49 protein-coding genes (1 of these 49 running past the window's edge) are annotated in these 57,671 nt (G+C 63.9%); 30 read left to right on the forward strand and 19 right to left on the reverse strand.

Annotated features, from left to right (window positions below):
* Nucleotides 1–189: 189 nt before the first annotated feature.
* The 3 genes from IVA87_RS29465 to IVA87_RS29475 all read right to left on the reverse strand — a co-directional run bounded on the left by IVA87_RS29465 (nt 190) and on the right by IVA87_RS29475 (nt 3,100).
* Nucleotides 190–1,467 (reverse strand): acyl-CoA dehydrogenase family protein, encoded by a 1,278-nt coding sequence (locus IVA87_RS29465; RefSeq protein WP_247301404.1) that lies wholly within the window; start codon nt 1,465–1,467, stop codon nt 190–192.
* Between the two features lie 367 nt (nt 1,468–1,834).
* Nucleotides 1,835–2,215, reverse strand: coding sequence for a VOC family protein (locus IVA87_RS29470; protein ID WP_247301402.1), 381 nt, complete (start codon nt 2,213–2,215; stop codon nt 1,835–1,837).
* A 105-nt stretch (nt 2,216–2,320) separates the two neighbouring features.
* Nucleotides 2,321–3,100, reverse strand: a complete 780-nt coding sequence (locus tag IVA87_RS29475; RefSeq protein WP_247301401.1) for an SDR family oxidoreductase — start codon at nt 3,098–3,100, stop codon at nt 2,321–2,323.
* Nucleotides 3,101–3,268: 168 nt separating this feature from the next.
* Here IVA87_RS29475 and IVA87_RS29480 point away from each other — a divergent pair, with 168 nt between their 5' ends.
* From IVA87_RS29480 to IVA87_RS29490, 3 genes are read left to right on the forward strand one after another with little or no spacing between them, the layout of a single operon-like run.
* The gene (locus IVA87_RS29480; protein WP_247301400.1) at nt 3,269–4,057 is read left to right on the forward strand and encodes an enoyl-CoA hydratase/isomerase; all 789 of its coding nucleotides are present in this window, start codon (nt 3,269–3,271) and stop codon (nt 4,055–4,057) included.
* Nucleotides 4,054–5,040 (forward strand): phosphotransferase family protein, encoded by a 987-nt coding sequence (locus IVA87_RS29485; protein ID WP_247301399.1) that lies wholly within the window; start codon nt 4,054–4,056, stop codon nt 5,038–5,040. The genes IVA87_RS29480 and IVA87_RS29485 overlap by 4 nt, the downstream gene beginning before the upstream one ends.
* 2 nt (nt 5,041–5,042) lie before the next feature.
* The gene (locus IVA87_RS29490) at nt 5,043–5,420 is read left to right on the forward strand and encodes a DUF6285 domain-containing protein (protein ID WP_247336428.1); all 378 of its coding nucleotides are present in this window, start codon (nt 5,043–5,045) and stop codon (nt 5,418–5,420) included.
* 113 nt (nt 5,421–5,533) lie between these two features.
* Here IVA87_RS29490 and IVA87_RS29495 read toward each other — a convergent pair whose 3' ends face one another.
* Entirely contained in the window at nt 5,534–6,313 is a 780-nt protein-coding gene (locus IVA87_RS29495; RefSeq protein ID WP_247301395.1) for an enoyl-CoA hydratase-related protein, read from the reverse strand.
* A 211-nt stretch (nt 6,314–6,524) separates the two neighbouring features.
* On the opposite strand from IVA87_RS29495, the gene IVA87_RS29500 reads away from it, so the two are divergent.
* A complete protein-coding gene (locus tag IVA87_RS29500) occupies nt 6,525–7,799 on the forward strand; it encodes an acyl-CoA dehydrogenase family protein (RefSeq protein WP_247336431.1) in 1,275 nt (424 codons plus the stop codon).
* A 120-nt stretch (nt 7,800–7,919) separates the two neighbouring features.
* On the opposite strand, the gene IVA87_RS29505 is transcribed toward IVA87_RS29500, so the two are convergent.
* Nucleotides 7,920–9,497 (reverse strand): fatty acid--CoA ligase, encoded by a 1,578-nt coding sequence (locus IVA87_RS29505; protein ID WP_247301393.1) that lies wholly within the window; start codon nt 9,495–9,497, stop codon nt 7,920–7,922.
* A 138-nt stretch (nt 9,498–9,635) separates the two neighbouring features.
* The gene (locus IVA87_RS29510; RefSeq protein ID WP_247301391.1) at nt 9,636–10,508 is read right to left on the reverse strand and encodes an SDR family oxidoreductase; all 873 of its coding nucleotides are present in this window, start codon (nt 10,506–10,508) and stop codon (nt 9,636–9,638) included.
* 105 nt (nt 10,509–10,613) lie between these two features.
* Here IVA87_RS29510 and IVA87_RS29515 point away from each other — a divergent pair, with 105 nt between their 5' ends.
* From IVA87_RS29515 to IVA87_RS29530, 4 genes are all read left to right on the forward strand, one after another.
* On the forward strand, nt 10,614–11,423 hold the full coding sequence (locus IVA87_RS29515) for a crotonase/enoyl-CoA hydratase family protein (protein WP_247336434.1): 810 nt from the start codon (nt 10,614–10,616) through the stop codon (nt 11,421–11,423).
* 123 nt (nt 11,424–11,546) lie between these two features.
* Nucleotides 11,547–13,091, forward strand: coding sequence for an acyl-CoA synthetase (locus IVA87_RS29520; protein ID WP_247301388.1), 1,545 nt, complete (start codon nt 11,547–11,549; stop codon nt 13,089–13,091).
* Nucleotides 13,092–13,244: 153 nt separating this feature from the next.
* The gene (locus IVA87_RS29525; RefSeq protein WP_247301386.1) at nt 13,245–13,649 is read left to right on the forward strand and encodes a YccF domain-containing protein; all 405 of its coding nucleotides are present in this window, start codon (nt 13,245–13,247) and stop codon (nt 13,647–13,649) included.
* A gap of 372 nt (nt 13,650–14,021) precedes the next feature.
* Nucleotides 14,022–14,447 carry a DUF4440 domain-containing protein gene (locus IVA87_RS29530; RefSeq protein ID WP_247301385.1) on the forward strand — a complete coding sequence of 142 codons (426 nt, stop codon included), beginning with the start codon at nt 14,022–14,024 and terminating at the stop codon, nt 14,445–14,447.
* Nucleotides 14,448–15,346: 899 nt separating this feature from the next.
* On the opposite strand, the gene IVA87_RS29535 is transcribed toward IVA87_RS29530, so the two are convergent.
* Nucleotides 15,347–15,958, reverse strand: coding sequence for a protocatechuate 3,4-dioxygenase (locus IVA87_RS29535; RefSeq protein ID WP_247301378.1), 612 nt, complete (start codon nt 15,956–15,958; stop codon nt 15,347–15,349).
* On the reverse strand, nt 15,958–16,947 hold the full coding sequence (locus IVA87_RS29540; protein WP_247336438.1) for a tripartite tricarboxylate transporter substrate binding protein: 990 nt from the start codon (nt 16,945–16,947) through the stop codon (nt 15,958–15,960). The genes IVA87_RS29535 and IVA87_RS29540 overlap by 1 nt, the downstream gene beginning before the upstream one ends.
* Nucleotides 16,948–17,064: 117 nt before the next feature.
* On the opposite strand from IVA87_RS29540, the gene IVA87_RS29545 reads away from it, so the two are divergent.
* The 4 genes from IVA87_RS29545 to ppc all read left to right on the forward strand — a co-directional run bounded on the left by IVA87_RS29545 (nt 17,065) and on the right by ppc (nt 23,492).
* Entirely contained in the window at nt 17,065–18,015 is a 951-nt protein-coding gene (locus IVA87_RS29545; protein WP_247336441.1) for a LysR family transcriptional regulator, read from the forward strand.
* Between the two features lie 160 nt (nt 18,016–18,175).
* Nucleotides 18,176–18,619 (forward strand): cache domain-containing protein, encoded by a 444-nt coding sequence (locus IVA87_RS29550; protein ID WP_247336444.1) that lies wholly within the window; start codon nt 18,176–18,178, stop codon nt 18,617–18,619.
* An 80-nt stretch (nt 18,620–18,699) separates the two neighbouring features.
* Nucleotides 18,700–19,608 (forward strand): alpha/beta hydrolase, encoded by a 909-nt coding sequence (locus IVA87_RS29555; protein ID WP_247336447.1) that lies wholly within the window; start codon nt 18,700–18,702, stop codon nt 19,606–19,608.
* Nucleotides 19,609–20,693: 1,085 nt separating this feature from the next.
* A complete protein-coding gene (gene ppc, locus IVA87_RS29560; protein WP_247301370.1) occupies nt 20,694–23,492 on the forward strand; it encodes a phosphoenolpyruvate carboxylase in 2,799 nt (932 codons plus the stop codon).
* A gap of 93 nt (nt 23,493–23,585) precedes the next feature.
* Here the strand turns inward: ppc and IVA87_RS29565 are convergent, their stop codons facing one another.
* The 4 genes from IVA87_RS29565 to IVA87_RS29580 all read right to left on the reverse strand — a co-directional run bounded on the left by IVA87_RS29565 (nt 23,586) and on the right by IVA87_RS29580 (nt 27,477).
* Nucleotides 23,586–24,752, reverse strand: coding sequence for an SMP-30/gluconolactonase/LRE family protein (locus IVA87_RS29565; RefSeq protein WP_247301368.1), 1,167 nt, complete (start codon nt 24,750–24,752; stop codon nt 23,586–23,588).
* Between the two features lie 115 nt (nt 24,753–24,867).
* Nucleotides 24,868–25,782, reverse strand: a complete 915-nt coding sequence (locus IVA87_RS29570) for an SDR family oxidoreductase (RefSeq protein WP_247336450.1) — start codon at nt 25,780–25,782, stop codon at nt 24,868–24,870.
* A gap of 138 nt (nt 25,783–25,920) precedes the next feature.
* Complete coding sequence (locus IVA87_RS29575) at nt 25,921–27,060, reverse strand: thiolase (protein ID WP_247301364.1); 1,140 nt, start codon at nt 27,058–27,060, stop codon at nt 25,921–25,923.
* Nucleotides 27,061–27,063: 3 nt separating this feature from the next.
* Entirely contained in the window at nt 27,064–27,477 is a 414-nt protein-coding gene (locus IVA87_RS29580) for a Zn-ribbon domain-containing OB-fold protein (protein ID WP_247276049.1), read from the reverse strand.
* A 178-nt stretch (nt 27,478–27,655) separates the two neighbouring features.
* Between IVA87_RS29580 and IVA87_RS29585 the strand changes: the two genes are divergently transcribed.
* The 4 genes from IVA87_RS29585 to alkB all read left to right on the forward strand — a co-directional run bounded on the left by IVA87_RS29585 (nt 27,656) and on the right by alkB (nt 31,277).
* On the forward strand, nt 27,656–29,005 hold the full coding sequence (locus IVA87_RS29585; protein ID WP_247301362.1) for an amidase: 1,350 nt from the start codon (nt 27,656–27,658) through the stop codon (nt 29,003–29,005).
* Nucleotides 28,998–29,684 (forward strand): DUF2848 domain-containing protein, encoded by a 687-nt coding sequence (locus IVA87_RS29590; protein ID WP_247336453.1) that lies wholly within the window; start codon nt 28,998–29,000, stop codon nt 29,682–29,684. Before IVA87_RS29585 ends, IVA87_RS29590 begins: the two co-directional genes overlap by 8 nt.
* Before the next feature lie 183 nt (nt 29,685–29,867).
* On the forward strand, nt 29,868–30,614 hold the full coding sequence (locus IVA87_RS29595; RefSeq protein WP_247301359.1) for a 2OG-Fe(II) oxygenase: 747 nt from the start codon (nt 29,868–29,870) through the stop codon (nt 30,612–30,614).
* Nucleotides 30,615–30,623: 9 nt separating this feature from the next.
* Nucleotides 30,624–31,277 carry a DNA oxidative demethylase AlkB gene (gene alkB, locus IVA87_RS29600; protein WP_247301358.1) on the forward strand — a complete coding sequence of 218 codons (654 nt, stop codon included), beginning with the start codon at nt 30,624–30,626 and terminating at the stop codon, nt 31,275–31,277.
* Between the two features lie 122 nt (nt 31,278–31,399).
* Here the strand turns inward: alkB and IVA87_RS29605 are convergent, their stop codons facing one another.
* The 6 genes from IVA87_RS29605 to hpaH all read right to left on the reverse strand — a co-directional run bounded on the left by IVA87_RS29605 (nt 31,400) and on the right by hpaH (nt 37,806).
* Nucleotides 31,400–33,028, reverse strand: a complete 1,629-nt coding sequence (locus IVA87_RS29605) for a thiamine pyrophosphate-dependent enzyme (RefSeq protein WP_247301356.1) — start codon at nt 33,026–33,028, stop codon at nt 31,400–31,402.
* Between the two features lie 25 nt (nt 33,029–33,053).
* The gene (locus tag IVA87_RS29610; RefSeq protein ID WP_247301355.1) at nt 33,054–33,923 is read right to left on the reverse strand and encodes a fumarylacetoacetate hydrolase family protein; all 870 of its coding nucleotides are present in this window, start codon (nt 33,921–33,923) and stop codon (nt 33,054–33,056) included.
* Nucleotides 33,923–34,906, reverse strand: a complete 984-nt coding sequence (gene hpaD / locus IVA87_RS29615; protein ID WP_247336457.1) for a 3,4-dihydroxyphenylacetate 2,3-dioxygenase — start codon at nt 34,904–34,906, stop codon at nt 33,923–33,925. Before hpaD ends, IVA87_RS29610 begins: the two co-directional genes overlap by 1 nt.
* Before the next feature lie 133 nt (nt 34,907–35,039).
* Nucleotides 35,040–36,578 carry a 5-carboxymethyl-2-hydroxymuconate semialdehyde dehydrogenase gene (gene hpaE, locus IVA87_RS29620; protein WP_247301353.1) on the reverse strand — a complete coding sequence of 513 codons (1,539 nt, stop codon included), beginning with the start codon at nt 36,576–36,578 and terminating at the stop codon, nt 35,040–35,042.
* Entirely contained in the window at nt 36,571–36,969 is a 399-nt protein-coding gene (locus IVA87_RS29625; RefSeq protein ID WP_247278926.1) for a 5-carboxymethyl-2-hydroxymuconate Delta-isomerase, read from the reverse strand. The genes hpaE and IVA87_RS29625 overlap by 8 nt, the downstream gene beginning before the upstream one ends.
* A 30-nt stretch (nt 36,970–36,999) precedes the next feature.
* Nucleotides 37,000–37,806, reverse strand: a complete 807-nt coding sequence (hpaH, locus tag IVA87_RS29630; RefSeq protein ID WP_247336460.1) for a 2-oxo-hept-4-ene-1,7-dioate hydratase — start codon at nt 37,804–37,806, stop codon at nt 37,000–37,002.
* A gap of 111 nt (nt 37,807–37,917) precedes the next feature.
* Between hpaH and hpaR the strand changes: the two genes are divergently transcribed.
* The 14 genes from hpaR (at nt 37,918) to IVA87_RS29700 (ending at nt 56,624) form a co-directional block, all read left to right on the forward strand.
* Nucleotides 37,918–38,436, forward strand: a complete 519-nt coding sequence (gene hpaR, locus IVA87_RS29635; RefSeq protein ID WP_247301351.1) for a homoprotocatechuate degradation operon regulator HpaR — start codon at nt 37,918–37,920, stop codon at nt 38,434–38,436.
* Between the two features lie 118 nt (nt 38,437–38,554).
* Nucleotides 38,555–39,640 carry a malate/lactate/ureidoglycolate dehydrogenase gene (locus tag IVA87_RS29640; RefSeq protein ID WP_247301350.1) on the forward strand — a complete coding sequence of 362 codons (1,086 nt, stop codon included), beginning with the start codon at nt 38,555–38,557 and terminating at the stop codon, nt 39,638–39,640.
* A 114-nt stretch (nt 39,641–39,754) separates the two neighbouring features.
* On the forward strand, nt 39,755–40,531 hold the full coding sequence (locus tag IVA87_RS29645; protein WP_247278922.1) for an aldolase/citrate lyase family protein: 777 nt from the start codon (nt 39,755–39,757) through the stop codon (nt 40,529–40,531).
* A 94-nt stretch (nt 40,532–40,625) separates the two neighbouring features.
* A complete protein-coding gene (locus tag IVA87_RS29650; protein WP_247301349.1) occupies nt 40,626–42,149 on the forward strand; it encodes an altronate dehydratase family protein in 1,524 nt (507 codons plus the stop codon).
* 166 nt (nt 42,150–42,315) lie between these two features.
* Entirely contained in the window at nt 42,316–45,591 is a 3,276-nt protein-coding gene (locus IVA87_RS29655; RefSeq protein WP_247336464.1) for a transglutaminase family protein, read from the forward strand.
* Between the two features lie 27 nt (nt 45,592–45,618).
* Nucleotides 45,619–48,144 carry a circularly permuted type 2 ATP-grasp protein gene (locus IVA87_RS29660; RefSeq protein ID WP_247336467.1) on the forward strand — a complete coding sequence of 842 codons (2,526 nt, stop codon included), beginning with the start codon at nt 45,619–45,621 and terminating at the stop codon, nt 48,142–48,144.
* Complete coding sequence (locus tag IVA87_RS29665) at nt 48,141–49,019, forward strand: transglutaminase family protein (protein WP_247336470.1); 879 nt, start codon at nt 48,141–48,143, stop codon at nt 49,017–49,019. Before IVA87_RS29660 ends, IVA87_RS29665 begins: the two co-directional genes overlap by 4 nt.
* Nucleotides 49,020–49,237: 218 nt before the next feature.
* Nucleotides 49,238–50,065, forward strand: coding sequence for a metal-dependent phosphohydrolase (locus tag IVA87_RS29670; RefSeq protein ID WP_247301345.1), 828 nt, complete (start codon nt 49,238–49,240; stop codon nt 50,063–50,065).
* 113 nt (nt 50,066–50,178) lie between these two features.
* A complete protein-coding gene (locus tag IVA87_RS29675) occupies nt 50,179–51,063 on the forward strand; it encodes an alpha/beta hydrolase (RefSeq protein WP_247336473.1) in 885 nt (294 codons plus the stop codon).
* A 135-nt stretch (nt 51,064–51,198) separates the two neighbouring features.
* Nucleotides 51,199–51,825 carry a GTP cyclohydrolase I FolE gene (gene folE / locus IVA87_RS29680; protein WP_247278915.1) on the forward strand — a complete coding sequence of 209 codons (627 nt, stop codon included), beginning with the start codon at nt 51,199–51,201 and terminating at the stop codon, nt 51,823–51,825.
* Nucleotides 51,826–51,852: 27 nt separating this feature from the next.
* Nucleotides 51,853–53,373: an FAD-dependent oxidoreductase gene (locus IVA87_RS29685; protein WP_247301343.1), complete on the forward strand. Its 1,521-nt coding sequence runs from the start codon at nt 51,853–51,855 to the stop codon at nt 53,371–53,373.
* 171 nt (nt 53,374–53,544) lie between these two features.
* The gene (locus IVA87_RS29690; RefSeq protein WP_247301342.1) at nt 53,545–54,756 is read left to right on the forward strand and encodes an ABC transporter substrate-binding protein; all 1,212 of its coding nucleotides are present in this window, start codon (nt 53,545–53,547) and stop codon (nt 54,754–54,756) included.
* Nucleotides 54,757–54,786: 30 nt separating this feature from the next.
* Nucleotides 54,787–56,004, forward strand: coding sequence for an acyl-CoA dehydrogenase family protein (locus tag IVA87_RS29695; RefSeq protein ID WP_247301341.1), 1,218 nt, complete (start codon nt 54,787–54,789; stop codon nt 56,002–56,004).
* A 98-nt stretch (nt 56,005–56,102) separates the two neighbouring features.
* Nucleotides 56,103–56,624 carry an MAPEG family protein gene (locus IVA87_RS29700; RefSeq protein WP_247301340.1) on the forward strand — a complete coding sequence of 174 codons (522 nt, stop codon included), beginning with the start codon at nt 56,103–56,105 and terminating at the stop codon, nt 56,622–56,624.
* Nucleotides 56,625–56,627: 3 nt separating this feature from the next.
* On the opposite strand, the gene IVA87_RS29705 is transcribed toward IVA87_RS29700, so the two are convergent.
* Nucleotides 56,628–57,671, reverse strand: partial view of a BTAD domain-containing putative transcriptional regulator gene (locus tag IVA87_RS29705; protein WP_247336477.1) — the 3' portion only. It continues 960 nt past the right edge of the window; the window shows 1,044 of its 2,004 coding nt (coding positions 961–2,004); the start codon falls outside the window, past its right edge; it ends in the stop codon at nt 56,628–56,630.

Consider the following 57,671-nt stretch of genomic DNA (forward strand, 5'->3'; position numbering starts at 1 on the left):
GATCGAACGGCGACCCAGCTCGGGCGGCCACCCGGGCTGGGCCATTCCTCACGGAACGGCTCAACATAACCGATCAGGCTAATACAAGGGTGGGCAAAGCGAAGCGTGCCCACCGCCTCGTGTAACAATGCGTGATGGTGGGCACGGCGCGAAGAGCGCGCCTTTGCCCACCCTACAGCACCGCGCGGCTCACGCCATGCTCAGCTCGTGGCGTCCCACCACCATCCAGTGCACTTCATCCGGACCGTCCGCAAAGCGGAGGTGACGCACGTCCTGATACATCTCGGCCAGCGGGGTCCAGTGCGAGATGCCGGTGGCGCCGTGCATCTGGATAGCCTGGTCGATGATCTTGCAGGCGCGCTCCGGCACCATGGCCTTGACCATGGAGACCCAGACGCGGGCCTCCTTGTTGCCGAGCACGTCCATCGCCTTCGCGGCCTTCAGCACCATCAGCCGCATCGCCTCGATCTCGCAGCGGGCTTGCGCGATGATCTGCATGTTGCCGCCGAGATGGGCGATCTTCTTGCCGAACGCTTCGCGGGTGAGGCCGCGCTGCACCATGAGGTCGAGCGCCTTCTCGGCCTTGCCGATGGTGCGCATGCAGTGATGGATGCGGCCGGGGCCGAGGCGGAGCTGCGAGATCTCGAAGCCGCGGCCCTCGCCGAGCAGGATGTTCTCCTTGGGCACCCGGACATTATTGAAGCGCATATGCATGTGGCCGCGCGGAGCGTGGTCCTGGCCGAACACGTACATGGGCCCGAGCACCTCGACGCCGGGCGTGTCGCGCGGCACGAGGATCTGCGACTGCTGCTTGCTCGGTGCCGCATCCGGATTGGTCTTCACCATCACGATGAGGATCTTGCAGCGAGGATCCCCTAAGCCTGAGATGTAGTACTTCTCGCCGTTGATGACCCATTCGTTGCCGACGAGTTTGGCCGTGGTCGAGATGTTCTTGGCGTCGGAGGAGGCGACGTTCGGCTCGGTCATGACGTAAGCCGAGCGGATCTCGCCGTTGAGCAGCGGCTTCAGCCATTTCTCCTTCTGCTCCTTGGTGCCGACGCGCTCCAGAACTTCCATGTTGCCGGTATCGGGCGCCGAGCAATTCATGGTCTCGGATGCCAGCGGGCTCTTGCCGAGCTCGGAGGCGATATAGGCGTAGTCGAGATTCTTCAGGCCCTGACCGGTCTCGTCATCGGGCAGGAAGAAGTTCCAGAGGCCTTCCTGCTTGGCCTTGTTCTTGGCCTTCTCGAGCACCTCGAGCTGCTTCGGCGTAAAGCTCCAGCGATCCTCCTTGCTCTCGCCGGCCTTGGCGAACTCGATCGACATCGGCTCGACGGTTTCGCGGATGAACTTCTTGACGTGGTCGTAGAGCGGGCGGACCTGCTCCGACATGCGCAAGTCGTTGAGCTCGTCGCCGGGATTGAGGGTGTAGTTGGTGGTGCGGGGAATGTAGGTGTGCTTTGTCATTGTTCCTCCCGGAGCGCTAGGATTCCGCTGAGCGCAAGAATAGTCGCAGCGCCGCCAAAGTGCGAGCGCGCATTTTTCACGTAGAGCCATGCCATGCGATGGAATATCGCGAAGGCGTTTGAAATGTTGTTTGAATGGTGATGAGGTTTCGGTGCGCTCGCGACAAGCTCCGCTGTCATCGCCCGATTCAATCGGGCGATCCAGTATTCCAGAGACGGCGGTGATTGAACCGAAAGGCGGCGGCGTACTGGATGCCCCGGTCCCGGCTCCGCTACTAGGCTACGCCGGGCCTACAAGCGCTCTCGGCCGGCGAAGCTTCAGCGAAGACGGCAAGCCGGGGCATGACAATTGTGGTTGTGGCCCAGACCTAGTTCGGCATCCGATGCATCGCGCAGATCTTGTTGCCGTCGAGGTCGCGCAAATAAGCGAGATAGAGCTTGCCGCCCGGTCCCTGGCGGACACCGGGCGGATCCTCAATCGAGGTCGCACCGGCCGCGACACCGGCCGCGTGCCAAGCCTCGACCTGCTCCGGCGAATTGCAGGCAAAGCCGATCGTGCCGCCATTCGCGCAGGTCGCCGGTTCGCCGTTGATCGGCTTCGACACCGAGAACACACCGGTCTTGGTGATGTAGAAGATGCGATGACCGTCGACCCTGGCCGGCCGCACCTCGAGCGTGCCGAGCAGCTTGTCGTAGAACGTCTTGGCCTTGTCGAGATCGTTGGTGCCGATCATCACGTGCGAGAACATTTGCCAATTTCCTCCGAGTTTGTAGCCCGGACGGAGCGCAGCGAGATCCGGGTTGTTTGCTTTTGGTTGTCCCGGATTGCGCTGCACTCCATCCGGGTTACGAAATCAAAACGCCGTATAGCCGCCGTCGATCACGAACGTATCGGCGGTGTGATACGACGACGCCTTGCTCATCAGATACACGGCAATGCCGCCGAAATCGGATGCCTCGCCGAAGCGCCGCACCGGAATGCGCGGCATCACGTTGGCGACGAACTTGTCGTTGGCCATGAGCCCCGCGGTCATGTCGCTCTTGATCCAGCCCGGCAGGATCGCGTTCGCGGTGACCCCGTAACGCGCGAGCTCGACACCGAGCGCACGCACCAGCGCGTTGATGGCGGCCTTGGTCGCCGCATAATGCTCGTTGCGCGCGGTGCCGAAGATCGAGGCGAGGCTCGAGGTCGCAACCAGCCGGCCGAAGGGGTCGCCGGCATTGGCACGCTCGGTCATGTGCTTTGCCGCAGCCTGGAACGCGTGGAATACGCCGTCGAGATTGGTCGAAAACATCGTGCGCCATTCCTGTTCGGTCCGCTCGATGAACGAGCGCCGCCCGCCGCCACCGATGCCTGCGTTGGCAAAGCAGCCGTCGACCCGGCCGAACGCGTCGAGCGTCGCCTTCATCGCAGCATCGACCGAGGCCGGATCGGTGACGTCGCAGACGCGGGTGTCAACTTTGCCGGCAAGGCCGGCCAGGCTCGCGGCAGCAGCCTTGTTCTTGTCAGCATTGCGGCCCCAGACCGAGACGTTGCAGCCCTGGCCGGCGAGCGCCTGCGCAAAGCCGAGCCCGATGCCGCCATTGCCGCCGGTGATCACGGCGACGCGGCCGGAAAGGTCGAAAAGGTTCATGGCGCGTTTCCCGTTTTTGGCCTGCGGCGGATCAGCCGCTGCGCGCAAGATTGCTTGCTATGCTCCGATCACCATGGACAAGACCGCGCCAAAAATCAAATATGCGCCCCGGCAAAACAAATTCCGGTCTGCGAAACTGACACAGGCCGGCAAGCTGACGAGGAAACCATGCAGTTCAAACACGTCACGCTCGATTTCGATGGTTCGGTCGCGATCCTCAAGCTCGACCATCAGGAGGTGATGAACGCAGTCTCCGTGGACATGCTGGGCGGTCTTGCCGAAGCGCTGGACGCGATCGAGGAGAAGAAGGATGAGGTGCGCTGCGTCGTTTTGACCGGCGCGGGGCGGGCGTTCTGCACCGGCGCAAATCTCCAGGGCCGCAACAACCAGTCGAAGAAGACCAAGGCCGGCCTGACGCTCGAGACCGGCTTTCATCCGTTCCTGCGCCGCATCCGAAACCTGCATTGCCCGATCGTGACCGCGGTCAACGGTCCCGCCGCCGGCGCCGGCATGAGCTTCGCGCTGCTCGGTGACATGATCCTGTGCGCGCGCTCGTCCTATTTCCTGCAAGCCTTCCGCCGCATCGGTCTCGTGCCGGATTGCGGCTCCACCTGGCTCTTGCCGCGCCTGATCGGTCGGGCGCGCTCGATCGAATTGTCGCTGATGGGCGAGCGGCTGCCGGCCGAGAAGGCGTTGGAATGGGGCCTCGTCAACCGTGTCTATGATGACGGCGTGCTGATGGAGGAGGCGATGAAGCTCGCACGCGAACTCGCCAGCGGCCCGACCGTGGCGCTGTCGCTGATCCGCAAACTCTATTGGGACAGCCCGGAAAATTCCTTCGAGGATCAGCTCAACCTCGAATTCCAGTGCCAGCTCCGAGCGGGCGACACCGAGGACTTCCGCGAAGGCGTCGGCGCGTTCCTGGAGAAGCGCCCGGCGCAGTTCAAAGGCAAATGATCGAGGCGGAGCTTTCCCGCAGCGTCGCGCGCTGGTGCACCGGTGCGACCGGCGTCGCCGGTGCGGCCAAGCTCTCCGGCGGCGCCAGTCAGGAAACGTGGCGCTTCGATATCGTGCATCCCGATGGGCTGATAGGCGCAATCCTGCGCCGCTCGCCGAAAGGCTATGGCGCCGCGCCAACGCGCGCGGCGGGCCTCGCCGCTGAAGCCCAGCTGATGCAACTCGCCTACGAGGCAAGCCTGCCGTCGCCGCGCGTGATGCATGTGCTCACGCCGGAGGACGATCTCGGCACCGGCTTCATCATGCAGCGGGTCGAGGGCGAAACCATCGCCCGCAAGATTTTGCGCGATGAGGAGTTCGCAGCCGCACGGCCACTGCTGGCGCGGCAGATCGGCGGTGTGCTCGCCGGTTTGCACAAGCTGCCGCTGGGTAAGCTGCCGGAGCTGCGCCGCATGACCGCGGCGAAGGAGATCGATGAGTTCGAGCGCGACTATCGCAGCCTGAACTGGCCCAAGCCCGTGTTCGAGCTGGCGCTGCGCTGGTTGCGCGAGCACGATCCCGGTCCGTCGGCGGAGGAGACGCTGGTACATGGCGATTTCCGCAACGGCAATCTCATCATCGGCGCCGACGGTATCCGTGCCGTGCTGGACTGGGAGCTCGCCCATCTCGGCGATCCCATGGAGGATCTCGGCTGGGTCTGCGTCAACTCGTGGCGTTTCGGCGAGATCGACAAGCCGGTCGGCGGCTTCGGCTCGCGCGAGGAGCTGTTTGCGGGCTATGAGGCCGCGGGCCGCAAGGTCGATCCGTCGCGCGTGAAATTCTGGGAAGTAATGGGCACGCTGCGCTGGGGCATCATGTGCGGCGGCATGATGCAGCGGTTTCGCGAGGGGCCCGACCATTCCATGGAGCGCGCCATGATCGGACGCCGCGCCTCCGAGACCGAGATCGATCTATTGCGGCTGCTGGCGCCGCGCGGGAGTTGACCATGCAGGACGAACCCACGCCGATCGAGCTGACAAAGTCAGTCGCCGATTTCTTGCGCAATGACATCACGCCGCTGATCTCCGGCCACCAGGCCTTCAAGCTGCGCGTCGCCATCAACATCCTCGATCTCGTGACACGGCAGCTGACGCGGGAGGAGGGCAGCGATGCGGCGGAGGTGGAGCGGCTGTGCGCGCTGCTCGGCATGGACGGTTCATTGATCGACCTCAACCGCACTCTTGCGATGCGCATCGCCAAAGGCGAGATCGATCTCGCAACGCCGGGCCTTGCCGAGCACCTCTGGCAGACCACGATGGACAAGCTCGCAGTCGATCAGCCGAATTACGCGTCATACAAGCGAGAGCTGTCGCGAGGCGGGTAGCTCTCTCCCCGTCAGTGCGAGCGCAGCGAAGCAAATCCAGAGTCTTTCCACGAAGGCGGTCTCTGGATTTGCTTCGTCGCAAGAGCTCCTCGCAATGACGGCGGAAAGACTCGTTACTTCCCCACCCATTTCGGTGGTCGCTTCTCCGCAAACGCCTTCGGGCCCTCGATGTAATCCTGCGACGCCACCATCGCCTTCACCGCCGGATACTCCCGCTGCTGCTCGATCGCCTGTTCCAGCGAGACACCAAGCCCCTTCTGGATTGCCTGCTTCGAGGCCCGGATCGACATCGGCGAGTTCTTGGTGATCATCTCGGCCCAGCGCAGCGCGGCGCTGAGTGCTTCGCCCTGCGGCACCACCTCGTTGACGAAGCCGAGTTCGAGGCCCTCCTTGGCACTGACATGCCGCGCGGTAAGGATCATGCCCATGGCGCGTTTGAGGCCGATCTGCCGTGGCAGCCGGTGCAGGCCACCGGCGAGCGCGGCCAGGCCAACGCGCGGCTCGGGCAGGGCGAAGGTGGCATTCTCCGAGGCAATGATGAGGTCGCAGGCCAGCGCGATCTCGAAGCCGCCGCCCATCGCGACGCCGTTCACGGCGGCGATGATCGGCTTGTCGCAGTCGAACCGCGAGGTCAGGCCCGCAAAGCCGCCCTTGTCCCAGCCGCGTTTGCCGCCCGCGGCCTGCCACTTCAGATCGTTGCCGGCGCAGAACGCCTTGTCACCGCTGCCGGTGACGATCGCGATCCATTGCTCGGGATCGGTCGAGAAATCGTCGAAGACCTTGTTGAGCTCGAAATGCGCGTCCGTGTGCAGCGCGTTGTAGACCTCGGGCCGCGACAGCGTGACGATCGTGATCGGGCCCTTGCGTTCCACCTTGGAAAATTTCAGCTCCATGATCGCTCCCGCATTTTCTTGTGAAGGAATATTGTCGTCATACTAGCGCGCGGGTGCGCTTGAGCACCATCGAATTGCGCAAGCGCGCCTTGCGTGCCTCACACGTCTCGGCTTGCTTGACTTGGATGCGCTCTTCTCCGCTTAATCGTGTGAAGCAAGAATGCGCCTAGCGCCTTAACGCAAAACGAAAAATCATTCCGGGAGAGAAGCCTTGGATTTCTCATTACCTGACGATCTGGTCGCCTATCTCGGAGAGCTCGACCGTTTCATCGAGCGCGAGATCAGGCCGCTGGAAGCGGCCGACGACAATATCCGCTTCTTCGATCACCGCCGCGAATGGGCGCGCACCGATTTCGAGAATGGCGGCCTGCCGCGCCACGAATGGGAGGCGCTGCTGCGCAAGGCCAAGGACCTGGCGGACGCCGCGGGTCATCTGCGTTTTCCGGTGCCGAAGCAATATGGCGGCAAGGACGGCTCCAACCTCTGGATGGCCGTGATCCGCGAGCATTTTGCCGCCAAGGGGTTAGGCCTGCACAACGATCTCCAGAACGAGCATTCCATCGTCGGCAATTTCCCCGTCGTTACCATGCTCGACCGCTACGGCCGCGACGATCAGAAGGCGATGATCGACGGCTCGATCAAAGGCAAGTACCGCATCACCTTTGGCCTCACCGAGCCGCATCACGGCTCGGACGCCACCCATATGGAGACGCGCGCCGTGCCGGCGACCCGCGACAACGTCAAGGGCTGGATCATCAACGGCGAAAAGATGTGGACGACAGGTATGCATGTTGCCACGCATTGCGCGCTGTTTGCGCGCACGAGCGGCAATGACGGCGATGCGCGCGGCATCACTTGTTTCCTGGTGCCGGCGAAGAGCGACGGCGTCAAGGTCGAGGAGTACATGTGGACCTTCAACATGCCGACCGACCACCCCCGCGTCAGCTTTACGGACGTGTTCGTGCCTGAGGATGCCCTGTTCGGCGAGGTCGGCCGCGGCCTGTCCTTGGCGCAGTGCTTCGTGCACCAGAACCGCATCCGCCAGGCCGCGAGCTCGCTCGGCGCCGCGGTTTACTGCATCAACGAGAGCGTCAAATACGCGCGTGAGCGAAAACCCTTCGGCCGGGCACTGGCCGAGAACCAGGCGATCCAGTTTCCGTTGGTGGAGCTCGCGACGCAGGCCGAGATGCTGCGTCTTCTGATCCGCAAGACGGCCTGGGAGATGGACCAGCTCACCGAAGAGCAGATTGAGCGCACGCTCTCTGACCGCGTCTCCATGTGCAATTACTGGGCAAACCGCCTCTGCTGCGAATCCGCCGACCGCGCCATGCAGGTCCATGGCGGCATGGGCTACTCACGCCACAAGCCGTTCGAGCACATCTACCGCCACCACCGGCGCTATCGCATCACTGAGGGCAGCGAGGAGATCCAGATGCGGAAGGTCGCGGGGTTCTTGTTCGGCTATATGGGGCCGGGGAAGCATTAGCGGCTTGCACCGCTGTCGTAGGGTGGACAAAGCGAAGCGTGCCCACCACTTCTCCCGCAATCGTCGAAGAATGGTGGGCACGGCGCTTTGCGCCTTTGCCCACCTTAAGGCACTACGCGGTCAATTCACCCGTCGCTCTTTTCCGGCCCAATACGGCTCACGCAATTGGCGCCGCAAGATCTTGCCGCTCGGATTCCTCGGCAGCGCCGGCAGAAACTCGACGCTCTTGGGCGTCTTGTAGCCAGCGATGCGCTCGCGAGTGAAGTTGATGATGTCGGTGGCTGTGGCCTGCTTGCCAGGCTTCATGACCACCATAGCCTTCACCACCTCGCCCCATTTGTCGTCAGGCACGCCGATCACGGCGGCTTCCGCGACATCAGGGTGATCGCACAACGCACTCTCGACCTCGGCCGGGTAGATGTTCTCGCCGCCCGAGATGATCATGTCCTTGATGCGATCGTGGATATAGAGATAGCCGTCCTCGTCCATGTAGCCGGCATCGCCGGTGCGCAGCCAGCCGTCGGAACGAAGCGCAGCGGCGGTCGCCTCGGGCAGGTTCCAATACCCGGCCATGTTGGAGCCCGAGCGCGTCGCGATCTCGCCAACCTGGCGCGGCGGCAGCGGCTTGCCGTCCGCGTCCAGGATCGCGATCTCGACGCCCGGCAGTGCCTTGCCGGCCGAGCGCATCCGCTCCAGTCCCGCGACGTGGGCTTCCGGCGGCAGCGCGACGATGGTGCCGGTGGTCTCGGTCATGCCGTACATTTGCACGAAACCGCATTTGAAGACCTCGATGCATTCCTTCAGCAGCGCCGCCGGAATTGGCGAGGCGCCATACAGCATGTATTTCAGCCGCGAGAAATCGACCGTCTTCGCGCGCGGCTGCCGCACCACGAATTGCATTGCCGCCGGCACCATGAATAGCTTCGTGATCCCGGACTGCTCGAAGAAGTCCAGAACCTTGGCCGGATCGAACTCGCGCGCGATTACGCCGCGGGCGCCGTGATAGAGCCCCATTACGCCCCAGCCCGAGCCGCCGATGTGGAAGATCGGCATCGCCACCAGCGAGACATCATCGGTTGACCACCGGTTCCACTCCGGCTTGTCCTCGGCATTACCGGTCTGCACCAGATTGAGAAAGTTCGCGTGCGAGAGCATTGCGCCCTTCGGCTTGCCGGTCGTACCCGACGTGTAGAGCTGGATCGCGATATCCTTTGTGTCGATCGCGAGCTTCGGATCGTCACCGCTCTGCGCGTCCCGCCAGGCCGCAAAATCCTGCCATTCCGGCGCGCCGCCTTCGGTGGTGATGATTGTGCGCACGCCCGGCAACTGATCCTTGATTTGGCGAACGAGCGCGATGAACTCCGGTCCGACGAACAGCACCGGCGCCTTGCAATCCTCGACGATGAAGGCGACCTCGGGTCCCGCGAGCCGCCAATTCACCGGCGCCATCACCACACCGGCCTTCATGGCGCCCATCAGCAGCTCGAAATAGATGTCGCTGTTCTTGCCGAGATAGGCGATGCGGTCGCCTTTCTTCACGCCCATTGCGATCAACGCGTGGGCGACCTTGTTGGTGTTGACGTCGAATTCGGCGAAGCTGGTGAGGCGGCCCTCGAACTCGTAGGCAATGGCATTGCCGCGGCTTTTCGCACGCTCGCGCACCATGTCGGCGAGATTGGCCAGAGGCTGTGTGGGCATGTTTCTCCCGTCGTCTTGTTCTTATGCCACAGAGTGTGGCGTCATCCGCGGGTGAAGACAAGACGGGACAAATCGACCGCGGTTTCCTGTCCCGGACGCAGCGCCTCTTGCGCTGCGCTGTCCGGGGCACGAGGGAGATCATCCCCGCTTGGCCCGATCCTTCTCGTTCTGCGCCATGATGCTCTCGCGCGCGGCTTTCCAGTCGTCGTCGCTCCAGTCGCGGAGCTGGTAGAAATTGCCGCCCATGGCGAGCGCCTGCGCGCCGTCCATGGCGATGGTCTCGCCGTTGATCCAGTCGCAGCCGCCGGAGATCAGGAACACCGCGAGGTTCTGCAGTTCCTCCATGGTGCCGACGCGGCCCATCGGGTTCATCGCCTTGGTGCGCGCGCCGGCCTCGTCGCCGGGCTTGATCCGCTTGCTCATGCCTTCGGTCGGGATTTCGCCCGGCGCGATGGTGTTGAGGCGGATGCCATAGCGACCCCATTCGGTGGCGAGCGACATCGTCATGGCGTGGATCGCCGACTTGCTCATCGCCGATGGCACCACGTAGGGCGAGCCGTTGCGCACCCAGGTCACGGTGATCGAGACGACATTGCCGGGCTGCTTCAAGGCGATCCAGCGCTTGCCGACCGCCTGCGTGACGTAGAACGTGCCGTGCATGACGATGTTGGCGACGGCATCGAAGCCGCGCGGCGAGAGCTCCTCGCTGCGCGAGATGAAATTGCCGGCAGCATTGTTGATGAGATCGGTGAGGGGGCCGTCGCGAAAGATGGTCTCGATCATCTCCTCGACCGCGAGCGCGTTGCGGATGTCGACACCATGGCTGGTGACGCGGCCGCCATAGAGATCCATCAATTCGGTCGCGGTCTCGTCGCACACGATCTTGCGTCGGCCGCAGATGTGCACCTCGGCGCCGAGCTGGAGGAAGCGCGCCGCCATCGACTTGCCGAGCCCGGTGCCGCCGCCGGTCACGAGAATGCGGCGTCCGGCCAGAAGATTTTCCTTGAACATGGGTGTTTCCCTCGTAGGGATTGTCAGTTAATTGGTCGATTGACTAAATCCGGCTGCCAGCGTCCTGTAAAGCGGCACTGAACAAGAACAGGGGAGAATTCATCCATGGAAGAGCGCGTCTCGATCTCGATCTCGGACGGCGTCGCCGACGTGCGCCTGATGCGCGCCGACAAGATGAATGCGCTGGATCAGGCCATGTTCGAGGCCCTTGTCGCTGCGACCGAGCGGCTTTCGAAGGAAAAGGGCGTGCGCGTCGTCGTGCTGTCCGGCGAGGGCCGTGCTTTCTGCGCCGGCCTCGACATGGGGCGTTTTGCCGCCATGAAGGAGAAGGGCGGCAACGGAATTCCGGGTGGCGAAAATCGTGACCTCACCAAGCGCACGCATGGGCAGGCAAACTTTCCGCAAGCCGCGGTGTGGGGCTGGCGTCAGCTTCTGGTGCCTGTGATTGCGGCCGTCCACGGCGTTGCTTTCGGCGGCGGCTTCCAGCTCTCGCTCGGCGCCGACATGCGCTTCCTCGCACCCGATACGCGGATGTCGATCATGGAGATCAAATGGGGCCTCGTGCCCGACATGGCGGGCACGCCGATCCTGGCAAGCCTGGTGCGCGACGACATCCTGCGCGATCTCACCTATACCGGACGCATCTTCTCCGCGCAGGAGGCGATGACTTACGGCCTCGCCACCCGCATCTGCGACGATCCGCGCGCAGCGGCCCTGGAAGCCGCGCGCGAGGTCGCTGGCAAGAGCCCCGACGCGATCCGTGCCGCAAAACGCCTGCTCAACAATCTTTCGATCGATCCGGGCCCCGCGCTGCTCGCCGAATCCGTCGAGCAGCAGAAGCTGATCGGCAGCGCGAACCAGACCGAGGCGGTGCGGGCCAATCTGGAGAAGCGCGCGCCGAAGTTTGCGGATTAGCACAGACCTCATCCCGAGGAGCGGCGCAGCGGCGTCTCGAGGGATGGGCCACGGGCTCTCATGGTTCGAGACGGCGCTTTGCGCCTCCTCACCATGAGGGGCGACTTTGAACAAGAAGAACAAATGAGCGAACCGTCTCAATTCCTGGGCATCGTCTCCGGCAACCGTCGCCGCTCTCATGCCGAGGTCGCTGACCGTGCCGACCGCATCGCGAGTGGCCTCGCCGAGCTCCGCGTCAAGCCAGGTGATTGCGTCTGCATGCTGATGCGCAACGACATCGCCTTCCTGGAGGCCGCCTATGCTGCGATGCGGCTCGGCGCCTATGGCGTGCCCATCAACTGGCACTTCAAGCCGGAGGAGATCAACTACATCCTGGAGGATACCGGCACCTCCGTGCTGATCGGACATGCCGACATGCTGCATGCCTTGCGCGGTGCCATACCGAACGGCGTCACCGTGCTCAGCGTGCCGACGCCGCCGGAAATCCTGTCCAATTACAAGATCGATCCAGATCATCTGAAGACTCCGGAGTTCGCCATGGATTTCGAGTCTTGGCTCGCCCAGCACCAGCCCTATGACGGCCCGGTCGTGCCGCAGCCGATGAGCATGATCTACACCTCGGGGACAACAGGCCATCCCAAGGGCGTCCGCCGCAATGCGCCGACGCCGGAGCAGCAGGCTGCCGGCGAGCGCATGCGCGCGATGATCTACGGCCTCAAGCCCGGCGCCCGCGCGCTGCTGCCGGGCCCGCTCTATCATTCCGCGCCCAACTCCTTCGGCATCCGCGCCGGCAAGCTCGGCGGCGCACTGGTGCTGATGCCGCGCTTCGAAGCCGAAGAATTTCTCGAACTCATCGAACGATACAGGATCGACACCATCTTCATGGTGCCGACCATGTTCATCCGCCTGATGAAGCTGCCGGAAGAGGTGCGCAGGAAATACGACGTCTCCTCGCTGCGCCACGTCATCCATGCGGCCGCGCCATGCCCAGCCGAGGTCAAACGCGCCATGATCGAATGGTGGGGACCGGTGATCTACGAATTCTACGGCTCGACCGAGTCCAGCGCGGTCACCTTCGCAACCTCGGAGGATGCGCTGAAGAAGCCCGGCACGGTCGGCAGGATCTCGCCCGGCGCGGAATTGCGCTTCATCGGGGATGACGGCCGCGTGCTTCCGGTGGGCGAAGTCGGCGAGATCTATTCGCGCATGGCTGGGATGGCCGATTTCACCTACCACAACAAGCCGGAGAAGCGCGCCGAGATCGACCGCGATGGCTTCATCACCTCCGGTGATGTCGGCTACATCGACGAGGACGGTTACGTCTTCATCTGCGACCGTAAGCGGGACATGGTGATCTCAGGCGGCGTCAACATCTATCCGGCCGAGATCGAATCCGTGCTGCACGCAGTGCCTGGCGTGCATGATTGCGCCGTGTTCGGCATCCCCGATGCCGAGTTCGGGGAGGCGCTGATGGCGGTGGTCGAACCGCAAGTAGGCATCACGCTCGAGGCCGCCGATGTGCGGGCGCGCTTGAAGGCTTCGCTCGCCGACTACAAGGTGCCGAAGCACATCGAGATCCGCAGCGGGCTGCCGCGCGAAGATTCGGGAAAGATCTTCAAGCGCCGCCTGCGCGATCCCTATTGGGAGCAGGCCGGACGCAAGATCTAGCCGGCTGAGCGAGCCGATACCCGGGAGACTGAGAGCCAGGGTCCCGGATGTCCGCTTCGCGCGTCCGGGCTTCGTTTTGTGGGTATCGAGCCGTCTTCGCAGAGACAGATTTCGAACCTATATAGACGGCGTCATCCACCATCGGATCATCCCATGGCTCCCGTTTCCATCCTGCTCAACCTGCTCTGGATCCTCATCGGCGGCGCCTGGATGGCGTTCGGCTGGTTGATCGCCGCGGTCATCATGGCCATCACTATCATCGGCCTGCCCTGGGCGCGGGCGGCCTTCAATATTGCCGTCTACACACTGCTGCCATTCGGCTCGAGGGCGGTGCGGCGCGACGAGGTCACCGGGATGAGCGATATCGGCACCGGCCCGCTCGGGGTGATCGGCAACGTCATCTGGTTCGTGCTCGCCGGCTGGTGGCTGGCGCTCGGCCATCTCCTCACCGCCCTGGTTCTCGCCGTGACCATCATCGGCATCCCCTTCGCCTGGGCGCATTTGAAGCTCGCAGGCATCGCGCTGTGGCCGATCGGCAAAGTGATCGTGCCGGCTTAGGCCGTCGACCCATCAATGTCGGCCTCCGGCGGCAGAGCGGAAGTGGCCCAGCTTGCGGGCGTCGTCGGTTGATGACCTAACTCGGACCTCAACCAAGATCGGAAAACTGTTCGCTCCGCATCGACGCTGGCGATACAGCGCGTCATCTCGTCCGCGCGGGCCGCCACTGCAAGGAGCAATCACTCTCGTCGCTCTCAGGACCGAGTGAGTTGGCTAGGGCGCCACGTCGTACTCAGTTCGTCAATACTTCTTACGGTAATTCCCCGGAGTTGCTGTTTTGTCAAACCCGGTCTGGGATGTGGCATTCGACGCCTCCGCTGTGGGCAACACACCCGCGCTGCAATCGAATCGTACTTTGAGTTGGAGATGATCATGCGCAACATCGTACTGGTGATGGTATTCGTGGTCTCGCTGGCGGCTCCGGCTTTGGCCCAGAAGTCCGAGATTGAAGCGATCAACACCAAATTTATTGAATTCTTCAACAAGGGCGATTTCTCCGGTATCGGCTCGCTCTATAGCGCTGATGCGATCGCGATGCCGCCCGGCTCCTCGATGGTGCAGGGCCGAGCAGCCATCGAAGTAATGTGGAAAGGCATGGCGGATCAAGTCAGCGACCCGAAGCTCACAACTGTTGACGTGAAGTCGCTCGGCCCTTCGGCGGCACGCGAGATCGGCACGTTTGCTCTGAAGACCAAAGGGCCGACACCGCAGGAAGTGACCGGGAAGTACGTCGTTGTTTGGGAAAAGGTCGGAAATGACTGGAAGCTCGCCACCGACATATGGAACGAGGGCAAGTAGGCCGCCCGTCGGCGTACATGTCCGTTATTGGGCGAAGTCACGGCCCGTGTCATGGAGGTCCGGCTCGGTCTGCTCAGTGAGGCAAGGCAACAGCTATCTGCGCACGAGATCGAGAAAGTCTCGGCGCGGGTCCACCATGAGGCCGGATTCACATCGAGAAGTTCAACGGCCCGTTCCTATTCGGCGATAAGGCGATGGCAGCGGAGTATCGTGCCGGCTTCAAGTTCGCGATCGAGCGGGGCTGGCTCGAGTTGCACGAGAGTGACACCTACGTGAAGTTCACCCAAGCCGGCGCCGGTCTGTTCGTTTAAGGTCGGCGGTTCCGCCGGCGGCTTTCGCGTCACATCATCTTCAGACGCTGGACGGCACGTCGTTAAAACAAACGCCGACTTGCTACATTGCCATTCACTGCCGAGGGCGGCACTCGAGACAGGCCGGGGAGCAGCGGCCACGACCAATAAAACAGCCGTGGCGGCCACGCAATTTGCGATGACGAGCGTGCGTCCTTTGCGATTCCAAGTTGCGCCGATCATGGCCGTCGCTCCTTTTGCAGGTCAGTGAGGACGCTAAGCCGAGTTTGTTTCCGGCTGACTTCGTCGCCGCGCCGATCGGTCTCATTCACGCGGCAGTGATTGTTTGGGCGGAGCGGGTCGCCTGCTACCCTCCTGGGTGTACAGGTTGCGATCAGCTACTTCGACGGACGGTGGAACCGCCGGAATGAAATGCCTGCTCGGGCGACCTCAAGGCACCGGGCTTGAAGTCTCCGAATAATCCGCATTCTCAGTTCGCTCGCCGGCAAGGAGCGCAGCAACGAGAGGTGAATGTCGGGCATTGGAGGGACAGCAGACCGTTTGCCGGGCGGTACCAAAGCCCGACTTGGAGGCCCGCCTACACCGCCATCATCCGCTGGCCAAGATTATGTCGAAATCCGCGACCATCGCGTGCTTCTCGAGGTGGGATGGCGGCTCTTGCAAGTTGACGATCAGCCGGTCGGGGTGCGGAGCCGCGTTGAGCCAGCGGTCGGTCAGGTTTTCGGCTTCGCCCGCGAAATAGAGCTGGGTTACCAGGCGATCGAACCGGCCCTCGACGGTGAGGTGAATGTGCGGCGGCCTGATTTCGCCTTCTGCCGTCGGATAGCGGCCCGGTTTTATCGTACGAAAACTGTAGCAGCCGGACGCGTCTGCGGTCAGGCGCGCGAAGCCCTTGAAATTGGGATCGACCGGCGCTGGGTTCATATCGCTCGGATGACGATATTTCCCTGCAGCGTTTGCTTGCCAGATTTCGATGAGTGCATGCGGCACCGGCTTTCCAGAAGGAGTGAGCACGCGCCCCCTGACATAGATGAGCTGGCCCTGCGCCTCGGCGGCGCTGCCCATTGGGCGCGCCAGATTGGTTGCCAGATCGGGACGCTCCCGAATTGGATAGAACGGGCCGACGATCTGCGGCGGCGTGATCGCAAATGCTGCTTCATCGCGGCGGCCCGTCCGGCCTTTGGGTCCGGCATCGCTCATTAGGGTAGCTTGATGTCCGCGTCCTTGACGATCTTGGCCCAATGGGCAAGATCGGACCGGATTCCATCGCCAAATTCTGCGGCGGTGCCGCCGACGGGTACGGCTCCTATCTTGTCGAGCGAAGCGCGGATTTTAGGCTCAGCAAGAACCTTGTTGATCGCTTTGTTGAGCTGCAAGGTGATCTCCGCGGGCGTGCCTCGCCTGGCGGCAAAGCCGATCCAATCGGCCGTCACGAGATCTGGAAAGCCTGCTTCGGCCACCGAGGGAACGTTCTTGAGGGCGGCGATCCGCGCAGGCGCGGTGACGGCGAGGGCGCGCAGCTTGCCGGTCTCGATGAGGTCGATGACCGGAAGCGTGGTAACGAACATGTATTCAACGTTGCCGCCGATCAGATCGGCGATAGCCTGCGAAAACTGCTGATAGGGTACGTGGGTGGCGTGCACGCCGGCCTGCAATGCGAACATCTCGCCGATCAGGTGCGAAGGTGTGCCGAAGCCAGCGGACGCGAAGTTGAGTTTCCCGGGCTTGCTCTTGAGCAGCGCGACCAGTTCGGGCAGGGAATTGACGGACAACGATGGCGTGGTGACGAGCACCGTATAGGACGTCGATATCTTGACGACCGGATCGAAATCCGCGTCGGGTCGTGTCTCTGCCTTCGGAAGCAGGGTCGGAGTGACCATCATTGGCAAGCTCATGGTGAGCAGCGTATAGCCGTCCGCCGGACGGCCGCTTACGTCATTCATTGCGATGGTTTGCAAAGCGCCCGGCCGATCTTCCACGACGAGCCGCCAACCTTCGTTGGCCGCAAGTCCATCGGCCACCAGGCGACTGATGATATCGGGCGGCGTGCCGGCACTCGTCGGGACGACAATTCGAATGAGGTTGGATGGATAGGGTTGCGCGGCGACCTGATGGGCCGACAACGATGCTGCAAGGGCCCCCAGCAGGAACGTGCGACGGGGCAAGCGGAAGTGCGGTGTCTCCGACATGGTGCTGCTCCAAAACTCGCAAGTGAGAAGTCACTATCGATTTGCAGCTTGTTCCTGATACCTATATATGGAAAGTTCTATTTTCCGATCCTTCTATTCCGTTTCGGAAAGGGTCGCATGTTCGACGCATCCCAGATTAGTCAGCGTATCAAGCTGCGGCAGCTGAATGTCTTCATCGCTGTCGTCGAGCACGGGAGCATGGCGAAGGCGGCCGAGCACCTTGCCATTTCGCAGCCCGTCATTTCCAAGATGATCGCGAGCCTCGAGCAAACGCTTGGCCTTCCGCTCCTCGAGCGAAGCCGTCTCGGGGTGGCGCCTACGCTTTATGGCGAGGCGTTGCTCAAACGTAGCATCGCCCTGAGCAACGATTTGCGCAGTGGCGTGGACGAGCTGCAAGCGCTGGCTGATCCGACAACCGGCGAATTGCGCATCGGCAGTACAGAACCTGTGATGGCTGGCCTGCTGCCTGCCATCATCGATCGGCTATCCCGGCAATATCCGAGGCTCGCGCTTCATATCATCGAGGGCGAACCGCCGGAGCTTCAGGATCGGCATCTGCGCAACCACGATATCGATCTGATGATCGGACGGCTGCCGAGCCCGGCGCCCGCTGCTGACACCGATGTGCGGGAGCTGTTGCACGAAAGCGGCGTCGTCGTTGCAGGCTTGAACAATCCGTGGGTGCAGCGGCGCAAGATCCGCCTCGCCGAGTTGGTCAACGAGCGCTGGTGCCTGCCACCGCGCGAAAGTTTTCCGGGCGGCTGGATTGCCAATGCATTTCACGCGTCCGCACTCGAGGTGCCGCGGCCCAGCGTGACCGTGTACTCGATCCTCATGCAGTCGGCATTGCTGTCATCGGAGCGCTTCCTGAGCTTTCTTCCGGCATCGATGCTGCATTTCAGCGCCAAGCGGCTGTCGATGAAAATCTTGCCCGTCGAAATGCCTGCGCAGATGTGGCCGATCGGAATCATCACGCTGAAGGGCCGAACTCCCAATCCAGCGCGGCGGCTATTCATCGACTGCGCGCTGGAGATAGCCAAGCCGCTCGCTAGCAAGCGAACACCCTGACCGGCAAATTCAGGCGATGCACTTCCGCTAATGGTCCCACAGCGGACTTTTCCGGTCGCCATCAAACGCGCAGCGCAAGCACAAATTTGCATCTCGACAGGCCGATTCGAAACTGCGAAGGGAAAGGGATTGAATTCATTATCTTAGTAGAGGGCGAACAATGATTAGGATCATTCTTTCTGGCGTCGCCTCAGTCCTGTTCATCCAAGCAGCCATTGGCCAACAGTACGGCACCGCAAGTGAGGCGCGCGCCATGCTTGAAAGGGTCGTCTCCGGCATTAAGGCCGACCCGGCTGCAACAATCGAAAAAATCAATAAGAGCGACCCGAGCTTCAGCGACCGAGACTTGTATCCGACCTGCGCGGGCCCGGACGGCAAGATGGTGGCCAATCCCAACCGTGCGCGCCTCGGCCTTGTTCAGAAGGATAGTAAAGACGCCTCGGGCAAGCCGTATAGGGAAGAACTGGCGCGCGCCCAAGAGGGACTTTTTTCAGAAGTCAGCTATCTCTCGCCACGTCCCGGTGCTGACAAAACACCCGTTTCGAAGGTCGCTTTCGTTACGAAAATCGCGGGATACATTTGTCTTGTAGGGTGCTCACCATAGGTCGAGTGCCGTCTGGATTTTGCGCTGAGGGTCCTGCCTTTCAAGAAGATTATCCTGCAATCCATTTTGAGGTGTCGGAAATGCGTCGGTCTATTGCTATTACAACCATGTTGCTCAGCCTTCAGTCAGCCTCGGCGGGTCCAATGCCTCCGGATAAAGCTGAGGCGGTTAAGGCAATGGGCGCTGTGATAAATGCTCCCGAAACCGGGAAGTTGTACGCGCCGCTGCAAGCGAAAGAGCCGTATGAAAACGTAACAGTCGATCGAAACATCAAGTACGGCCAACACGAGCGAAATCTGCTGGACGTGTTTCGGGCAACGACCCCCGAGGCTCGTCCCGTTCTCATCTTCGTTCACGGCGGCGGATACGAGAGGGGCGACAAGCGCGCCGGCTCAAGCCCCTACTATGACAATGTCATGTTGTGGGCGACGAAGAATGGCATGGTCGGAGTCAACATGACCTACCGCCTCGCGCCCGACTATCCCTGGCCCGCGGCGGCGGCCGATGTCGCGTCGGCAGTGGCATGGACAAAGGAGAAAATCCGGGACTACGGGGGCGATCCAAATCGCATTTTTCTGATGGGGCACTCTGCCGGGGCATCGCACGTCGGCAGTTACCTAGCGCGCGCAGCCGTGCCCGTGGTCGTCGGTGCAATACTTGTGTCCGGCACATATGACCTTCGTCCCCAAATCGAAGTGGCGGGGCAGAAATCCTATTTCGGCGCGGATACCGAATTATGGCGGGAGCGATCCTCGCTAAATGGCTTGGCCCAATCAAAGCTGCCATTGTTAGTCGTGCGCGGAGAAATTGATGTTCCGTACTACATCGATCAAGCAGAAACTCTGAAGACTGCGATGTGTGCTAACAATCACTGTCAAACGTTTGCGGTGCTGAAAGGCCATAGCCACATGTCGGAAATTTACTCAGTGAATACGGAAGACACGACTCTTACAGATACAATCCTCGCGTTTGTAAAGGGACTGAAATAGTCGCGTCTGATTAGCGATCATCGGCGGCGGACGAATTCACATCGCGCCCCGTTCGCGCATTGGGCTTTATGGTGCGGGACTGCGGCACGCCGCGTAAACTTCGGGCATCTTTCGGTTAACGATGATGGCCGCTACTGGCCCGTAGTGACCAACTCCGAGAATACCGTTTAGGTCGGGCCCGGCATTCCGGCCACCGTTGGTTGGCCACCCCCAAGTAGGCAGAGCGACGAATCACGAGCAGTCGGGGTGCCCAGTTCGGACACGCTCCAACGCCTTCGCATAATTACTCGCGTTGCGCGGGCAAATCACGCCACATGTAAGTCAAGGGCAGGGGACGGAAAAATTCCGATTGACCGAATTCGTGTTTTCGGGTAAACCGCAAAACATCCCGGCCCGTCAAAGGGACGTTTCGCGATCGTCACGATACGTCGGCCGGGATGCGATGGACGCGGCAGCGCCGGCGCGTGACGAGGTGGCAGGGCGGGCTAGGCCTGTGAGCCATCGCGATCCGCGGGATCGACACGGCGCGGTCACAGCGTTTCCTTTCGAGTTCGGGGGCGAGCACGCGCGAGCTTCCGAATGGGTTTGGGAGGGACGTCCGCGGACGGCAAAAGCGTGTGGTCCTGACGCCGGGGGTCTGTGCGTCAAGGCTTGCGGTGGTGAAGCGGCCCGACCGGGCGCGTGCATCTTTGATCCGCAAGGCGACGGGGGCAATAGTGCATCGCTCCCCGAGGAGAGCGCGCCATAGGCCGTAAAACCATTGCGCAGGGAAGGCCGGGGATGTCCCGGCGTCACCTGTGGTCACCCCGCGTGCGTTTTTCGCGTGCGGACCCTGGGTGCCAGCCGGCGCCCGGCCTTCCCTGCGCCCTCTCTTCCTTCTCGATGAGGGTGAAGACGGATAGCAAACCTCGGGCCCTGCGCCGCGAGCGCGAGAACGTGTGTGCGCGCCGCTCTGCGAGACCCATCCCTGCCACGGTCAGCCATGTTGCCGCGCCGCCACCAAGTTCATCTTGCACTGCGGCAGAAAAATATCGCACACTCGCTCCTGCCGGGCATCCAAGCGAGCTCGAACCAAGGAGCGAGCCATGTCCCTCCAGACCATACCATCCGACGCCACCGAGCATCGCCCCAACCGTCCCGAGGACGTCCAGGCCATGGAGGCCGAGGCCCGGCTGCGGGACGACATCCGCCTGCTCGGGCGCATCCTGGGCGATACCGTGCGCGACCAGGAGGGCGCCGAATTGTTCGATCTGGTCGAGCGGATCCGCCAGACCTCGATCCGATTTCACCGCGACGAGGACCGGCTCGCCCGCCGCGAGCTCGAGCAGATCCTCGATGGCATGTCGATCTCCGAGACCGTGCGGATCGTCCGCGCTTTCAGCTATTTCTCCCATCTCGCCAACATCGCCGAGGACCAGAACAACATCCGGCAGATGCGCGCCCGCACTGCGGGCAAGAACGGCGGCTCCGGCGTGCTGGCGGAAACGCTCGCCCATGCCAAGGCGGCGGGCATCGGCCCCGACGCGCTGCGCAATTTCTTCAAGACCGCACTGGTCAGTCCGGTGCTGACCGCGCACCCGACCGAGGTCCGCCGCAAGAGCACCATGGACCGCGAGATGGAGATCGCAGCCCTGCTCGATCGCCGCGAGCGCGTCGCCCTGACCGCCGAGGAGGCCGCCGCCAGCGACGAGCAGCTGCGCCGCGAGGTGCTGACGCTGTGGCAGACCAACCTTTTGCGGCGGACCAAGCTCACGGTGCTCGACGAGGTCGCCAACGGCCTGGCGTTCTACGACTACACCTTCCTGCGCGAGGTGCCGCGCCTGATCAACGCGCTCGAAGATCGGCTGCAGGAGGGCGGCGAGCAGGCGGCGGGCGAGCTCGCCTCGTTCCTGCGCATGGGCAGCTGGATCGGCGGCGACCGCGACGGCAATCCCTTCGTCACCGCCGACGTCATGCGCGGCACGCTGCGGTTGCAGTCGAGCCGGGTGATGCAGTTCTATCTCAACGAGCTGCACGTGCTCGGCTCCGAGCTGTCGATCGCCGCGCATCTCGCCGATGTCTCCGAGGAGCTGCGCACGCTGGCGGAGCGCTCGCCGGATACTTCGCCGCACCGAAGCGGCGAGCCTTATCGCCTCGCGGTCTCCGGCATCTATGCGCGCCTCACCGCGACCGCCGAAAAGCTGGAAGTCGAGATCACGCGGCGGCCGGTCGGCAAGGGCAAGCCTTACGAGAGCGTCCGGGAGCTGCAGGCCGATCTCGACGTGCTGCACCGCTCGCTGATCTCGAACAACGCCCGCGTCATCGCCCGCGGCCGGCTGCGGCTGCTCCGGCGCGCGGTGGATTGCTTCGGTTTCCATCTGGCGCGGCTCGACATCCGCCAGAACTCTGCCGTGCATGAGCGCACCATTGCCGAGCTGATAGATGCTGCCAACCCCGGCATGTCCTATCTCGCGCTCGGCGAGGACGCCCGCATTTCGCTGCTCACCAACGAATTACGCTCGACGCGCGCGCTGGTCTCGCCATTCGTCAAGTACAGCGACGAGACCATGGGCGAGCTCAACGTGTTCCATGCCGCCGCGGAAGCGCATGCGAAGTTCGGTTCGGACGCGATTCCCCAATGCATCATCTCGATGTGCAAGGGCATGTCGGACATGCTCGAGGTCGCGGTGCTGCTCAAGGAGGTCGGCCTCGTCCATCCCTCCGGCCGCAGCGCCATCAATATCGTCCCCCTGTTCGAGACCATCGAGGATTTACAGGCCTCCAGCAGCATCATGGACCGCATGCTGTCATTGCACGATTACCGCCGCCTCGTCGACAGCCGCGGCTGCGTGCAGGAGGTCATGCTCGGCTATTCCGACAGCAACAAGGATGGCGGCTTCGTCACCTCGGGCTGGGAGCTCTACAAGGCCGAGATCGGTCTCGTCGACGTGTTCGAGCGTCACGGCGTGCGCCTGCGCCTGTTCCACGGCCGCGGCGGCTCGGTCGGCCGCGGTGGTGGTCCGAGCTATGATGCCATCATCGCGCAGCCCGGCGGAGCGGTGAACGGCCAGATCCGCATCACCGAGCAGGGCGAGATCATCTCGTCGAAATATTCCAACGCCGAGGTCGGTCGCAACAATCTGGAGATCCTCGCTGCGGCGACGCTGGAGGCGAGTCTGCTGAATCCGCGCCAGAGCGCGCCGCGCCGCGAATATCTGACCGCGATGGACGAATTGTCGAAACTTGCCTTCAGGGCTTATCGCGGCCTCGTCTACGAGACCGATGGCTTCGTCGACTACTTCTGGTCATCGACCGTGATCAACGAGATCGCGACGCTCAACATCGGCAGCCGCCCGGCCTCGCGCAAGAAGACGCGCGCGATCGAGGATTTGCGCGCCATCCCGTGGGTATTCTCCTGGGCGCAATGCCGCCTGATGCTGCCGGGCTGGTACGGTTTTGGCAGCGCGGTCGAGCAGTGGATCGCCGAGCATCCCGACAAGGGCATGCCGTTCCTGAAGGAGCTCTACCAGGAGTGGCCGTTCTTCCGCATGCTGCTCTCGAACATGGACATGGTGCTGGCGAAAAGCTCGATCGCGATCGCCTCGCGCTATGCCGAGCTCGTGCCGGACGAAGCCCTGCGCGAAAAAATCTTCGGCCGCATCCGCCGCGAATGGCATTCCTGCATCGAGACGCTGCTCGACATCATGGGCCAGGATCGGTTGCTTCAAAGCAACCCGCTGCTGGAGCGCTCGGTGCGCCACCGCTTCCCCTATCTCGATCCGCTCAACCACGTCCAGGTCGAGCTCTTGAAGGAGCATCGCGCGCAGAACCCGGACGAGCAGGTGCTGCGCGGGATCCAGCTCACGATCAACGGCATCTCGGCGGGCTTGCGGAATACGGGGTGACCTCGTCGTTCCGGGACGATGCGAAGCATCGAACCCGGAACCTCGAGATTCCGGGTTCGGCTCTTCGAGCCGCCCCGGAATGACGGCACTATCTCACGGCTTCATCGCGCCCTGCACGCTGGTGTAGACGGCATAGAGCGATGTCGAGCCGCAAATATAGAGCCTGTTTCGCTGCTGGCCGCCGAAGCACAGATTGGCGACTGTTTCCGGAATATGGATCTTGCCGAGCAATTCGCCCGATGGCGTATAGCAGCGCACGCCGTCTTCGTTCGGGTCGCCCCAGCCCACCGAACACCAAACCCGTCCTTCAGTGTCGCAGCGGACGCCGTCGGTGATGCTCGGTTTTGGCATGTCAGCGAAGACCTTGCTGTTCGACACCTTTCCCCCGGCCACGTCGAGATCGAACACGCGGATATGGGACGGGTTGTCCGGCCCATCGGTGAACCCGGTGTCGCAGATGTAGAGCTTCTTCTCATCCGGCGAGATAGCGAGCCCGTTGGGCTCCACAAAATCGTCGACGACGACTTTGACCTCTCCGGACTTCGGATCGACCCGGTAGACGTTCTTCTTGTCCTGCTCGGGCTCGGCCTTGATCCCTTCATAGAAGCCGCCGATCCCGTAGGCAGGATCGGTGAACCAGATCGCGCCATCGGCCGTCACCACCGCATCGTTGGGCGAGTTCAATCGCTTGCCGTTGAACTTGTCGGCGATGATGGTGATCGAGCCGTCGAGTTCGGTCCGAGTCACGCGCCGACCGCTATGCTCGCATGTGATCAGACGTCCTTCGCGATCGATGGTGTTGCCGTTCGAGTTCATCGAGGGCTGACGGTAGACGCTGAGGTGACCGTCATCCTCGGAGAAGCGCATGATGCGGTTGTTCGGAATGTCGCTGAACAACAGGTAGCGCCCGGCGGCGAAATACACCGGACCCTCGGCCCAGCGGAAGCCGGTGGCGACCCGCTCGACGGCCATGGTGCCGGCGAAGGCCGGAAAGCCGGAGGGCCCGAAGGATGGCGGCCCCTTCTTGGTGGATTCCAGGTGGGAGTCCGGATAGCGGCTGCCCGGCAGTGGTCCCAAAGGCAACGGCGCCGTCGATCTCGTCGGCGCGCCTGTCTGGCCCAAGGGCGCGACGGAGGCTGCCAAGGCCGCGTTCATGGTAACGCCCGTCGCCGCGACTGCGGCCGCCGCGCCCTTCAACAGGGTGCGGCGCGCGAGAGAGGGTTCGCTGGATTCGGCAGAAATGGTCAGTGGTTTCGTCATAGTCGCCTCCCATTTTTTTGTTGGGAGGAAAACCATCCGCCTGCAATCGGGCGTAAAGCGGGCGATCCCGGCCGAACAACTGGAGACCGCGATGCAGCAATAGCTTGGACTCCAGCTAGACGGGATCCCAGGTGAAGATGTCGGCCGAGCGGTCGAGCTTGTAGAACGATCCCTTCAGTGCCGGCATGCCGTGTTCCGCGATCGACTGCGGCGTCCAGCCGTCGCTTCGCTGCACCGAGCGGATCGGACGGTTCTGGCTGAACAGGAAGATCTCGTTCATGCGCACGCCAAAGATCTGCCCGGTGACGTCCCTGGCGGAATCGCCCAGCAGATAGCCGCAGAGCGGGGCGATCTTCTCCGGTCCCATCTGCTTGATCTTCTCGACCCGCGCTTTTTCGGCTTCGGTCTCGGTCGGGATGGTGCCGATCATGCGGGTCCAGGCGAACGGCGAGACGCAGTTGGAGCGAACGTTGAAACGGCCCATGTCGAGCGCGATCGACTTGGACAGGCCGACGATGCCGAGCTTGGCGGCGGCATAGTTGGCTTGGCCGAAATTGCCGATCAGGCCGGAGGTCGAGGTGAAATGGACGAAGGAGCCCGACTCCTGCTCGCGGAAGATCCGCGCCGCGGCGTGGGAGACATAGAACGAGCCCATCAAATGCACCTTGATGACCGCCTCGAAGGCCTCCACGCTCATCTTGTGGAAGATCATGTCGCGCAGGATGCCGGCATTGTTGACGACGCCGTCGAGCCGGCCGAAATGGTCGGTCGCGGTCTTCACGATCTTGCTCGCGGGAATGGCTTCGGCCACCGACTCGAAATTGGCAACGGCAATGCCGCCGCGCTTCTTGATCTCCTCGACCACTGCTTCGGCGGGCGCCGCGTTCGAGCCGGCCCCATCAGCGGCGGCGCCGGGATCGTTGACGACGACCTTGGCGCCTTCCGCGGCGCAAAGCAGCGCGATCTCCCGCCCGATGCCGCGGCCTGCGCCGGTGACGATGATGACCTTGTCTTGCAGTGATTTCGTCATGTGGGTTCTCCGTGTTGTTTCCGCGGTCGCGGCAACCCCAGTTCGTCACGCGCGGGCTTGACCCGCGCATCCATCTTCAGAAGAGGATGGATTGCCGGGTCAAGCCCGGCAATGACGGCTGGGCATTGCCGAGCCGCCTTACCTCTCGTTCGTAAACACGATCGTGCCACTCGCCGCGAACATGCCGCCGACGCCGTGGCACACCGAAACCTTCGCGTTCGGCACCTGTGCCGGCGCGATGCCACGCATCTGCCGCACGCTCTCCTGGAGCGCGTACATGCCGTACATGCCCGAATGCATATAGCTCAAGCCACCGCCATTGGTGTTGAGCGGCAGCTTAGCCCCGGGCCGCGTGTTGCCGTCCGCAATGAACTTGCCCGTTTCCTCATAGGGCATGAAGCCGAGGTCGCCGAGCCCGAACAGCGGCAGATGTGCAAACGCGTCGTAGATCATGAGATGGTCGACGTCCTTGTGCGCGATGCCGGCCTCCTTGAAGGCGAGGGGCCCTGCGGTCTTGAACGCGCGCGAGGAATTGAACGTCTCCATCTGGCTGACCATCGGTGTTTCCACGCTCTCGCCAGTGCCCATGATGTAGACCGGCTTCCTCGGAAAATCCTTGGCTCGGTCGGCCGAGGTCAGGATCAGCGCGCCGCCGCCGTCGGTGACGAGGCAGCACTGGAGCAGGCGGAACGGATAGGCGATCATGCGCGAGTTGAGCACGTCCGCGACCGTGATCGGCTCCTTCATCATCGCGCGCGGGTTTTTGGCCGCCCATTCCCGCTGCACCACCGCGACCGAAGCGAGCTGCTCGTGCGTGATGCCGTAGGTCTTCATGAAGCGCAGCACGGGGATCGGGAACATGCTGGGCGGGCCGTAGACCCCATAGGGCGCCTCGAACTGGCCGTTAAGGCTGTCTGCCGGCGTCGAGCGCGGCAATTTGCCGATCATCGACTTGCCGCTCTCGGCATGGGTGATCAGCACGGTCTTGCACAGGCCGGCCTCGATCGCCGCGGCCGCGTGGCGCACGTGCAGCATGAAGGAGCAGCCGCCGACGGAAGTGCCGTCCACCCAGGTGGGCTTGATGCCTAGATAATGGCAGACCTGCTGTGGCGTTTCGACCGCGGTCGCAAATCCGTCGATGTCGGAGAGCTTCAGCCCGGCATCGGCAATAGCATTGAGCGCCGCGTCGGCGTGGAGCTGGAGCTGCGAGGCATTGGGGATGACACCGAGCTCGGTGGTCTCGGCCGCGCCGACGACGGCAACCTGGTTCTTGCGCATGGCTTAGCCCTTCGCCGGACGAAAGACGGGAAGGGTGATGTTGTCGTCGAGCTTCTCAAAGGCGACCTCGAGCTTCATATCGAGCTCAAGCGCTTCTGGCGTCTGCGGACAGTCGATGATGTTGCTCATCATTCGCGGCCCCTCATCGAGCTCGACCACGGCGATCGCGTAAGGCGGCGTGAAGCCGGGCGCAGCGGGACGGTGGTTGATCACGTAGCTGTAGAGAAAACCATTGCCGCTCGCCTTGAACACCGAGACCTTGCGCGAGGCGCAGGACGGACAGAACGGGCGCGGCGGGAAGTAGATATGCGCGCAGGCGTCGCAGCGCTGGAGGCGCAATTCGCCCGCCTTCGTGCCGTCCCAGAAATGCTGGGTCTCTGGCGTGGGTTTCGGTCGCGCGCGCTGCGGTTCGGCCATATCGGCAGCTCCTCCCAAGAGACAGGCTTCGCGCCCGCCTGTTTCGATCTTGATGCGACAATCGACTATAGTGCGTCAACGGTCCAGCAATGCGCATGCATGCCATCATGCGCACAATGCTTGTGTCGACCTCGGCCGGCGCTATAGATTGCGCGCGCCAATATTCCGTGAGACAGACATGCCCGATTTTCCGACACTGGCGAAGCTCGCCGGAGACCTCGAAGGCGGCCGCACGACCTCCCGTAAGCTGGTGGAGGCGTGCATCGCCAGGATCGCCGATCCGGCCGGCGAAGGCCAGCGCGCCTTCATCCATGTCGACAAGGATGCTGCGCTCGCGGCCGCTGACGCGATGGACGGCTTGCGCAAGGCCAACGCGGCGCCGTCGCGCTATGCCGGCATCCCGATCTCGATCAAGGATCTCTTCGACATCAGGGGCCAGGTGACGCGCGCCGGCTCCCGCGCGCTCGACGATTCCTCACCGGCCGAGCAGGACGCGGTCGCAGTGGCCCGGCTGCGCAAAGCCGGTTTCGTCGTGATCGGGCGCACCAACATGACCGAGTTCGCCTATTCCGGCATCGGCATCAATCCGCACTATGGGACGCCGAAGGGCGCCTGGAACCGGGCAGAGGGCCATGTGCCCGGCGGCTCGTCCTCGGGCGCGGCAGTGTCCGTGCTCGATGGCATGGCGCATGGCGCCCTCGGCACCGACACCGGCGGCTCCTGCCGGATTCCGGCCGCCTTCAACGGCATCGTCGGCTACAAGCCGACGCAGCGCCGTGTGCCGCTCGACGGCGCGGTGCCGCTGTCGTTCTCGCTCGATAGCATCGGGCCGCTGGCGCGATCGGTCAGTTGCTGTGCCATACTCGACGCGGTGCTGGCCAACGAGCCGATCGTTCCGCTCAAGCCGCGGCCGATCCAGGGCTTGCGGCTGGCGGTACCGACCACGATCGCGCTCGACGACCTCGATGCACAGGTCTCCGAGACTTTCGAGCGCGCGCTGAAGGCGCTCGCCGATCACGGCGCCATGGTCGAGCGCATCGAAATGGCTGAATTCCGCGATATCGGCCCGATGAACGCCAAAGGCGGCTTTGCAGCTTCCGAAAGCTATGCCTGGCATCGCTATCTCATCACAGCGAAGGGCGACGTCTATGATCCCAGGGTCGCCGTGCGCATCATGCGCGGCGAGGTGCAGAGCGCGGCCGATTACATCGATCTGCTCAACGAGCGCCGCTCGCTGATCGCCCGCGTCAATGCGCGGATTGCGCCTTATGACGCGCTGGTGCTGCCGACGACGCCCAACACACCGCCGAAAATCGCCGATCTCGCCAACGACCAGGCATTCGCCCGCGAAAATCTCCGCGCCTTGCGTAATTGCAGCCTGATCAACCTGATCGACGGCTGCGCCATCTCGCTGCCTGCGCATCGCGAGGGCCACGTTCCTGTCGGCTTGATGCTGGCGGGGGCGGGCGGGACCGATCGCCGCATCTTCGAGCTTGCTGCCGGCATGGAGGCCGTAATCCGTGTTTGACCTGACCTTCACCGTCGACGCCCAGGACACCACAACGCCGCTGACGCTGGCGATCGACCAAGCCGTCATCGCCGGCTGGACCGGCCGCGATCCCGTCGCGCGCGACAAGCACATCGCCGAGCTCGAGGCCGTCGGCATCGCCCGGCCGGCCTCAACGCCGATCTACTATCGCGTCTCGGCGCGGCGGCTGACGATGGAAGACCGCATCGAATGCACCGGCGGCGATTCGTCCGGCGAGGTGGAGTTCGTGCTGCTCGGGTGGCAGGGCCGCATCTTCGTCGGCTGCGGCTCCGATCACACCGACCGCAAGGTCGAGGCCTATAACGTCACAGTGTCCAAGCAGATGTGCGACAAGCCGATCGCGTCGACGCTGTGGGAGCTCGAGGACGTCATCGGCCATTGGGACAAGATGATCCTGCGCTCCTACGCCACGATCAACGGCGAGCGCGTGCTCTATCAGGAGGGCACCCTCGACGCCATGCTCCCGGTCACTGAGCTCATCGCACGCGGCTTTCCGGGCGGGAAGCTGCCCGACGGCTGCGCCATGTTCGGCGGCACCTTCGCCGCTAAGGGCGGCATCCGCCCTGCCGACCGGTTCGAATTCGAGCTGGAAGATCCCGTGCTGAAGCGAACGATCAAGCACGGCTATGACGTGGTGATGCTGCCCGTGAGGGGTTAATGCTCTCAACCATCATTGCGAACGCAACTATCTCCGCGTCATTGCGAGGAGTCCTTGCGACGAAGCGATCCAGACTGGTGCCGCGGCGGGATTGTGGATTGCTTCGCGAAGCTCGCATTGACGGAGAGACAGTCATCGGAAATCGGGTGGCAGGGTGAACCTCGGACTGCAAAGGTGATTGTTATGACAATGACCGCACGCAAATCACCCCAGAAGCCATCCGCCGACCTTTCCGCCCACGTCAACGCCCTCGACTGGCCGCAAATCACCGCCGAACTCGACGCCCAGGGTTGCGCCGTCCTGAAAGACCTGCTGACGCCGGAGCAATGCCGTAGTATCGCCGCGCTCTATCCAGACGACACGCACTTCCGCAGCCGCATCGTCATGGGGCGCCACGGCTTTGGCCGCGGCGAATACAAGTACTTCTCTTACCCGCTCCCCGACCCGATTGCGCAATTGCGCCCGGCGCTTTATGCGCGGCTTCAGGGCGTCGCCAATCGCTGGAACGAGGCGATGGGGATCGACATCCGCTATCCGGCCGCGCATGCGGCGTTCCTCAAGCGCTGCCACGAAGCAGGCCAGAGCCGGCCGACGCCGCTGCTGCTGCAATATGAGGCCGGCGACTACAATTGCCTGCACCAGGATCTGTATGGTGAGCATGTGTTCCCGATCCAGGTCGCGATCCTGCTGTCAGAGCCGGGGCGCGACTTCGCCGGCGGCGAGTTCGTGCTGACCGAGCAGCGGCCGCGCATGCAGTCGCGCGCCGAGGTGGTGCCGCTGGCGCAGGGCGACGCTGTCGCCTTCGCCGTGCATCACCGCCCGGTGCAGGGGACACGCGGGACATACCGGGTTAACTTGCGTCACGGCGTCAGCCGGATTCGCTCCGGCCAGCGCCACACGCTGGGTGTGATCTTCCATGATGCCAAATGAGTGAGGCGATTGACTGCGGATTTGTTCGATAGCGTCGCCGAGGCGCAGCCATCGCGCGAGGAGATCGCCGACGGCGCCGTGCTTCTGCGCGGCTTCGTCACGCCGATCGAGAGCGAGCTGATCGAAGCCGTGCGCGCCATCGTGGCGCAATCGCCGTTTCGGCGCATGACCACGCCCGGCGGCTATCAGATGTCGGTGGCGATGACCAATTGCGGCGAGCGCGGCTGGATCACCGATCACACCGGCTATCGCTATGATCCGATCGATCCGCGAACCGGCGCGCATTGGCCGGCGATGCCCGCAGTGTTCCGTGATCTCGCCCGCCGCGCGGCGGAGCAGGGCGGCTTCAAAGACTTCGCGCCCGATGCCTGCCTCGTCAACCGCTACGAGCCCGGCACGCGGCTGTCGCTGCATCAGGACAAGGACGAGCTCGACTATTCGGCCCCGATCGTCTCGGTCTCGCTCGGCCTGCCCGCAACCTTCCTGTTCGGCGGCATGGCGCGTAGCGACAAGCTGCGGCGTTTCCGGCTCGTCCATGGCGACGTCGTGGTCTGGGGCGGGACTAGCAGGCTCGCTTATCACGGCGTCGCGCCGCTCGCCGACGGCGAGCACGCGCTGCTCGGCCAGGAGCGAATCAATTTGACGTTTCGACAAACACGCTAGTCCATCCCCTCATCGTGAGGAGCTTGCGAAGCAAGCGTCTCGAAGGATGAAGGCCCGAGCCGCCGCAGCGGAGGCCCTCATGGTTCGAGACGGCGCTTCGCGCCTCCTCACCATGAGGACAACTACGGCTTTGGCGGGTGAATGAACGCCCAGGGACTGACTTCGGAGTCCCGCGTCACTTCCACCGAGATCAGATATGGCCCGCCATGTGCCAGCGCCTTTTCCATCGCCGCCTTGAACTGGTCCAGGGCGGTGACGCGCGCAGCGGCAACGCCGAAGGATTCGGCGAGCTTGACGAAATCCGGATTGACGAGATCCGACGCCACCACGCGGCCTTCAAAACGTTCGCGCTGGTCGCGCCGGACATTGCCGTAGGCGTTGTTGTTGAACACCAGCGTCACCACGCCGATGTTGAACTGCACGGCGGTCGAGAGCTCCTGCACGCCGAACATGAAGCCGCCGTCGCCGGTGATGGCGACGACGGGTTTGTCAGGGTTCGCGACCTTGGCGCCAAGCGCGGTCGGAAAGCCCGAGCCGAGCGTGCCCTGATAGCCTGACGTGATAAAGGTGCGCGGCTGATAGACCGGAAAGCCGTACCAGGAGGCGAAGCCGAACTGCGATAATTCATCTGTCACGATCGCATTCGCCGGCAGCACCTCGCGCAGGATGTTGAGATACGCCATCTGCGGCTGGATGCGCTGGATTTCCTGTTGCGCGGTTGCGGTGGCCTCGCGGATGTCTCCCCGCCGGCCGCGGCTTCTCGCATAGCCGGCCTTCTTCACGGCGGTGACGAGATCGGCCGTGCCAGCCTTGGCATCGGCGACAATGGCGGTATCGGAGGCGAGCCGGCGCATCTCGGCCGGATCGATATCGATCCGAATGGATCTCAATCCCTTCGGCTGATAGGGCCAGCGAAAGCCAGAGGCCGGCAGCTCCGCGCGGGTGCCGATTGCGATCATCAAATCAGTGTTCGACCACAGCTTATAGGCCGCGGCCATGGTGAGTCCGAGTTCGTGCGCATTGGAGACGATGCCGCGGCCGCTGCGGAAGGCAACGACGGGCGCATCGATCATCTCGGCGAGCTCGAGGATCTCCTCGCGCGCCCCGATCGCGCCGCTGCCGACGAAGATCATCGGCGCCTTGCTGGTCTTGATCAGCGCGGCGGCCTGCTTGATCAGGTCAGGATCAGGCTGCGGCGCGGGCAGCGGCTCCAGCACCTGTGCGGCCGCGGTTTCGGCGCGCTGGGTGAAGACGTCCCAGGGCATCTCGACAGACGCAGGCCCGCGCCGCCCCGACATCATCTCCTGAAAGGCGCGCGCGACGACCGTCGGCGCATTGCCGGGATATTCGACACGATCTGCCCATTTCACATAGGTGCGCAGGGTCGCGAGCTGGTCCGGCATCTCGTGCAGATGGCCGCGACCCTTGCCCAAAAATGGCGTCGGCACCTGGCCGGTGACGCAGAGCACCGGCTCGTTGCAGCCGAACGCGGTGAGCAACGCCGCGCTGGCGTTGAGCACGCCGGGGCCGGGCACCACGCTGAACACGCCGGGCTTGTCGCTGGAGCGCGCATAGCCGAACGCCATGTAGCCGCAGGCCTGCTCGTGCCGCGCGCCGATCACCTTGAGCTGGGCCTGGTGGAAGGCATCGAACAGGCCGTAGACCTGCGCGCCGGGCAGGCCGAACACGGTGTCGACGCCGTGGGCGACGAGGCCGCTTACGATCGCTTCGCCGCCGGTGAGGGTGGTCATGGTGCTATTCCACTTCGATGGTTGATCAGGCTTCGTCGACGACGCCGTTGCGCAAAAGCCCGATGCCTTCTGCTTCGATCTCGATCACGTCGCCGGGCTTCAGGTAGCGCGGCGGATCGAACCGCGCGCCGGCACCGGTCGGCGTGCCCGTGACGATGATGTCGCCGGGGACGAGGGTGGCAAAGGTCGAGATATAGCTGATGAGGTAGCGGAACGGGAACATCAAGCGGCTGGTGCGATCGTCCTGCCTGAGCTCACCGTTGACATGCGTGGTGAGGCGAATGTCGGCGATCTGGGATTCCGTTGTGTAGGGCACGAGCCATGGCCCAAGGCTGCCGCTGGAATCAAAGTTCTTGCCCTGCGTCACGTTAAACTTGGCATGACGCAGCCAGTCGCGCACCGAGCCTTCGTTGCAGAGTGTGAGCGCGGCGATGTGATCGAGCGCTGCGCTTTCCGGAATATGCCGGCCTTCCTTGCCGATCACCAGCACGATCTCGCCTTCATAGTCGAGCTGAGCGGAGGCGCGCGGCCGCACCAGCGGCGTGCCATGGCCGACGAAGGAGCGTGGGCTCCGCATGAACATGCTCGGGTATTTCGGCGCGTCCTGGCCGTCCTTGTACTCGGCGTTGCGGTCGGGATAGTTGACGCCGATGCAGATGATCTTTTCCGGCGCGGGCACTGGCGGCAGAAAGGTGATCTCGCGGAGGGCATGATCCGGCGTGCGGCCTGCGGCTTCCTCAGCAAAGCTCGTCAGCTTCCCGGCCGCGATCACCTCGCGCAGCGTCGGAAAATCCTTGGCGTGGCGCGCGGAGAGATCGACCACGCCGCTATGGACGACCGCGCCGTAGCGCGTTGCCCCCTTGACGGAATAGGTGGCGAGGCGACGGAGTGTCATCAGTCTGCCACCAGCACGTCGGCCACGAATTTCGGCTCGCGCACGGCCTGGCCAGTGAAGGGCGAGCCCTGCTCGAACCAGGAGCGCGGCGCGGGGGCACCCCACAGCGTCTGCCGGCGCGGATCGCGCAGCGACCAGCGCAGCGGCTCGTGGTCGTGATCGCCCGTGAAGTAGTCGCTGGTGTAGAGCTCGAGCCGGTGGCCGTCAGGGTCGCGCACATAAAGGAAGAACGCATTCGAGATGCCGTGGCGTCCGGGGCCGCGCTCGATGTTCTTCACGAAGCCCTGGGAGGCCATAACGTCGCAGAGATGGATGATGTTCATCGCCGTCGGCGTCCAATAGGCGAAGTGGTGCAGGCGAGGGCCCTTGCCGTTGGTGATGGCGAAGTCGTGGACGTTGCCCTTGCGATGCATCCAGGCTGCGGCGATACGTCCGTTCGGTCCGTCCTCCTCGGCATATTCGGTCAGGCGGAAGCCGAGCCGGGCGTAGAAATCGAGGGTGTCCTGCACCTCGGCGGCGAAGACGTTGAAATGGTCGAGCCGCTGCGGGTGGCAGCCTCTGTAGAGATCGTAGCGGCGCAAGAGGTGTGGGCGTCGGTCCATCGCTGCATAGAGCTCGATCTGGAAACCGAAGGGATCCGTGAATTGCAGAGTGCGGCCCTGGAACGGCTGGTCCGCGAAGCCGTAGGCGAGACCGTTCTCGGACAGGAATGCGGCCGCCTTGTCGAGATCCTCGTCGTTGCCGACCTTAAAGCCGAGCCGCGCGCAGGCGGGCGCTGCGGCCTTGCGCAGGACGAGCGAGTGATGCTGATGCTCTTCAGCTCCGCGCAAATAAACGACATTGTCGTCGGCGTCCTCCACATGCAGGCCAACGCTGGTCTCGTAGAACTCGCGGCTCAGCTTCAGATCGGTGACGTCGAGCACGACATGGCTGGAGCGGATGATGTTGAACGGCGGCTCGAAGACGTGTTGCGGTATGGGCATTTGCGTTTCCCCTCTCTCGGCTTCGTCATTCCGGGGCGTGCGAAGCACGAACCCGGAATCCATTCATCCACGAACTCTGCTGCACAATGGATTCCGGGTTCGGCTCTTCGAGCCGCCCCGGAATGACACTGCGTTAAATTCCCAATTTCTGAATCTTGTGCGTGCCCCGCGCCAGCGAGACGTGCTTGGTTTCCATGTAGAAGTCGAACGAATAGTCGCCGCCGTCGCGGCCGATGCCTGAGGCCTTCATGCCGCCGAACGGCGTCGGCAGGTGGCGGACGTTTTCCGAGTTCAGCCAGATCATGCCGGCCTCCAGCGCGTCCGCGACGCGCAGGGCGCGGCCCATGTCGTTGGTCCAGACATAGCCGGTGAGGCCATAGCGAATGTCGTTGGCGATCTCGATCGCGTCCGCCTCGTCACGGAACGGCAACACGGTCAGGAAGGGGCCGAACACCTCCTCCTGCGCCACCCGCATCTTGCCATGCGCACCGGTCACCAGCGTCGGCTCGACGTAATGTCCGCCGCCGGGGCCGTCACAGGGCTTGCCGCCGACCGCGATCGTCGCGCCGTCCTGGCGCGCGACGTCGAAATAAGAGCAAACTTTTGCGAGGTGACGCTGGTGGATCAGCGGCCCGATCTCGGTTGCGGGATCGAGGGGGTGGCCGACCTTCAGCGCCTTCACGCGCGCGGTCAGCTTCTCCACGAATGTCTCGGCGATGCTCTGCTGAATCAGCAGGCGGCTGGAGGAGGTGCAGCGCTCGCCATTGAGCGAGTAGATCATGAACACCACCGCATCGAGCGCGCGGTCGAGATCGGCGTCATCGAACACGATCACGGGGTTCTTGCCGCCGAGCTCGAAATGCACGCGCTTCAAGGTCGGCGCGCCCTGGATCATGATCGCCGAGCCCGTCGCACTCTCGCCGACGAAGCCGATCGCCTTGATGGCGGGATGCTCGGTCAACGCCTTTCCGGCCTCTTCACCAAAGCCGTGCACGGTGTTGAGCACGCCATCGGGAATGCCGGCATCCTTGACGAGCTTCGCCAGAATGGAGGCCGTCACCGGTGACCACTCGGCGGGCTTGTGCACGACGGTGCAGCCGGCTGCCAGGGCAGGGGCGATCTTCCAGGTCGAGAGCATGAACGGCGTGTTCCACGGCGTGATCACGCCGACTGGGCCGATCGGCACGCGCGTCGAGACATTCCAGTGCTCGTCGCTCGGCGTGTTGAGGCCGTCGCGCGCCTCGGCGCATTTGTCGGCGAAGAACCGAAAATTCTCGGCGGCGCGGACGGCGGCCTTGGCCATGAAGCGATAGGCTTGGCCGGTGTCGATGCATTCGAGCACCGCGATGTCATCGGCATTGTCCTCGATCGCGTCGGCGACCCGATGCAGCAGCTTGCGCCGCATAGCCGGGCCCATATCGCGCCAGGATTTGAAGGCCAGCGCGGCAGCAGTGGCCGCACGATCGATGTCCTCGGCGTTGCCGCGGGCGACGCTCGCGAGCGTCGCGCCATCGATCGGCGACTTGGTCTCGAAGGTCTCGCCAGAGATCGAGGGCACGATCTTGCCGTCGATCGTGTGACCGATGCCGTCCGCGCGGAGCGTTTTCAGCAGCGGTGCGAGGCGGTCGCGGTTGGCCTGGAACACGTCGGCTTTTGGCGCGGGCTTATCCATTTGCGGCCTCCACTTTCAGGGCGTCGTGGATGTTGTTGCGCTTCCAGCTCGTGTCCTTGTCGTTGATCTGCATGTCGAACGACAAGGCGAACTTGCTGGCAGCGAAGACGGGATCGAGATGTTTTGAGAGCGCCTGGAACACGTGCTCGCCGGCTTTCTGGCGCGTCTTGAGATCGCGGCCCTCGCCGATGCGCAACACCATGTCGAGAAAGCCGTAGTCCTGCCGCGCGTCCGCGATCGCGTAATGCTCGCACCTGACGGCGCGAACGCGGATGCCGCCGAGCGGGAAGATGCCGGTCTCGACCGCTGCCTTGCGCACGACTTCACATACCAAACCCATGTCGAGGCGGCCGTCGAGATTGGCGGAATATTCGATGGTGAAATGCGGCATCGCGGTTTCACTCCCTGTCTTCTTGTCCGCCTAAGCGAAGTAGCAGCTCACCGAGCCGTAGGCGCCATAATCGGCCTGAATTGTGTCGCCCTTGCGGGTCTCGATCGGGCGGATGAAGGAGCCGGCGAGCACGACCTGTCCGGGCTCCAGCGCATGGCCGAGCGGTGCGATCTTGTTCGCGAGCCAGGCCACGGCGGTTGCGGGATGGTTGAGCACCCCGGCGGCAAGTCCGGTTTCCTCGAGCTGGCCATTCCGGAAACACAGCGCGCCGATCCAGCGCAAATCGGCGTCCAGCGGCCGTATCGGCCGCCCGCCGAGCACGATGCCGGCATTCGCCGCGTTGTCGGCGATGGTGTCGAAAATCTTCCGCGCCGCTTTGGTCCTGGCATCAACGCGCTCGATGCGGGTGTCCAAGATCTCCAGCGCCGGCACCACGAAGTCGGTGGCGTTGAGCACGTCGAACATCGTGCAGCCGGGTCCTGAAAGGCGCTTGCTCATCACGAAGGCGAGCTCCGCCTCGACGCGAGTCGCGATGAAGCGCTCGGTCGGAACGAGGCCGCCGTCAGCAAAGAACATATCGTCGAGCAGCACGCCGGAATCCGGCTCGTCGATATCGAGCGCACTCTGCATCGCCTTCGAGGTCAGTCCGATCTTGTGACCTTTGACGATGCGCCCCTCGGCAATCTTGACGTCGACCCAAGCCTTCTGAATCGCGTAGGCGTCAGCGATGGTGATCCCAGGAAAATCCTGCGAGAGCTGCCGGATCTGCGTGCGAGTCTTCTCCGCCTGGTGCAGACGCCTTGCGCAAGCTTGGATATCGTCGTTGGAAAGCGCCATTTGTGATCTTACAAATCGTGGTGCCCGGAGATACTTAACATGTTAAGTGAATGCGTCAAACACAATTCGCTCTTGCTGCATTGCAAACATGTTGCGGCTTGAAAGGGTATCATGACGAAGAAACCCGCCGATCCCGCCGGCGAAAGCACGCCTGCCGCGCGGCAGGTGCCGATGCGCGACTTCTCGCGTTCACTGCCGATGTCGCTGCTGCGGGCACGCGAGGCGGTGATGCGGCAATTCCGCCCCTCACTGCGCGAGCACGGCTTGACCGAGCAGCAATGGCGCATCCTGCGCGCGCTGGCCGCCATCGAGGCGGCCGAGGTTACGGAACTCGCGCGCACGGCGTTCCTGCTCGGGCCGAGCCTCTCACGCATCCTGCGCGACCTCGAAGCGCGCAATCTGATCGAGCGCAAGACCGCCACGGCGGACCAGCGCCGCAGCATGGTCTCCATCTCGAAAGAAGGCTTGAAGCTGATGGCCTCCGTGGCTCCGACGTCGGAGGCGATCTATGCCGAGATCACGCGACGCTTTGGCGGGCGCAAACTCGTTGAATTGCAGGACATGCTAGGCGAGCTCGAACAGAGTCTCGCAGGGCTCGGCAGCGGCGAGGAGGCAAGTGCCGAGGAGTGAAAGCTGATATGCGCGAGCGCGCGGCGCGAGCCATGGACATGGCCGCGTTTTTTCGCTCAAAGTGCCGCCCAAGCCGATCGCTGCAAAATCGGCGCCGGGTAGAGGTAAGCAGACCGTCATGGTCACCATTCAAGTCCAGAAGCTGATCGACTTCGTCAGCGAGGTCTTTGCGCATGCGCAGTCCTCGCCGGAGGAAGCCAGGCGCATCGCCAGCTATCTCACCACAGCGAATCTGACCGGCCACGACAGTCACGGTGTGATCCGCGTGCCCGTCTATATCCGTTGGCAGAAATCCGGCGCGGTCGTGCCCAACCAGAACGCGGAAGTGGTGCTGGACACGCCCTCCCTCGCGGTGGTCGACGGCAAGTTCGGCTACGGCCAGACCGTGACGCCGCAGGCGGTTCGGATCGGCATCGACAAGTGCAGGAAGGCGGGGCTTGCCGCGGTCGCGCTGCGCAACGCCGGCCATATCGGCCGTGTCGGCGACTGGGCCGAGATGGCTGCCGCCGAAGGGCTGATCTCGGTGCACTTCGTCAATGCGGCGGGCTCGCTGCTGGTGGCGCCGTTCGGCGGCGTCGAGAAACGGCTGTCGACTGCGCCATATTGCGTCGGCATCCCCCGCGCGGGTCAGGATCCGATCGTGCTGGACTTCGCGACTTCGGTCGTCGCCGAAGGCAAGGTGCTGGTCGCAAGCCGTGGCGGCAAAAAGCTGCCGAAGGGCGCGCTGGTCGATTCCGACGGCAGCCTGAGCGAGGACCCAGTCGTGCTCTACGGCCCCTACACGCCGGAGGGACCGCGCGATCATACCAAGGGCACAGGCGCCATCCGTGCCTTCGGCGAGCACAAGGGATCGGGGCTCGCCTTCATATGCGAGCTCTTGGGCGGTGCGCTGACTGGAACCGGGGCCACATCGGGCGGGCGGCGCTTTGCCAACGGCATGCTGGCGTTCTATGTCGATCCGAAGGTGGTCGATACCTCCAACCTTTTCGACGGCGAAGTCTCGCGCTATGTCGATTTCATACGCGCCACCAAGCCGATGGCCGACATCGATCAGGTGCTGATTCCCGGCGATCCCGAGCGGAAAACCCGCGCGGAACGCACGAAACACGGCATCCCCTTGCCGGATGACACCTGGGCGGCAATAGTGAACACCGCCCGCGAGGTCGGCGTCAGCGAAGTCAGCATCCAAAGGGCGACCGCATAGGTCTTGCGCCCTTGGAGCGTAGCGCGGCGATCCAGTTCGCGGTAACAGCGGGGTTGTGCTGTCGCGGCGCTCGTCATGGTGACGAAGGTTCAAACAACAAAGAAGGAAGGCAACGTGGCGAACAAGGTCAAGGAAATCTGGAAGTCGGGCAAGGCCGTGGTCAACGCGTGGCTCGCTATACCCTCCGGCTTCTCGGCCGAGATGGTCGCGCAATGCGGCTTCGACAGCGTCACCGTCGACATGCAGCATGGCGTGCAGGACTATCTGTCAATGGTCCAGTGCTTCCAGGCCATGGACAAGCATCCGATCACCCCGATGGTCCGCGTGCCCTGGAACGAGCCCGGCATTATCGGCAAGGTGCTCGACGGCGGCGCCTATGGCGTGATCTGCCCGATGGTCAATACGCCGCAGGAAGCCCGGAACCTGGTCTCCTATTCGAAATATCCGCCGAAGGGCGTGCGCTCCAACGGTCCGATCCGCGCCGGCATGTACGGCACTGCAGGCTCCTACCAGAAGACGGCCAACGACGAGATCGTGCTGTTGCCGATGATGGAGACCAGGACCGCGGTCGAGAACATGGAAGCGATCCTCGACGTCGAGGGCATCGACGGCGTCTATATCGGCCCGTCCGACCTCGGCTTCTCCTACGGCCTCGAGCCCAAGCTCGACCGCAGCGAGCCCGAGATCCTCGCGATCTACGAGAAGATCATCAAGGAGTGCGGCAAGCGCGGCCTCAACCCGGGCATCCATTGCAGCGGCGCCGAAGGCGCAGCGCGCGCCATCAATATGGGCTTCAAGCTGGTAACGTTGTCGAACGAGGTCGGTCTGATGACGACCTACGCCAAGATGCAGGTGAATGCGACCCGCAAGGAATCAGGCGGGAAGGCGTAACAAACCCGCGAATGGCGAATGGGGAGTAGCGAACAGGGCTACTCCCCTTTTCCATTCGCCATTCGCTACTCACTACTCGCCTAAGGAGATACCCATGACCATCAGCCTCGTCATCCGCCTGCATCCCGATGATGGCGTGGTGATCGCGCGCGCGAGCCTGCCGCCCGGCACGATGGTCGCCGACGGCGTGATCACGGTCGATCGCATTCCCTCCGGCCACAAGGTCGCGATCAAGCCGATCGCATTGGGAGAGCCGATCAAGCGCTACGGCCAGATCATCGGCTTTGCCACGATGCCGATCGCGCCGGGCCAGCACGTCCACACGCAGAATTGCGGCATGGGCGATTTCGCCAAGGACTATGCCTATTGCGCCGACGTCAAGCCGACGCCGAATTTCGACCTGCCGGCGACCTTCGAGGGCATCCGCCGTCCGGACGGCCGCGTCGCCACGCGCAACTATATCGGCATCCTCACCTCGGTGAATTGCAGCGCGCATGTCGCCAGCCTCGTTGCCGACGTCTTCAAGAAGAATCCCTTCAGTGGCGACAACCCGCTGGCCGATTTCCCCAACGTCGACGGCGTGGTCGCGCTGACCCACAAGACCGGCTGCGGCATGACGCAGAACGAGCCGCTGGCGCTGCTCCGCCGCACGCTCGGTGGCTATGCGCGGCACGTCAATTTCTCTCACGTCATCGTGCTCGGCCTCGGTTGCGAGGTGAACCAGATCGGCGGCCTGATGGAAGAGCAGAAGCTCGCCGGCCGGCTGCGTGCGATGGACATCCAGGAGGTCGGCGGCACGCGCAAGACGGTGGAGGCGGGCATCGCCTTCGTGCGCGAGGCGCTCGCCGATGCCAACAAGGTCAGGCGCGAATCCGTGCCGGCCAGCGAACTCACCGTGGCCCTGCAATGCGGCGGCTCGGACGGCTATTCCGGTGTATCAGCCAATCCCGCGCTCGGTGCTGCCAGCGACCTCGTCGTCCGTCACGGCGGCACCGTGATCCTGTCGGAAACGCCGGAGACCTATGGCGCCGAGCATCTCTTGACGCGCCGCGCGGTCAGCCGTGAGGTCGGCGAGAAGCTGGTCGACCTCATGCGCTGGTGGGACGAATACACCGCGCGCGAAGGCGCTGAGATGAACGCCAATCCAAGCCCCGGCAACAAGGCCGGTGGCCTCACCACCATCCTGGAAAAATCGCTCGGCGCAATGGCGAAGGCCGGCACCACCAATCTCGTCGAGGTGCTGCGCTACGCCGAGCCCGTCACCAAGAAGGGTTTTGTCTTTATGGACACGCCCGGCTACGACCCGGTCGCAGCGACCGGCCAGGTCGCAGGCGGCGCCAATCTCGTCTGCTTCACGACCGGGCGCGGCAGTGTGTTCGGCTGCAAGCCGGCGCCGTCGATCAAGCTCGCCACCAACACGCCCATGTACAAGCGCATGGAAGAGGACATGGACGTCAATTGCGGCACCATCCTCGAAGGCGAGGAGAGCGTCGAGCAGTGCGGCCAGCGCATCTTCGATCTCATCCTCAAGACGGCGTCGGGACAGCCGACCAAGAGCGAGAGTTTTGACTTCGGCGGCGCCGAGTTCGCCCCCTGGGTGCTGGGCGCGACGATGTAGGGGGCGAATGGCGAATAGGGAGTGGCGAATACACGCACGCTTCCTCCATTCACTATTCGCTACTCACCACTCGCCCGTGCCGTAGGCACGCACTGCCCGTTGTTAGTGCTTGATCGCGCTCACATCAGGTGTTCTGCTCAAAAAAGCTGCTGGAGCACCGCACCCCGTGTCGATCTACGTCGCACTACACCACGTCACGCACTACAAATACGACCGCCCGATCGATCTCGGCCCGCAGACCATCCGGTTGCGGCCGGCGCCGCATACTCGCACGCCGATCCTGAGCTATTCGCTCAAGGTCACGCCATCCAATCATTTCGTGAACTGGCAACAGGACCCCCAGGGCAATTGGCTCGCGCGCTACGTCTTCCCGGAGAAGACGACCGAGCTGAAGCTCGAGGTCGATTTCACGGCGCAGATGACCGTGGTCAATCCGTTCGACTTCTTCGTCGAGCCTTATGCCGACAGTTTTCCGTTCGACTATCCGAAGGACCTGAAGACGGAGCTTGCGCCCTATCTCGAGACCATCAAGCCTGATCGCTTGTTTGCGCAATATCTCGATGCGATCCCACAGGAAGCGCCGAACACCGTCAACTTCCTGGTCGATCTCAATCGCGAGCTCCAGAAGAAGATCCGGTACATCATCCGCATGGAGCCGGGCGTGCAGTCTCCGGAGGAGACGCTCACGTCCGGCGCCGGCTCGTGCCGCGATTCCGCCTGGCTCTTGATCCAGACCTTCCGCCATCTCGGGCTCGCCGCCCGTTTCGTCTCCGGCTATCTCGTCCAGATCCGTCCCGACATCGATCCGATCGAGGGGCCGCCGGAGGTTGAGAACGATTTCACCGATCTGCACGCCTGGGCCGAGGTCTACCTTCCGGGCGCGGGCTGGATCGGGTTCGACGCGACCTCCGGTATGCTCGCCGGCGAGGGGCACATCCCGGTTGCCGCAACACCGCATTATCGCTCTGCCGCGCCGATCTCCGGTGGCGCCGGCTTTGCCGAGGTCGAGTTCGCATTCGACATGAGCGTGAAGCGCATTCGCGAGGCGCCGCGCATCACAAAGCCGTTCTCTGACGAAGCCTGGGCGCGGCTCAACGATCTCGGCGAGCAGGTGGACGGCGATCTTGCCGCCCACGACGTGCGGCTCACCATGGGCGGCGAGCCGACCTTCGTCTCGGTCGACGATCTCGAGGCGGCGGAATGGAATATCGACGCCGTCGGTCCGACCAAGCGTGCCGTTGCCGACGATCTGATCCGCCGCCTGCGCGTGCGGTTCGCGCCCGGCGGCCTGCTGCACTTCGGCCAGGGCAAATGGTATCCTGGCGAGACCCTGCCGCGCTGGGCGTTTGGCCTGTATTGGCGCAAGGACGGCGTGCCGATCTGGAAGAATGCGGATCTCATCGCCAGGATCGAGAATCCGCGGCGCACTAACGTCAAGGACGCCGAGGCCTTCATGGAGGGAACGGTCGCACGGCTCGGCCTCGATCCCGGCTACATCATGCCGGCCTATGAAGACCCCGCCTATTGGTCGCAGAAGGAGGGGGAGCTTCCCATCAACGTCGATCCCTCGGATTCCAAGCTGTCCGATCCGGAAGCGCGCGCCCGCATGGCGCGGGTGTTCGACGAGGGGCTGAATACGCCAAAGGGCTTCGTGCTGCCGGTGCAGCGCTGGAACGCCGAAGCGCCGCGCTGGCGCAGCGAGCGCTGGAAGCTGCGTCGCAAGCATCTGTTCTTGATGCCCGGCGATTCCCCGCTCGGCCTGCGATTGCCGCTCAGTGCGCTCGAATATGTTCCGCCCGATCGCTATCCCTATGTCGTCGAGCAGGATCCGATGGAGCCGCGCACCAAGCTGCCGGTGTTCGAGCGCATGCCACGCCTGCAATCGCCGCCGCCGCGGCCGGCGCCGGAAAGTCCCGACGCAGCGGAGCCGGTACGCACCGCGATGTCGATCGAAGTCCGCGACGGCGTGCTCTGCGCCTTCTTGCCGCCGGTCGAGCGCATCGAGGATTATCTGGAGCTGGTCGCGGCGCTCGAAGCCGCGGCCGAGGAGATGCAGCTCCAGGTTCATGTCGAGGGTTATCCGCCGCCGTTCGATCCGCGCATCGACGTCATCAAGGTGACGCCTGACCCTGGCGTGATCGAGGTCAACGTCCAGCCGGCAAAGAATTGGCGTCAGGCTGTCGACATCACCGTCGGGCTCTATGAGGATGCCGCCAAGATCCGTCTCGGCGCCAACCGTTTCCTGGTCGACGGCCGCCATACCGGCACCGGCGGCGGCAATCACGTCGTGGTCGGTGGCTCGTCACCGCAGGACTCACCGTTCCTCCGGCGGCCCGATCTCTTGAAGAGCCTCGTGCTGTACTGGCAGCGGCATCCGTCGCTGTCCTATTTCTTCTCCGGCCTGTTCATCGGCCCGACCAGCCAGGCGCCGCGTATCGACGAGGCGCGCCACGACAGCATCTACGAGCTCGAGGTCGCGCTGTCGCATGTGCCGCCGCCGGGGACCCAGACGCCGCTGTGGCTGGTGGATCGCCTGTTCCGGCATCTGCTGGTCGACATCACCGGCAACACCCACCGTGCCGAGATCTGCATCGACAAGCTCTATTCGCCGGAAGGCTCGACCGGCCGTCTCGGCCTGGTCGAATTCCGCGCGCTCGAGATGCCGCCTGATCCGCGCATGTCGCTGGCTCAGCAGCTCCTGATCCGCGCGCTGATCGCAAGGTTCTGGCGCGAGCCGCTGGCAGGTAAGTTCGTGCGCTGGGGCACCGCGTTGCATGATCGCTACATGCTGCCGCATTTCATCTGGGAGGATTTTCAGGACGTGCTCACCGAGCTGAAGCAGTTCGGTTATTCCTTCGAGCCGGAATGGTATCTGGCCCAGCTCGAATTCCGCTTCCCCGCCTTCGGCCGGGTCCATCATGGCGGCGTGACGCTGGAGCTGCGGCAGGCGCTGGAGCCCTGGCACGTGCTCGGCGAGGAGGGTTCGGCCGGCGGCACGGTGCGCTATGTGGACTCATCGGTCGAGCGGCTTCAGGTCAAGGCCGAGGGCTTCGTCGAGGGTCGCCACATCGTCACCTGCAACGGCCGCCGCCTGCCGATGACCTCGACCGGGCGCTCCGGCGAAGCGGTGGCCGGCGTCCGCTTCAAGGCCTGGCAGCCGGCCTCCGGCCTGCACCCGACCATTCCGGTCCATGCGCCGCTGACCTTCGACCTGATCGACACCTGGAACGGCCGCTCGCTGGGCGGCTGTGTCTACCACGTCGCCCATCCCGGCGGACGCAACTACGATACCAAGCCCGTCAACACCTATGAAGCCGAGGCGCGGCGGCTGGCGCGCTTCCAGGACCATGGCCATACCCCTGGGCCAATACAGCCGCCGCCCGAGGAACGCACAAATGAGTTTCCGCTGACCCTCGACTTGCGGACCCCGCTCCTGCAATGAGTATGATGGTGGGGCAGGGAGAGGCGCATGGCCGAGGGCGCAGCCGAGCAGGACGACCAGGCGGGCAGGGCGCAAGGACTGCGTGAAGGCCAGCGCCGCCTTGCGCAATGGGTCCGCGATTATAGCCGCCTGCCTGGCATCCCCGACGAGTTCCTGGGACCCGACGGCGCCCCGCGGGCGGTCTGGAGCCGCTTCTTCGATGCCTTCGGCGCGCTCGCGCCCGACGAGGTCGAGCGTCGCTTTGGCATGGCCGACCGCCATCTCCGCGAGGCCGGCGTCACCTATCGCGCCCCAGGCGACAGCGCCGACCGGCCGTGGTCGATCAGCCATCTGCCGCTCCTGATCGACGAGGCCGACTGGAAGCAGCTCTCCGCCGGCATTACCCAGCGCGCCGAATTGCTCGAGCTCGTGCTGCGCGACATCTATGGCGAGGGCCGCCTCATCGCCGAGGGCGCACTGCCCGCGGCTGCGATCGCCGGCAGTCCCGAATATCTCCGTCCCGTCTGCGGCGTGCCGCCGCCCGGCGGGCGCTATCTCTCGATCTATGCCGCCGATGTCGGCCGCGGTCCTGACGGCCGCTGGTGGGTACTTGGCGACCGCACGCAGGCGCCGTCGGGGGCGGGCTATGCGCTGGAGAACCGCCTGGTGCTCTCGCGCGCCTTCTCCGATCTCTACAAGTCGATGAATGTGCCGCGCGTCGCGCCGTTCTTCGAGGCGTTCCGCGATAGCCTGCGCGCGCGTGCCGACCGCGACGAGCCGCGGATTGGCGTGCTCACGCCGGGCAGCTTCAGCGAGACCTATTTCGAACATGCGACGCTGGCGCGCTATCTCGGCTTCCTCCTGGTTGAGGGCGATGATCTCGCGGTCAGCGACAACCGCGTTCACATCCGCACCGTCGCCGGCCTGAAGCGGCTCGACGTACTCTTGCGCCGCGTCGATTCCAACTCGCTCGACCCGCTCGAGCTCGATGCGTCCTCGCATCTCGGCGTACCCGGCCTGATCGACGTGCTGCGCAAGGACGGCGTCGTCATCGCCAACATGCCCGGCTCGGGCGTGCCGGAAGCACGGGCGCTGCTCGGCTTCCTGCCGGCGCTGAGCCGCCGCCTGCTTGGCGAGGAGCTGAAAATGCCGCACATCGCGACCTGGTGGTGCGGCCAGCGCGCGGCGCGCGACGAGGTGCTGGCGCGGCTCGACCAGGTCGCGATCGAGGGCGCCTACCGGCGCGGCGTTCCCGGCTTCGACAGCACGGGGCCGGTGCTCGCGAGCGAGTTGGATGCGAGCGAGCGCCAGCGCCTGGTCGACGCCATCATCGCGCGCGGCATGGACTATGTCGGTCAGGAGGTGGTGCGGCTCTCGACCATGCCGGTGTGGGAGCAGGGCCAGCTCACGCCGCGGCCGTTCGTGCTGCGCGTGTTCGCAGCCGCCACGCCCGATGGCTGGGCCATCATGCCCGGCGGCTTCTGCCGGATCGCCGAGCAGGCCGATGCGCGCGCGGTGTCGATGGGCGACGGTGCCCGCGCCGCCGACGTCTGGGTCGTCTCGGACAAGCAGGTCTCGACCGCGACGCTGCTGCCGGCGACCGACAAGGTGCGCATCCGCCGCATCGCCGGCGTGCTGCCGAGCCGCGCCGCCGACAATCTGTTCTGGCTCGGGCGCTATCTGGAACGCGCCGAGGCGACGCTGCGCCTGGTGCGCGCGTTGGGATCGCCGAGCGGGCCCAACAAGGGCAGCTCGGCTACGATGCAGTCGATTGAACGGATCCAGCGCCTGCTGGTGGCATGGGGCGCGGTCACGCAAACCTCGCGCGCGGCGCCTGGACCTATCGTCGCCGAAGCGCTGCAGAGCCCGGATCGTTTCGGCTCGGCGCTGTCGCTGGTCCGCGCGGCGCAGCGCACGGCGACCTCGTTGCGCGAGCGCCTTTCGCCTGATGCCTGGCAGGTCATCACCGAGATGGCCGAGCGCCTCGCCCACGAGGTCGAGGACGATGACAGCGTCTTGAGCGCGGCCGAGCTCACCTTGCAGGAGCTCGCGAGCTTTGCAGGCCTCGCGCAGGAGAACATGAACCGCGCCGCCGGCTGGCGCTTTCTCGATATCGGCCGCCGCGTCGAGCGCGCCGTCAACACCACGCGCTTCACGCGTCAATTCGCCTATGACGAGGCCGGCGACGAGGATCTCGACATCCTGCTGACGCTGGTGGATTGCCAGATCACCTACCGCTCGCGCTATCTGCTGGCGCCGGTCCTGGCGCCGGTACGCGACCTCGCCGTGCTCGATCCCTACAATCCGCGTTCGGTGGCGTTCCAAGTGACGACGCTCAACGAGCACATCGCCGCGCTGCCGAGCCTGAAGGAGCACGGCCTGATCGAGAAGCCGCAGCGGCTTGCGGTGGCGATGCAGGCGATGCTCGCGACCGCGGAGGCCGAGAAGCTCGAGGTCAAGACGCTGTTCGCGCTGGAGCAGGATCTGCTCCGCCTCGCGGAGGCGATCGGGCAGCACTATTTCCCGCATGGCCCCAATGCCAGCCCGCCGGAAAAGCTGACGGGGCTGGCGTGATCTACGACATCCGTCACGTCACGACTTACGGATATGAGAGTCCGGTCAGCTTCGCCCGCTGCACGCTGCGGCTGGAGCCGAACAGCGGCAATGGCCAGGAACTGATCTCACACCACGTCGAGATCCGTCCGCGTCCGGCCGAGCGCAACGTCCGCCGCGATTTCTTCGGCACGCTCACCGAGAGCGTGGTGATCGAGGCTGCGCACGGCAACTTGCGGATCGATTCTCGATCACGTGTGTCGGTCTCGCGACAGCCGCCGGCGCGTGATGCAGAAAGCCCGGCCTGGGAAAGCATTCGCGACATTGCCTTCGAGGCGACGAGCCTCGGGCCGTCCTCGCCGGTCGGCTATGTCTTTGCGAGCCCGCTGGTGCCGGTGCTGCAGCCGGTCAGCGCCTACGCGGCGATGAGCTTTGCGCCCGGCGCCGGCGTCCTCAAAGGTGCAGCCAATCTCATGCACCGCATCCGCAGCGATTTTCGCTACGACCCGAAGGCGACGGTGATCTCGACGCCGCTCGGCGAGGTCTTCGACAAGCGTCACGGCGTCTGCCAGGATTTTGCTCATGTGATGATCGCAGGGTTGCGCGGGCTCGGCCTGCCTGCGGCCTATGTCAGCGGTTATCTGCGTACCGTTCCGCCGGCGGGCCAGCCGCGTCTGCAAGGTGCCGACGCCACCCACGCCTGGGTGTCGCTGTGGTGCGGGGCGGAGCTCGGCTGGGTCGATTTCGATCCCACCAACGATCTCCTGGTCGCAAATGACCATATCGTGCTCGCGGTCGGGCGCGATTTTTCAGACGTGTCGCCGGTCGACGGCATCATCGTCGGCTCGCCGAAGCAGAAACTCGGCGTCGCCGTGGACGTGCTGCTGGTGGAATGACCGCAATCTTGCGGTCTGGACGAAAGCCACCCTAAGCGGTATCGCGCCGTAACTGCAACCGCGCTCTATGACGCAGCGCAACTGCAACATATTTTCGTGTTTTCGTCCTGGGATTTGGTCAGTCGGCCCAAGATGGGCTATGCTCGCTCGTGCGTCGAGGACAAGAATGAGGCGTCGGGAGTTGGCATGGAACACCAGCGACAGACGGGGCTGCATCCATGATGACGTTACCGAGACTGGCGGCCGAGACCCTGGAAAAGTTGCTCGGTAGGTTCATGCGCCGCCGGTACGATGAGACTTCTGCAAGCATCGTCGAGAGCGCCACCCGCACCGCGATGGAATGCATCGGCAACAGCGATGCGCTATATCACAATATCGAGCACACGATGCTGGTGACGCTGGCTGCCCAGGCGATCCTCAGCGGCCGAAGTCTTCACATCCATCTGCAAGCTGAAGATTACGTCCATGTCCTGATCGCCTGCCTCGCGCACGACATCGGCTATGTGCGAGGCCTGTTCGAGGAGGATGACGGCGACGGATTCGTGATCGATGCGGCCGACACCAAGATCGCCCTGCCGCGCGGTGCATCTGACGCCAGTTTGATGATGTATCACGTCGATCGCTCGAAACTTTATGTGACGCGGCGGCTGCGACATATTCCTGGAGTCGACCCGGACCGCATCGCGCGCGCCATCGAGGGCACGCGGTTTCCGGCCCGCGAGGGCCAGGACTATGACGAGGAAGCCTCGATCCTGCGCGCCGCCGATTTCATCGGCCAGCTCGGCGATCCCAACTATCTGCGCAAGGCCAACGCGCTCTATTACGAGTTCGAGGAGGTCGGAATCAACCGCCAACTCGGCTACGACTCGCCCGCCGACATCGTCAACCGCTACCCACAGTTCTACTGGAACAGCGTCGCACCGCATATCCAGACCGAGATCGGCTATCTCAACAAGACCGAGATCGGCCGGCAGTGGATCGCCAATCTTTACAGCAACGTGTTCCGCGCCGAACGCGACATCTCGCTGTCCGGTCCGCAGAAATGAGATCGAGCTCGAAGCTCGGATGAGCGCAGCGATATCCGGGTTCAGCATGGCCTCATCCCGGATGTCGCTTCGCTGGTCCGGACTATGATAGCGAACAGCTTGGCGAACAAGTCATGCAACACAACGCCACCGACATCCTCGACATCGCCTATCTCGAGTACGGCGCGCCCGACGGCTGGCCTTGCATCATGGGCCACGGCTTTCCCTACGATGTGAACGCCTACGCCGAGACCGCACCGATGATTGCACGGGCCGGCGCGTGGGTGCTGGTGCCCTGGCTGCGCGGCTACGGGCCGACGCGGTTTCGTGCTGCCGGGACGCTGCGCTCCGGCGAGCAGGCGGCGCTTGGCGCGGATCTCCTGGCCTTCATGGACGCACTCGGAATCAAGCGCGCGGTCGTCGGCGGCTATGACTGGGGCGGACGCGCCGCCTGCGTGGTTTCGGCGCTCTATCCGGAGCGCGTGATCGCCCTCGTCTCCGGCAATTCTTACAACATCCAGAACATCGCCTGCGCGATGGAGCCGGCCTCGCCGGCCGAAGAGGCCGCGCTCTGGTATCAATATCTCTTCCACAACGAGCGCGGCCGCCGCGCGCTGGAGCGCAACCGGCGCGGCTTTGCGCGTCAGCTCTGGTCGATGTGGTCGCCGAAATGGACGTTCGACGAGGCGACGTTCGAGAAAAGCGCAGTATCCTTCGACAATCCTGATTTCGTCGATGTCGTGATCCATTCCTACCGCCACCGCTATGGGCTGGTTGACGGCGACCCCGCCTATGCCGCGATCGAGGCCAAGCTCGCCGCGCAACCGCCGATCCGCGTCCCGACCATCGCAATCGACGGCGACAGCGACGGCGTCAATCCCGGCACCGCCCATCACGCGCGCAAGTTCGAGGGGTTGTTCGAGCGGCGCGTTTTCACGAATGCGGGTCATAATTTGCCGCAGGAGCGGCCGGTCGAATGGGCGAGGGCCGTGCTCGACGTCCGGAAAGCGGCCTCATAGAGCCCGTTTCTAGTCTCGCGGCTGGCTTGTCTGTCGTGCTTCCGATTTTTCCTGATTCTGGGAACCTTTTCCGATTGCAGCCGTCCAAGCTGTGGGGCCGCCTCTGTGTTGCGGCTCGTCGCAGGGAGGATCTAGATGAAGTCACAAGTGCGCAAGCTGGAACGTGTCGCGGTTGCGCAGAGGCCAACCGAACGGCCCGATCGGGCGGAGGTCGAGCAAGCGGTCCGGACCATGATCCGCTGGGCGGGCGATGATCCCGCGCGCGACGGTCTGCGCGACACACCGGATCGGGTTGCGCGAGCCTTCGAGGAATATTTTTCCGGCTATGCGCTGGATCCAACCGAAATTCTGCAAAAGACCTTCGAGGAAATCGAAGGCTATGACGAGATGATCGTCCTGCGCGGCGTCCGCTTCGAAAGCCATTGCGAGCACCACATGGCGCCGATCGTCGGCCGCGCCTGGGTCGCCTATATCCCGCAAGGGCGCGTGGTCGGCATCTCAAAGCTGGCGCGCGTGGTGGACATCTATGCGAAACGCCTCCAGATCCAGGAGAAGATGACCGCGCAGATCGCCAATACCATCAACGACGTGCTGAAGCCCGAAGGCGTCGGCGTCATCATCAAGGCGACGCATCACTGCATGACCACGCGCGGCGCGCACAAGCCCGGGACCGATCTCGTCACCAGCCGCATGCTGGGCGTGTTCCGCGACAATGCGCTGACACGTCAGGAGCTGCTGGGGCTGGCCAATTCGGACGATTGATCCGCGCTTGCTCAAGGAGATGACGCCATGACCGAGCACAAGCCGAGCGGATCCGACCTGGCCAAGGGCGTATCACTGACCGCGTTCGAGGACGGCAAATTGCTCGGTCACGTGGGCGAGGAAGACGTCCTGCTGGTGCAGGCCGGCAGCGAGATTTTCGCGATCGAGCCGGCCTGCAGCCACTACCACGGCCCGCTCGCCGAGGGCTTGGTGGTCGGCGACACCATCCGCTGTCCCTGGCATCACGCCTGCTTCTCCCTGCGCACAGGCGAAGCCACCCGCCCGCCGGCGCTGAACGCGCTGGCGGTGTGGGAGGTCACGCGCGATCGGGACAACATCGTCGTCCAGCGCAAGCGCGACGCACCGAAGCCGTCGGCAGCGCATCGCAGCGCGTCGACGCCGGAGAAATTCGTGATCGTCGGCGGCGGCGCGGCGGGCTTCGCCGCGGCCGACACGCTCCGGCGCGAGGGCTTTGCCGGTGCCATCACCATGCTCAGCAATGACGGCGCGATGCCGGTCGACCGGCCCAACCTCTCAAAGGATTACCTCGCCGGCAACGCGCCGGAGGATTGGCTGCCGCTGCGGGGCGAGGACTATTATCAGGACGCGGGCATCGATCTCAGGCTCAACACGAACGTCTCCGCCATTGATCCGCAGGCGCGCAACGTCACGCTGGGCAATGGCGACAGACTGCCGTTCGAGAAGCTGCTGCTGGCGACCGGGGCCGAGCCGGTCAAGTTGCAGATCCCGGGCGCGGACCAGCCGCAGGTCCACACCTTGCGCTCGGTTGCCGATAGCCGCGCCATCATCAAGGCCGCAGGGATCGCCAAGCGCGCCCTGGTGATCGGCGCCAGTTTTATCGGGCTCGAAGTCGCAGCCTCCTTGCGGGCGCGGAAGATCGAGGTGCATGTGGTCGCGCCCGAGGAACGGCCGATGCAGCGCGTGCTCGGCTCGGAGATGGGCGACTTCGTTCGCGCACTGCACGAAGAAAGCGGTGTGATCTTCCACCTCGAGGACACCGTGGAGAAGCTCGAGGGCGCACGCGCCACGCTGAAGAGCGGCGGGGTGATCGAGGCCGATCTCGTCGTGGTCGGCATCGGCGTCAAGCCGCGTCTGGCGCTCGCCGAGCAGGCGGGTCTTGCCGCCGATCGCGGCGTGAGCGTGAACGAATATCTGGAGACCAGCGCATCCGGCATCTTCGCCGTCGGCGACATCGCGCGCTGGCCCGATCCGCACTCGGGCCAGAACATCCGCGTCGAGCATTGGGTCGTTGCCGAACGCCAAGGCCAGACCGCAGCGCGCAACATGCTCGGCAAGCGCGAGCGCTTCGACGCGGTGCCGTTCTTCTGGTCCCAACATTACGATGTGCCGATCAACTATGTCGGGCACGCCGAGAGCTTTGACGATATAGTGATCGACGGCAGCATCCCGGGCAAGGACTGCCTGCTGAAGTACCGCAAGGGTGCCCGCGTGCTCGCGGTTGCTTCGATTTACCGCGATCTCGACAATCTCAAGGCCGAACTCGGGATGGAGCGGTCGCGCACCTGAAGCCAAGCATCGGGTTTGACCCCAACGCCATTCACGTTACAGGCGCTGGAGGCGCTCCATCAGCAACTCGACGCAAGACCGTCTGGCGCAACTCCGCTGATCTGATGTGCTGACAAGAAGCAGCACGCAGCGCGTTCGCTTCGCGCGGACGATGATCACGGGGGAGAAACCATGAAATCCGCTTTGGTCCTGGCCGCAGCGCTGGCTTACGCCTGTCTGTTCACGCCCGTCGCCGCGCAAAAATCCTACGGTCCCGGCGTCACGGACACGGAGATCAAGATCGGCAATACCATGCCCTATAGCGGCCCGGCCTCGCCGCTCAGCATCACCGGCAGGGTGATCGCGGCCTATTTCGATGAGGTCAACGAGAAGGGCGGGGTCAATGGCCGCAAGCTCAATCTGATTTCCCTGGACGACGCCTTCTCCCCGCCCAAGACCATGGAAGCGGCGCGGCGGCTGGTCGAAGGCGATGGCGTCGCCTTCATCTTCGCCACCATGGGCACCGCGCCGAGCTCGGCAATCGCAAAGTACCTGAACAGCAACAAGGTGCCGCAACTGTTTCTGATCAGTTCGGCCTCGAAATGGAACGATCCCGCCAACATGCCCTGGTCGATGGCGCTGCCATGGGCGCCGAACTACACCAGCGAAGCGGCGATCGACGTCGCCTATGCCCGTGCCAAGAATCCGAATGCGCGCTTTGCGGTGCTCTATCAGAACGACGATGCTGGGAAGGAATATCTGCGCGGTGTCAAGGAAGCGCTCGGTGCCGACGCCGACAAGGCGATCGCGATGGCCTCGAGCTTCGAGGTTGCCGACCCCACAGTCGATTCCCAGGTGCTGACGCTCGCCAATACCAAGGCCGACGTCTTCATGATCTATTCGGTGACGCCGCGCGCCTGCGCGCAGGCGATCCGCAAGGCGCACGAGGTTGGCTGGCAGCCGACGCGCTTCCTCGCCTCCGGCTGCGCCAACAAGGCGACCGTGATGGTGCCGGCCGGCCTCGATGCTGGCAAAGGCGTGCTGTCGCTCGGTGCGCTCAAGCCGTTCGTCGCCGAGCCCAAGAACGATCCGGCGATGACGGCCTATATCGATTTCATGAAGAAGCGCCTGCCCAATGCCGACATCAACAACGTCGCCGGCCTCTACGGCTACACCGTGGCCGAGGCGCTGGTGGTCCTGCTCAAGCAGTGCAAGGACAATCTGACGCGCGAGAACATCATGGCGCAGGCGTCGAACCTGAAGAACGTGCCGTTGTCGCTGCTGATGCCCGGCATCACCCTCAACACCACCCCACAGGATTTCCGCCCGATCAAGGACGGCTACATGCTCCAGTTCGACGGCAACGACTGGATCGTGGCAAGCGAGCTGCTGCGCGGTACCTGACGCGCCGGCCGAGCGAACCGGAGGGATACGATGGATTTTCAACACTCCGCCCGTTCGCTCGAGCTCCAGGACCGCGTCCGCCAATTCATGCGGACGCATGTCGAGCCCGTCGAGGAGCACTATTACGAGCAGGTCAAGCCGGAGGCCGCGCGCTACAAGACGCCGCAGGTGCTTCAGGACCTGAAGAAGCTGGCGCGGGAGCAGGGGTTCTGGAACCTGTTTCTCTCTGGCGAGCACGGACCCGGCCTCAGCAACCTCGACTACGCGCCCGTGAAGGAGATCATGGGCCGCATCCTCTGGGCGCCCGAGGTCTTCAACTGCTCGGCCCCTGATGTCGGCAACATGGAGGTGCTGGCGAACTACGGCACGCCCGCGCAGCAGGAGCGCTGGCTGAAGCCGCTGCTGGAAGGGCGCATCCGCTCCGGCTTCTCGATGACCGAGCCGCAGGTCGCCTCCAGCGATGCCACCAATATCCAGTGCGAGATCCGCCGCGACGGCGACAATTACGTCATCAATGGCCGCAAATGGTTCACGTCAGGCGCCATGAACGAGGATTGCGAGATCCTGATGGTGATGGGCAAGACCGCGCCCGACCATCCCGACCGCCACCGCCAGCAATCCATGATCCTGGTGCCGAAGGCGACGCCTGGCGTGCGCATCGTCCGCGACATGCTGACCTACGGCTACGACGACGCGCCGGTCGGCCATCCCGAGATCGTCTACGACAACGTCCGTGTGCCCGCCGAGAACATCCTGCTCGGCGAGGGCCGCGGTTTCGAGATCGCGCAGGGGCGGCTCGGGCCCGGCCGCATCCACCATTGCATGCGGCTGATCGGCTGCGCTCAGCGCGCGCTGGAATTGATGTGCCGGCGAGCGACCTCCCGTCTCGCCTTCGGCAAGCCGCTGGCGGAGCAGGGCTCGGTGCGCGAGGACATCGCGCACTCCTTCTGCGAGATTGCGCAGGCGCGGCTGCTCACGCTGCAAGCCGCCGACAAGATGGACCGCGACGGCAACAAGGCCGCGCGCGACCTGATCGCCGCCGCCAAGATCGTGGTGCCCAGCATGGCCGCCCGCGTCATCGATCGCGCCATCCAGATCCACGGCGCCGCCGGCGTCTCTCAGGACACGTTCCTTGCGCGTGCTTACGTCTACGCCCGCTTCATCCGCATCGGCGACGGGCCGGACCAGGTGCATCTGGCGGCGGTGGGGAAGGAGCTGATCAGGCGTGGCGGGGTGATGGCGGGCTAGGGCTATTGCTCCCTCCTGCTCTCCGGCAGCGAAGCACCGAAGCCGCAGCTGTCCGTGGCCCTGGCTTTCCACTATATGCGGGCTGGCGACGTCCTCATGTGCTGGCGCGACGCGGTCGTGCATGTAGGGCAGGTCCGCCGGGGGGAGCCAAATTGAACCGATTGAATCTTCACGATCCTCTTTTCGCCACCTATGTCATTGCCGCCAGCCTGATCATCTTGAAGGCCGTGGCGATGTCATGGCTGACGGTGATCCGCATGCTGCAAGCCAAGGGTGGCTATCGGTCGCCAGAAGATCTCAAGAAGACCCCATTGAATCCTGCGCCCGATCCATCGCAGCTTCTCCCCAACGAACGTGTCGAGCGGATCCGCCGGATCCAGATGAACGATCTCGAGAGCCTGCCGTACTTCCTGGTCGCGGGCCTTCTCTATATCCTCACACAGCCGTCGCTGCGGCTCACACAGTGGCTGCTCTACGGCTACGTTGCCTCACGCCTGCTGCATTTTCTGGCGTATCTCACCGGACAGATCCACGAAATCCGCGCGACGCTGTGGACGGTCGGCTCGCTCATCCTCGTCTTCATGACCGTTCGCACGCTTCTCGTTGCACTCGGCGCTTGATCCTCAATCGGCCACACCGGCGACCCGCTGGGCCGAAAGGTAGCGTTCGAGAGCGTCTTCTTGCTTGAAAAAGCGCATGGCGCGCAGGTCGCGGATCGTTGTTTTTTGTATCGCATCGCGACGCCGCGTGATCTCGCGGGCTTCTTCCAGGCGGCCCGCGGCGACTAGATTCGCAGCCAACATGCGATGGCCGGTGCCATTGCTGGGATTGTGCCGAACCGACTTGCGGGCCCACGCAATGCCATCCTCATGCCGCCCGAGCGCAAAGTAAGATGCGGTCAATCCTGTCATCCACATATGCAGCATCCTGTCATCGGGACTAAGGACGAGAGAGCGATGCAGGCATATCACCGCGTTCTCGTAATCACCTGCCATGCTGTCGATCATTCCGAGCACGCCCCATGCAAAGGCCGAACTGGGATTGAGCCTCACGGCCTCGGTGGCGTGAATGCGGCCCTGATCGTTGTCGCCGACCGGCCCAAAGAGGGTGAAGCCATATACTGCATGCGCAAAAGCATCCGCACCATCCTGCTCGACGGCGCGACGCGCCAGACCGAGTGCCTCGACCGCGGCATCGGTCGGCGTGTCGGCGCCGAGCGGTGAAGCCATGACGAGTGCCCAAGCAAGCGCCGCGAGCGTCGGCGTGCGGGTCTGATCGAGCCCAAGAGACTGTCGAAGCAGGTCGATCGACTTGGTGACGTCATTGCGGGTGCCGCTCCACAGGTGATGAAGCGCACGCAGATAGAGATCATATGCCGAAAGATTGGTCGGCGGCTTTCGGCGCGCCCGCTCGATCTCGGCGCTGCGAACGGCGGGATCGACGACTGCGGCAACACTGGTGCTGACGTCATCCTGCAGATCGAAGATGTCGATGAGGGGGCGGTCATAACGATCGGACCAGACTTGTGCCTCACTGGCCGTATGGGTCAGTTCGGCCGATATGCGAACACGGTTGCCGGCCTTGCGTATATGGCCGCTCAAGACGTATTGGACACCGAATTGTTGCGCAATCTGCTGGCTGGTCATTCCCTTGTCCCGGAGGGCAAA

Source organism: Bradyrhizobium sp. 147 (genome assembly GCF_023073935.1).
Lineage (GTDB): Bacteria > Pseudomonadota > Alphaproteobacteria > Rhizobiales > Xanthobacteraceae > Bradyrhizobium.

What these genes read in the sequence shown, in the direction of transcription:
- IVA87_RS29465 (WP_247301404.1), bottom strand. Translation starts at nt 1,467, where the DNA reads ATGACAAAGCACACCTACATTCCCCGCACCACCAACTACACCCTCAAT.
- IVA87_RS29470 (WP_247301402.1), bottom strand. Translation starts at nt 2,215, where the DNA reads ATGTTCTCGCACGTGATGATCGGCACCAACGATCTCGACAAGGCCAAG.
- IVA87_RS29475 (WP_247301401.1), bottom strand. Translation starts at nt 3,100, where the DNA reads ATGAACCTTTTCGACCTTTCCGGCCGCGTCGCCGTGATCACCGGCGGC.
- IVA87_RS29480 (WP_247301400.1), top strand. Translation starts at nt 3,269, where the DNA reads ATGCAGTTCAAACACGTCACGCTCGATTTCGATGGTTCGGTCGCGATC.
- IVA87_RS29485 (WP_247301399.1), top strand. Translation starts at nt 4,054, where the DNA reads ATGATCGAGGCGGAGCTTTCCCGCAGCGTCGCGCGCTGGTGCACCGGT.
- IVA87_RS29490 (WP_247336428.1), top strand. Translation starts at nt 5,043, where the DNA reads ATGCAGGACGAACCCACGCCGATCGAGCTGACAAAGTCAGTCGCCGAT.
- IVA87_RS29495 (WP_247301395.1), bottom strand. Translation starts at nt 6,313, where the DNA reads ATGGAGCTGAAATTTTCCAAGGTGGAACGCAAGGGCCCGATCACGATC.
- IVA87_RS29505 (WP_247301393.1), bottom strand. Translation starts at nt 9,497, where the DNA reads ATGCCCACACAGCCTCTGGCCAATCTCGCCGACATGGTGCGCGAGCGT.
- IVA87_RS29510 (WP_247301391.1), bottom strand. Translation starts at nt 10,508, where the DNA reads ATGTTCAAGGAAAATCTTCTGGCCGGACGCCGCATTCTCGTGACCGGC.
- IVA87_RS29515 (WP_247336434.1), top strand. Translation starts at nt 10,614, where the DNA reads ATGGAAGAGCGCGTCTCGATCTCGATCTCGGACGGCGTCGCCGACGTG.
- IVA87_RS29520 (WP_247301388.1), top strand. Translation starts at nt 11,547, where the DNA reads ATGAGCGAACCGTCTCAATTCCTGGGCATCGTCTCCGGCAACCGTCGC.
- IVA87_RS29525 (WP_247301386.1), top strand. Translation starts at nt 13,245, where the DNA reads ATGGCTCCCGTTTCCATCCTGCTCAACCTGCTCTGGATCCTCATCGGC.
- IVA87_RS29530 (WP_247301385.1), top strand. Translation starts at nt 14,022, where the DNA reads ATGCGCAACATCGTACTGGTGATGGTATTCGTGGTCTCGCTGGCGGCT.
- IVA87_RS29535 (WP_247301378.1), bottom strand. Translation starts at nt 15,958, where the DNA reads ATGAGCGATGCCGGACCCAAAGGCCGGACGGGCCGCCGCGATGAAGCA.
- IVA87_RS29540 (WP_247336438.1), bottom strand. Translation starts at nt 16,947, where the DNA reads ATGTCGGAGACACCGCACTTCCGCTTGCCCCGTCGCACGTTCCTGCTG.
- IVA87_RS29545 (WP_247336441.1), top strand. Translation starts at nt 17,065, where the DNA reads ATGTTCGACGCATCCCAGATTAGTCAGCGTATCAAGCTGCGGCAGCTG.
- IVA87_RS29550 (WP_247336444.1), top strand. Translation starts at nt 18,176, where the DNA reads ATGATTAGGATCATTCTTTCTGGCGTCGCCTCAGTCCTGTTCATCCAA.
- IVA87_RS29555 (WP_247336447.1), top strand. Translation starts at nt 18,700, where the DNA reads ATGCGTCGGTCTATTGCTATTACAACCATGTTGCTCAGCCTTCAGTCA.
- ppc (WP_247301370.1), top strand. Translation starts at nt 20,694, where the DNA reads ATGTCCCTCCAGACCATACCATCCGACGCCACCGAGCATCGCCCCAAC.
- IVA87_RS29565 (WP_247301368.1), bottom strand. Translation starts at nt 24,752, where the DNA reads ATGACGAAACCACTGACCATTTCTGCCGAATCCAGCGAACCCTCTCTC.
- IVA87_RS29570 (WP_247336450.1), bottom strand. Translation starts at nt 25,782, where the DNA reads ATGACGAAATCACTGCAAGACAAGGTCATCATCGTCACCGGCGCAGGC.
- IVA87_RS29575 (WP_247301364.1), bottom strand. Translation starts at nt 27,060, where the DNA reads ATGCGCAAGAACCAGGTTGCCGTCGTCGGCGCGGCCGAGACCACCGAG.
- IVA87_RS29580 (WP_247276049.1), bottom strand. Translation starts at nt 27,477, where the DNA reads ATGGCCGAACCGCAGCGCGCGCGACCGAAACCCACGCCAGAGACCCAG.
- IVA87_RS29585 (WP_247301362.1), top strand. Translation starts at nt 27,656, where the DNA reads ATGCCCGATTTTCCGACACTGGCGAAGCTCGCCGGAGACCTCGAAGGC.
- IVA87_RS29595 (WP_247301359.1), top strand. Translation starts at nt 29,868, where the DNA reads ATGACAATGACCGCACGCAAATCACCCCAGAAGCCATCCGCCGACCTT.
- IVA87_RS29605 (WP_247301356.1), bottom strand. Translation starts at nt 33,028, where the DNA reads ATGACCACCCTCACCGGCGGCGAAGCGATCGTAAGCGGCCTCGTCGCC.
- IVA87_RS29610 (WP_247301355.1), bottom strand. Translation starts at nt 33,923, where the DNA reads ATGACACTCCGTCGCCTCGCCACCTATTCCGTCAAGGGGGCAACGCGC.
- hpaD (WP_247336457.1), bottom strand. Translation starts at nt 34,906, where the DNA reads ATGCCCATACCGCAACACGTCTTCGAGCCGCCGTTCAACATCATCCGC.
- hpaE (WP_247301353.1), bottom strand. Translation starts at nt 36,578, where the DNA reads ATGGATAAGCCCGCGCCAAAAGCCGACGTGTTCCAGGCCAACCGCGAC.
- IVA87_RS29625 (WP_247278926.1), bottom strand. Translation starts at nt 36,969, where the DNA reads ATGCCGCATTTCACCATCGAATATTCCGCCAATCTCGACGGCCGCCTC.
- hpaH (WP_247336460.1), bottom strand. Translation starts at nt 37,806, where the DNA reads ATGGCGCTTTCCAACGACGATATCCAAGCTTGCGCAAGGCGTCTGCAC.
- hpaR (WP_247301351.1), top strand. Translation starts at nt 37,918, where the DNA reads ATGACGAAGAAACCCGCCGATCCCGCCGGCGAAAGCACGCCTGCCGCG.
- IVA87_RS29640 (WP_247301350.1), top strand. Translation starts at nt 38,555, where the DNA reads ATGGTCACCATTCAAGTCCAGAAGCTGATCGACTTCGTCAGCGAGGTC.
- IVA87_RS29650 (WP_247301349.1), top strand. Translation starts at nt 40,626, where the DNA reads ATGACCATCAGCCTCGTCATCCGCCTGCATCCCGATGATGGCGTGGTG.
- IVA87_RS29660 (WP_247336467.1), top strand. Translation starts at nt 45,619, where the DNA reads ATGGCCGAGGGCGCAGCCGAGCAGGACGACCAGGCGGGCAGGGCGCAA.
- IVA87_RS29670 (WP_247301345.1), top strand. Translation starts at nt 49,238, where the DNA reads ATGATGACGTTACCGAGACTGGCGGCCGAGACCCTGGAAAAGTTGCTC.
- IVA87_RS29675 (WP_247336473.1), top strand. Translation starts at nt 50,179, where the DNA reads ATGCAACACAACGCCACCGACATCCTCGACATCGCCTATCTCGAGTAC.
- folE (WP_247278915.1), top strand. Translation starts at nt 51,199, where the DNA reads ATGAAGTCACAAGTGCGCAAGCTGGAACGTGTCGCGGTTGCGCAGAGG.
- IVA87_RS29685 (WP_247301343.1), top strand. Translation starts at nt 51,853, where the DNA reads ATGACCGAGCACAAGCCGAGCGGATCCGACCTGGCCAAGGGCGTATCA.
- IVA87_RS29690 (WP_247301342.1), top strand. Translation starts at nt 53,545, where the DNA reads ATGAAATCCGCTTTGGTCCTGGCCGCAGCGCTGGCTTACGCCTGTCTG.
- IVA87_RS29695 (WP_247301341.1), top strand. Translation starts at nt 54,787, where the DNA reads ATGGATTTTCAACACTCCGCCCGTTCGCTCGAGCTCCAGGACCGCGTC.